At 56.8% G+C, this 44,150-nt stretch carries 35 protein-coding genes, 1 tRNA gene and 3 pseudogenes; 19 read left to right on the plus strand and 20 right to left on the minus strand.

Annotated features, from left to right (window positions below; translation table 11 throughout):
• Positions 1-329 (minus strand): hypothetical protein (locus FHT84_RS31300; RefSeq protein WP_210283688.1); only part of this gene is annotated, 329 nt, incomplete at its 3' end.
• Here FHT84_RS31300 and FHT84_RS29800 point away from each other — a divergent pair.
• Both FHT84_RS29800 and FHT84_RS29805 read left to right on the plus strand, forming a co-directional pair.
• Positions 316-7,155 (plus strand): hemagglutinin repeat-containing protein, encoded by a 6,840-nt coding sequence (locus tag FHT84_RS29800; RefSeq protein ID WP_210283689.1) that lies wholly within the window; start codon positions 316-318, stop codon positions 7,153-7,155. The genes FHT84_RS31300 and FHT84_RS29800 overlap by 14 nt on opposite strands.
• Complete coding sequence (locus tag FHT84_RS29805; protein WP_183765695.1) at positions 7,155-7,664, plus strand: hypothetical protein; 510 nt, start codon at positions 7,155-7,157, stop codon at positions 7,662-7,664. Before FHT84_RS29800 ends, FHT84_RS29805 begins: the two co-directional genes overlap by 1 nt.
• A 280-nt stretch (positions 7,665-7,944) precedes the next feature.
• On the opposite strand, the gene FHT84_RS29810 is transcribed toward FHT84_RS29805, so the two are convergent.
• Positions 7,945-8,550, minus strand: coding sequence for a TetR/AcrR family transcriptional regulator C-terminal domain-containing protein (locus FHT84_RS29810; RefSeq protein ID WP_183765692.1), 606 nt, complete (start codon positions 8,548-8,550; stop codon positions 7,945-7,947).
• Positions 8,551-8,625: 75 nt separating this feature from the next.
• Here FHT84_RS29810 and FHT84_RS29815 point away from each other — a divergent pair, with 75 nt between their 5' ends.
• Positions 8,626-9,843: a TCR/Tet family MFS transporter gene (locus FHT84_RS29815; RefSeq protein ID WP_183765689.1), complete on the plus strand. Its 1,218-nt coding sequence runs from the start codon at positions 8,626-8,628 to the stop codon at positions 9,841-9,843.
• Between the two features lie 48 nt (positions 9,844-9,891).
• Here the strand turns inward: FHT84_RS29815 and FHT84_RS29820 are convergent, their stop codons facing one another.
• Positions 9,892-10,809: a DUF1003 domain-containing protein gene (locus FHT84_RS29820; RefSeq protein WP_183765687.1), complete on the minus strand. Its 918-nt coding sequence runs from the start codon at positions 10,807-10,809 to the stop codon at positions 9,892-9,894.
• Positions 10,810-11,261: 452 nt separating this feature from the next.
• Here FHT84_RS29820 and FHT84_RS29825 point away from each other — a divergent pair, with 452 nt between their 5' ends.
• Positions 11,262-12,218 (plus strand): phytanoyl-CoA dioxygenase family protein, encoded by a 957-nt coding sequence (locus FHT84_RS29825; protein WP_183765685.1) that lies wholly within the window; start codon positions 11,262-11,264, stop codon positions 12,216-12,218.
• Between the two features lie 33 nt (positions 12,219-12,251).
• Here the strand turns inward: FHT84_RS29825 and FHT84_RS29830 are convergent, their stop codons facing one another.
• The 5 genes from FHT84_RS29830 to FHT84_RS29850 form a co-directional block, all read right to left on the minus strand.
• Entirely contained in the window at positions 12,252-12,761 is a 510-nt protein-coding gene (locus FHT84_RS29830; protein ID WP_183765683.1) for a DoxX family protein, read from the minus strand.
• An 18-nt stretch (positions 12,762-12,779) separates the two neighbouring features.
• A complete protein-coding gene (locus FHT84_RS29835) occupies positions 12,780-13,535 on the minus strand; it encodes a DNA-binding domain-containing protein (RefSeq protein WP_183765682.1) in 756 nt (251 codons plus the stop codon).
• Between the two features lie 10 nt (positions 13,536-13,545).
• Positions 13,546-14,403: a DUF692 domain-containing protein gene (locus FHT84_RS29840; protein ID WP_183765680.1), complete on the minus strand. Its 858-nt coding sequence runs from the start codon at positions 14,401-14,403 to the stop codon at positions 13,546-13,548.
• Positions 14,404-14,549: 146 nt separating this feature from the next.
• Positions 14,550-14,837 carry a DUF2282 domain-containing protein gene (locus tag FHT84_RS29845; RefSeq protein ID WP_112341694.1) on the minus strand — a complete coding sequence of 96 codons (288 nt, stop codon included), beginning with the start codon at positions 14,835-14,837 and terminating at the stop codon, positions 14,550-14,552.
• 46 nt (positions 14,838-14,883) lie between these two features.
• Positions 14,884-15,150 carry a DUF2282 domain-containing protein gene (locus tag FHT84_RS29850; RefSeq protein WP_112341693.1) on the minus strand — a complete coding sequence of 89 codons (267 nt, stop codon included), beginning with the start codon at positions 15,148-15,150 and terminating at the stop codon, positions 14,884-14,886.
• Positions 15,151-15,442: 292 nt separating this feature from the next.
• Here FHT84_RS29850 and FHT84_RS29855 point away from each other — a divergent pair, with 292 nt between their 5' ends.
• The 4 genes from FHT84_RS29855 to FHT84_RS29870 all read left to right on the plus strand — a co-directional run bounded on the left by FHT84_RS29855 (position 15,443) and on the right by FHT84_RS29870 (position 17,266).
• Positions 15,443-16,009, plus strand: a complete 567-nt coding sequence (locus FHT84_RS29855; RefSeq protein ID WP_183765676.1) for a sigma-70 family RNA polymerase sigma factor — start codon at positions 15,443-15,445, stop codon at positions 16,007-16,009.
• Complete coding sequence (locus tag FHT84_RS29860; protein WP_183765673.1) at positions 15,996-16,631, plus strand: NrsF family protein; 636 nt, start codon at positions 15,996-15,998, stop codon at positions 16,629-16,631. Before FHT84_RS29855 ends, FHT84_RS29860 begins: the two co-directional genes overlap by 14 nt.
• Before the next feature lie 239 nt (positions 16,632-16,870).
• A tRNA-Gln gene (locus FHT84_RS29865) sits at positions 16,871-16,944 on the plus strand.
• Positions 16,945-17,005: 61 nt separating this feature from the next.
• Entirely contained in the window at positions 17,006-17,266 is a 261-nt protein-coding gene (locus FHT84_RS29870) for a hypothetical protein (protein WP_183765658.1), read from the plus strand.
• A 30-nt stretch (positions 17,267-17,296) separates the two neighbouring features.
• Here FHT84_RS29870 and FHT84_RS29875 read toward each other — a convergent pair whose 3' ends face one another.
• Positions 17,297-17,479, minus strand: coding sequence for a hypothetical protein (locus FHT84_RS29875; protein ID WP_183765656.1), 183 nt, complete (start codon positions 17,477-17,479; stop codon positions 17,297-17,299).
• Between the two features lie 1,338 nt (positions 17,480-18,817).
• On the opposite strand from FHT84_RS29875, the gene FHT84_RS29880 reads away from it, so the two are divergent.
• The 3 genes and pseudogenes from FHT84_RS29880 to FHT84_RS29890 all read left to right on the plus strand — a co-directional run bounded on the left by FHT84_RS29880 (position 18,818) and on the right by FHT84_RS29890 (position 20,921).
• Positions 18,818-18,901: a hypothetical protein gene (locus FHT84_RS29880; RefSeq protein ID WP_246698670.1), complete on the plus strand. Its 84-nt coding sequence runs from the start codon at positions 18,818-18,820 to the stop codon at positions 18,899-18,901.
• A gap of 93 nt (positions 18,902-18,994) precedes the next feature.
• Positions 18,995-20,122: a glycosyltransferase family 4 protein gene (locus tag FHT84_RS29885; RefSeq protein WP_183765653.1), complete on the plus strand. Its 1,128-nt coding sequence runs from the start codon at positions 18,995-18,997 to the stop codon at positions 20,120-20,122.
• 365 nt (positions 20,123-20,487) lie between these two features.
• Positions 20,488-20,921 (plus strand): annotated as a pseudogene (locus FHT84_RS29890) (transposase).
• A gap of 132 nt (positions 20,922-21,053) precedes the next feature.
• Here the strand turns inward: FHT84_RS29890 and istB are convergent.
• The gene (istB, locus tag FHT84_RS29895) at positions 21,054-21,791 is read right to left on the minus strand and encodes an IS21-like element helper ATPase IstB (protein WP_183765650.1); all 738 of its coding nucleotides are present in this window, start codon (positions 21,789-21,791) and stop codon (positions 21,054-21,056) included.
• Between the two features lie 12 nt (positions 21,792-21,803).
• A pseudogene (gene istA / locus FHT84_RS29900) lies at positions 21,804-23,332 on the minus strand (IS21 family transposase).
• 589 nt (positions 23,333-23,921) lie between these two features.
• Here istA and FHT84_RS29910 point away from each other — a divergent pair.
• Complete coding sequence (locus FHT84_RS29910) at positions 23,922-25,619, plus strand: IS66 family transposase (RefSeq protein ID WP_183765647.1); 1,698 nt, start codon at positions 23,922-23,924, stop codon at positions 25,617-25,619.
• Between the two features lie 2 nt (positions 25,620-25,621).
• Positions 25,622-26,206 carry a plasmid pRiA4b ORF-3 family protein gene (locus FHT84_RS29915; protein ID WP_183765644.1) on the plus strand — a complete coding sequence of 195 codons (585 nt, stop codon included), beginning with the start codon at positions 25,622-25,624 and terminating at the stop codon, positions 26,204-26,206.
• A gap of 34 nt (positions 26,207-26,240) precedes the next feature.
• Here FHT84_RS29915 and FHT84_RS29920 read toward each other — a convergent pair whose 3' ends face one another.
• The 4 genes from FHT84_RS29920 to rfbF form a co-directional block, all read right to left on the minus strand.
• Positions 26,241-26,465, minus strand: a complete 225-nt coding sequence (locus FHT84_RS29920) for a DUF6429 family protein (protein ID WP_183765641.1) — start codon at positions 26,463-26,465, stop codon at positions 26,241-26,243.
• Positions 26,466-26,999: 534 nt separating this feature from the next.
• Positions 27,000-28,229: a class I SAM-dependent methyltransferase gene (locus FHT84_RS29930; RefSeq protein ID WP_183765701.1), complete on the minus strand. Its 1,230-nt coding sequence runs from the start codon at positions 28,227-28,229 to the stop codon at positions 27,000-27,002.
• Positions 28,230-28,289: 60 nt separating this feature from the next.
• Positions 28,290-29,357 (minus strand): CDP-glucose 4,6-dehydratase, encoded by a 1,068-nt coding sequence (gene rfbG / locus FHT84_RS29935; RefSeq protein WP_183765638.1) that lies wholly within the window; start codon positions 29,355-29,357, stop codon positions 28,290-28,292.
• Positions 29,358-29,363: 6 nt separating this feature from the next.
• Positions 29,364-30,131, minus strand: a complete 768-nt coding sequence (rfbF, locus tag FHT84_RS29940; RefSeq protein ID WP_183765634.1) for a glucose-1-phosphate cytidylyltransferase — start codon at positions 30,129-30,131, stop codon at positions 29,364-29,366.
• A gap of 1,164 nt (positions 30,132-31,295) precedes the next feature.
• On the opposite strand from rfbF, the gene FHT84_RS29945 reads away from it, so the two are divergent.
• From FHT84_RS29945 to rfbC, 6 genes are all read left to right on the plus strand, one after another.
• Positions 31,296-32,540, plus strand: coding sequence for a hypothetical protein (locus FHT84_RS29945; RefSeq protein WP_183765631.1), 1,245 nt, complete (start codon positions 31,296-31,298; stop codon positions 32,538-32,540).
• A 357-nt stretch (positions 32,541-32,897) separates the two neighbouring features.
• Positions 32,898-36,791, plus strand: a complete 3,894-nt coding sequence (locus tag FHT84_RS29950) for a class I SAM-dependent methyltransferase (protein ID WP_183765629.1) — start codon at positions 32,898-32,900, stop codon at positions 36,789-36,791.
• Positions 36,792-37,178: 387 nt separating this feature from the next.
• Positions 37,179-38,246, plus strand: coding sequence for a dTDP-glucose 4,6-dehydratase (gene rfbB, locus FHT84_RS29955; protein WP_183765627.1), 1,068 nt, complete (start codon positions 37,179-37,181; stop codon positions 38,244-38,246).
• Positions 38,243-39,145 (plus strand): dTDP-4-dehydrorhamnose reductase, encoded by a 903-nt coding sequence (gene rfbD / locus FHT84_RS29960; RefSeq protein ID WP_183765625.1) that lies wholly within the window; start codon positions 38,243-38,245, stop codon positions 39,143-39,145. The genes rfbB and rfbD overlap by 4 nt, the downstream gene beginning before the upstream one ends.
• A gap of 85 nt (positions 39,146-39,230) precedes the next feature.
• Complete coding sequence (gene rfbA / locus FHT84_RS29965; RefSeq protein WP_183765622.1) at positions 39,231-40,118, plus strand: glucose-1-phosphate thymidylyltransferase RfbA; 888 nt, start codon at positions 39,231-39,233, stop codon at positions 40,116-40,118.
• 55 nt (positions 40,119-40,173) lie between these two features.
• Entirely contained in the window at positions 40,174-40,722 is a 549-nt protein-coding gene (rfbC, locus tag FHT84_RS29970) for a dTDP-4-dehydrorhamnose 3,5-epimerase (RefSeq protein WP_183765619.1), read from the plus strand.
• Between the two features lie 238 nt (positions 40,723-40,960).
• Here rfbC and FHT84_RS29975 read toward each other — a convergent pair.
• The 5 genes and pseudogenes from FHT84_RS29975 to FHT84_RS29995 form a co-directional block, all read right to left on the minus strand.
• A pseudogene (locus FHT84_RS29975) lies at positions 40,961-41,089 on the minus strand (transposase domain-containing protein); the annotation flags it as partial.
• 213 nt (positions 41,090-41,302) lie between these two features.
• Complete coding sequence (locus FHT84_RS31790) at positions 41,303-41,608, minus strand: hypothetical protein (RefSeq protein ID WP_113251297.1); 306 nt, start codon at positions 41,606-41,608, stop codon at positions 41,303-41,305.
• Positions 41,608-43,173 (minus strand): IS66 family transposase, encoded by a 1,566-nt coding sequence (locus FHT84_RS29985; protein ID WP_183765616.1) that lies wholly within the window; start codon positions 43,171-43,173, stop codon positions 41,608-41,610. The genes FHT84_RS31790 and FHT84_RS29985 overlap by 1 nt, the downstream gene beginning before the upstream one ends.
• 72 nt (positions 43,174-43,245) lie before the next feature.
• Positions 43,246-43,593, minus strand: coding sequence for an IS66 family insertion sequence element accessory protein TnpB (gene tnpB, locus FHT84_RS29990; protein WP_113251295.1), 348 nt, complete (start codon positions 43,591-43,593; stop codon positions 43,246-43,248).
• Positions 43,590-43,952, minus strand: a complete 363-nt coding sequence (locus tag FHT84_RS29995; RefSeq protein WP_113251294.1) for a transposase — start codon at positions 43,950-43,952, stop codon at positions 43,590-43,592. The genes tnpB and FHT84_RS29995 overlap by 4 nt, the downstream gene beginning before the upstream one ends.
• Positions 43,953-44,150 lie beyond the last annotated feature (198 nt).

Raw genomic sequence — 44,150 nt, forward strand, 5'->3', positions numbered from 1 at the left:
GCCAGCAACGTCTCGATCACCGGATCTGCCGTCAGCGGCAACGTCATCGCGGCCGGTGTCGATTTTGCGGCGATGGACCAATCGGGCGCCGGGAACGTTATTCTTGGTCCGACCGGCAATCTCACGCTCCTAGCCACGGCAGGCGACATCTCTTTCAACAGCCTCCTTGCTGCCGGCAGCATCACCGCCAACGCGGCGAACAATGTCAGCGCGAATGCCGTCTCCCACGACGATCTGACGATCACCGCGGGGAATTCGATCACGCTCACCGGCCAATCGCTTGCCAGCCGCAACGTCAATCTATCCGCCCGATCGATGGCGATCGACACGCTGGTCTCCGGCGTCGATTTCACCGCCACCCGTGCCGCGGCCGGCGGCAGCTTGATGCTGCAGCGTACCGGCGCGATGACGCTCTCAGCCTCGAGCGGCAGTATCAGCGCCAATTCTCTGCTTTCGGGTGGCAATCTTGCGGCCACGGCAACGCAGAACATCGGTTACAACAGCCTGCAGAGCCTTGGCAGCGCCACGCTCACGGCGCCCGGCGCCATTGCTTATACCAACACCACCCGCGTCGGCGGCAATCTGACGCTCAATACCGGTGCCGTCGATCTCTCCGGCAGCAGGGGCAGCCGGATTGCCGGCGGCGGTACGCTGATTGTCAACGGCTCTTCCGCCAATCTGTCCGGCAGCAATCTCGTCTTCGGCGGCCTGTCACTCAATCTGTCGGGCAATGCGGATCTGTCCAATGCCGAGGTCAGCACCGTCACCTCCAGCGTCACCGGCAACGGTGATCGCGTCGCCGGCGGTTCCGGCGACATCGCCATCTCTGCCGCAGGCCTCGTCACCACCGCCAACACATCGTTGCTTGCCGCGCATGACCTGACGCTCAACCTGCCGTCGCTCGGCAATACCGGTCAGCTGGCCGCCGGCAACAATCTGACCTTCAACGTCGCTGGCGACTTCTACAACAGCCCCTCCGGCCTCGTCTTTGCCGGCAACAACGCCAACCTCCTCGTCGGCGGCACATTGACCAATGACCAGGGCGCTATCGTTTCCGGCAATGGCCTTACCATCGCCGGGCCGGGCGGCGGTCAGCGCAACGGCGCCGTGGTCAACTCCGCCGGTCTCATCCAGTCTGGCGGCAATATGTCGATCCTGACCAATGGCCTGAGCAACGTTACGACCTCAGCTCCGGCAATCCAGCGCGACGTGCAGATTTCCAATGCCATTCTCAGTGCCTATGATGTGATCACCAGGACTTACCGCTGCCAGACCCGCTGCAACGGTTCGGGCGATCACGATTCTCCGACATATACCTGGGTACAAGCCGTCGATCATCTGGTCAGTCAGATCGTTTCGCAGGATCAGTTGATCAGCGGTGCTGGCGCCCCCGCACAGATCCGCGCTGGTCAGGATCTGACCATCAATGCCACCAATCTTTGGAACTCCTACAGCTCGATCAAGTCCGACGGCAACATGCTGCTCACGGTGGCGGGCACGCTCACCAATGACGGCGCGACGCTGAACCGCGTCACCCAGACGATCTGCGATAGCAGCACTCCATGTCAATATTACCCAGACGTCGTCTCCTCGGACCCGACGCAAGGCGGGCTGGATTGCAGCGGTCCCAATCGCCCGTGCATTGGCAGCAATGACCCGGCGCTCAGCTATACGCCGAATCCCAATGGCACGCGCGATCCGTCACGTGATCTGAACCCTGGCACCACGGTCAACGTGCAGGTGGTCGGCGCTATCTCCGGTGTCATCCAGGCACGCGGCGCCCTTGCCATCAATGGCGGCGGGGCCGTCAACAACGTTGCGTCCAACGGCTCCATCGCGGGTCAGGTTGCGATTGACGCTCCTGCAACGACGAGCAATCCGCTTGGTGCCCTCAACAGCATGACCGCCGGCGGGGCATTGTTCAACGTCAGTGCGGCGCTCTCAACCGTTGCGACCAATGGCGGTGCCAGCACTGCTGGTGGACCTTCGCTTGCAGGCAATGGCCCAACGGTTGGATCCGGACCGGCAGTCAACGGCAACAATCTGCGGGCCAGCGGCGGCGGCTCGATCAGTAGCGGCAATCTGACCGCAAACAATACCGCGACGCTAAGCGGTAGCGGCGTGACTGCTGCGACCGGCCCGTCAGTCAATGGCAGCAACCTGACGGCTGGTAGTGCTTCGGTCAGCCCGAACAGCCTGTTGGGCAAACTCACCGCGGCGATCGGCAATAGCGGGAATCTCACCCAGATCCTGCAAACGAACGGCGCTCAGCTCGCTACTCTTGCCAAGCCGCAGTCCGGCGGGGTCGGCGGCACTGTGCCGGGCCAGGTCTTCCTGTTCGAGACACGGGCGGCCTTCCTCGACGTGTCGAAGTTCTACGGCTCGGCCTATTTCATCGACCGTGTTGGCTATACCCCGGAGACCAAAGTTCCCTTCCTCGGCGATGCCTATTTCGACAACCAGCTGATCGACGAGCAGATGCGACAACTCGTCGGCAATGGACTTGGTGCCGGTTCCTTCGTTCCCGGCGATAACGCCACCGATCAGATGAAGACGTTGCTCGACAATGGCGTCGCTTACGCCGAGGCGAACGGGCTTGGCCTCGGGCAGGCATTGACGCCAGAGCAGGCCGCATCGCTGACCCAGTCGATGGTGATCTACCAGACGCAGATCGTCGACGGCGCACCGGTGCTGGTGCCGGTCGTCTATCTCTCTGCCGCAGATCGGGCGAAGACCACGTCCGCAGCCGTAATCGCCGGCAATACCGTCAGCATCGACGCCAGCTCCGTCAATAATTCCGGCGCGATCGCCGCAGCGGATGGCATGACCATCAATGCGACCGAGATCAAGGCAAATGGGGGCGCTTTCCTCGCCGGCGGCAACATGAACCTGAATGCCACCAACGGCATCACGCTTGCCGCCCAGACGATGACCATCGGCGGGCAGACCGTGATTGCCGCCAATGGCGGCGTCACGGCCGGCGGCAACCTGAAGATGGATGCTGGCGCGGGCAGCCTAACGCTGAGTGGCACGAAGGTGGCCGCGGGCGGCGGTGCGCAGCTCTCTGGTCAGACGGTAACGCTAGGCGCCATCAAGCAGGACAATGGCGGTGTCCAGACGCTGGTCGGCACCACGGTGACGACGGGCGGTAATCTCACCGTCGCGGGCGCGAATGGCGTTAACATCATCGCCAGTTCCGCCAAGGTCGGAGGCGACCTGTCTGTTGTCTCCGCGAACGGCTCGGTCAACATCATCTCCGCCGGCGTCGACAATACCGTGCTCAGCAAGGACCGGCTGAACCTTTCTCAAGGCGGCACGATCACGACCACGACCAGCCAGATTCAGCAGGGCTCATCGCTCATCGCCGGCGGCGCTATGCTGGTATCGGGCAATCAGGGTGTGTTGATCGGCGGCTCGACGCTCGATGCCGGCGGCAATCTCGGTATCGTCTCGACAAACGGCAATATAGCAATCACTGCCTCGCAGGATCAGACCACGAGCCAGTCGAAGACGATTGCCGGTGTTGCCAATGGCTACAAGGGCGGCCAGTCGTCTTCGACCGGCGTCACCAGCAACGGTTCGTCGATCACCTCGCAGAATGGCAACGTAACCGTCCAGGCCGACGCGGGCAACATCAGCGTCATCGGCTCCGATGTCGATGCCAAGGGCGGTACCGCCAACCTCGCCGCCAAGGGTGACATCACCGTTGGTGAAGCAACCGATAGCGCTTCCTCTTCCAGCAAGTCCGGTTCGAAGAAGGCAAGCGAAGCGACGACCACCGCGAACGGTTCGTCGATCTCAGGCCAGACCGGCGTCGGCATCGCCTCCAGCGGTGGCAACGTCACGATCTCGGCCTCCGATGTCACGGCTGGCGATGCGACTCATACCGCGAACGCCAATATCCAGGCGGCCAACAACGTCGTCATCGCCTCCGGCAAGGACACCAGGGAAACGACCTCCGACAGCAAGTCCAGTGGGTTCCTTTCCTCATCGAAGACCCATACCCATACCTACGACGAGAATACGGTCGGCTCCTCGATTGCCGCGTCCGGCAATATTACTGTCAACGCCGGTGGCGAGGCCGTCGTCTCGGGTTCGGAAATGGCAGCGGGGAATGATCTCAGCCTCTCCGGCTCTACCGTCACCGTCATGGGGGCTCAGGAGGAACACGAGAGCGATAAGCAGACCAAGAAGTCGGGCATCGGCGTTGGGTCCGGCGGTGGGTTTATCTCGATCTATGGCAGCCATGACAAGACGATCAGCGAAAGTTCGAGCGACAATATCGGCTCGACGCTTTCTGCTGCCAATGGCAACATCACGCTCAATGCCACCAAGGGCGACCTAAATATCATCGGTTCGTCGATCGCCGCGACAAGTGGTGATGTCACTGGCAAGGCAACCGGCGACATCAATATCCTGCCGGGCCATGAGAGCGACGACACCTCGAAGAGCGACAAGCGCTCCGGCTTCGGTATTCAGGTCTCGACCAGCGGGGGCGGTGCCTCCATCGGCATCGGTGCGGGGCGCTTCACGGATCAGATCAATCAGAGTGCCGACACCAATGCGGTCTCGACGATTAAGGCGGGCGGCGATATCAAGTTGACCGCCGACGGCACCTTCAATGATCAGGCCGGCCAGATCGCTGCCGACGGCAGTGTCACTATCGTCGGCAAGAATGGCGTCAATATTCTCTCCGGCAATGACGTCACCAATTTCGATGAGGTGGCGACCAGCTTCTTTGCAGGTGTCAGCGTCGGCGTCTCCTCCAGCTTCGTCGGCGCCGGCCAGAGCATCGAGAACCTTGCCTCCAAGCTTGGCAAGGTCACGGACGGCTATTCGGCGGCCAATGTCGCCTTTGCCGGGATGCAAGCTTACGATGCGCTCTCGAGCCTCAAGGATGGCATCAATGCCGGCAATCTCGCCTCGATCTCGCTGACAGCCGGCTTCAGCTATTCCAAGAACGAGACTTCGGTTTCGACTTCGACACCGGTTCTGCCGACGATTTCGGGCAGGTCGGTCGATATCTCGACCGATGGTGATCTTGTGAGCCGTGGCGCTCAAATCTCAGCCACCGCGAGCGCTGATCATGCCGATGATCCGATGAATGGCAGCGTGAAGATTTCCGCCAACAACATCGATATGGCCGGCGCCCAGGCGACATCCAATGCGTCGTCGAGTAGTCAGTCGGCCGGCGCCAGCATCGGCGTGTCTGTCGGCGTCGGTATGGGTGGCGCGACGGGCATCACCCCGACGGCCAGTGTCTCGGCGGGCCAATCGAAGTCGTCGAGTTCGTCGACGACGCAGGTGATCTCCACCGTCAGCGCCACGAATAACATCACCTTCATCTCAAAGGGCGACACCACGCTCAACAACACTGTCTTCTCTGCCGATACGATCGACGGCAACGTCGGCGGCAATCTCAATATCGTTTCGACGCCGAACACCGGCAGCCAATCGAACAGTTCGTCCTCGCTCGGCTTCTCATTTACTGGGCCGACGGTTGGCAGCACTGCCGGACAGGATCTGCTGACATCAGGCAACATCGGCACGGCGCTTGGGGGGTTAACGCTGGGCGGCGTGCAGCCGGGCTTCGGTTCCGGCAAAGGCTCGACCAACTGGATCGATACGCCCGCCGGTCTTTATTCCACCGGTGACCAGAATATCATCGTCGGCAAGAACACTAATCTGACGGCAGCCGGCCTGATCTCCAGCAAGGGCGAGGTTAGCCTGGACACTGGCACGCTGACTTGGTCCGACTTCGTCGGCTCGCAGAAGTACCAGGGCTATGAGGTCAATGCCAATATCGACCTTTATTCCGGCATAGATGCCAACGGTCAAACCAGGAACAATTCCAGCGCCAGCGGCAAATACCAGCTCGATGATGTCGAGCAGTCGATCAAGGCAACGATCAGTAGCAGCGGCGGCGCTGGCAACATAGCCATCCGCAATGCCGATCAGCAGGCTTCGCTTGAGCAGGCCGGACAGACAAGACCGGTCGATCAGATCAACACCGATCCGGCACAGCAGAACGTCATCACCAAGGACAAGCATATCGATCTCGAACCCTATGTCTCCGTACAGAGTCTGCAAGGGGCGATCGTTGCAGGAAAAACGATTGAGCAGGCTATTAGTGATGCACTTACAAGGTTAGCAGGCGATAAGAAACTCTCGCCGGATGATTTGAAATCAGCCGCAGCACTCTCCGCTTACCGAAACGATCCGAAGGTGCTGGCGGCCTTGGCGAGCTGCGGACAGCATGGCGAAATCAAACACAGCATCTTCGACTGGCTGATCACTCCCGCTTATGCAGATTCGATGAGTTGCGTCATCAATACAGCTGGCGGCAGGGTCACAATCTCGCCGGATGGCGCGCAGAGCTGCCTGCAACTCTTTCAGAACATGACAAAGATGGTCGTCGGCGAAGCAACGCTTGGGGGCACCATTGTCGCCGGGCTTCTGACGGGAGGCTTCCTTTTGGCATCGACGAACTCAACCGGCGGGCCGATTGACGAGACAAAGACTCTGAGCGACGGCACGACAGTCCGTTTAACTGGAAATAGTGACCAATTTATACGCACCGCGACTATAACATTGCCGGATAAAAGTACGGTATCGCTACGAATGCAGATTACCGGCGATGGCGGATTTGAAATCTTGTCGGGGACAGCGCTCGGCGGAGCAATGCCGGCGGCAATGCTAGATGCCTTGGCGCAACAAATTTCGAACCAAAGCGGAATTGATATCGTATACAATCAGGAAGGTGGATCTGGGTCTGGAACTGACAGTTCGGTTTCGGGAAATCCAGGTACTGCCACCGGATCGCCTGATCCTGATGACGACGGTGGTTCAGATCCATTGCGTCGTGCCCAACGACAGGATGTGAACAAAATAAATAACGTCCTCGAAAATAATGCAAAGCCGCACGATTTTGAGGGAGTGGCGAAAGAATTGCAGGGCATTGACACGGGATATGACCATATCACGGAAATGCAGCAATCGGTAAGGGCTCTCAAAGATGCTACAGATGGTATAGCAGGTAGCTTGAGGAACCCATATCTCTCTTCTGAGGCTAGAGCAATATTAGAAGATGCGTATCAACGCGGCACGGCCACCTTGGCTAGGATGAGGACAACTCTTGCTGGAGGCGCTAAGTGATGAACAATGGGATTGAAAAGAAACTATGCTCAAAAAGACGGAGTGACGTAATAGAAGCTCTATACGAATTAAGTGGCGATCATTCAGGTATTGTTAAAGATGTGATCAAGAGGCATGTTTTGGACCTTATTGGCCACAGCGATGCCGATATTCGTGAAAAAGCTGTGAGCCTTGCTGGTATACATTGGCGGGATGTGGACGCGTTTCCCACTATTCTAGCGTTTGTTGCCGGTGATGAGCGCGATCAGTATGTTTTGACGACCGTATGTGCTGCGCTTGGAACTTTAGTTGTTTACAACAAGTTACTCGACATCGGCATGGTTACACAGTTGCTTGCAAAGGTCGTGGTGAATGAAGGACTTGATCCGATATTAAGGGGCACAGCATACATTTCACTTCAGAGGATTAGTGGACGACTGACCGTAGCGCAATACGCACAATCTAGCGACGATATAGAAAGGCTGTCTTTGGATCGGCCTTGGTTAGAGTCTCTACTCAACAATGAATAGTTACTTGAGACCTCACACTGCGATGCCTCCGTCGTCTTCCGTTCCTTCCCAGCCAGGAAAATTCATGTCCAACCTCATGGTCGCTCCGCTATTAACGGCTATCCGCGCGAATTTTCCAAGCGTGCGCTAGCAGGGTCGAAACTCGCTGGTATACCAGCAGATGGAGCCCGCTGTTTTACGTGTTTCGACATTATTTGGGCACTGGGCCGGATCTCGGCCGCCGTTTCAACGCCGAGAGATGATGCATTTTCGCCCGGAACGGCACTGAGTGAGCATGTATCTATTTGCCGGTCTCGGCCCCGCCGATCAGCAGCTCGAGACCGGCTTCGAACAAGGCCTCATGGCCTTTGGCGCGATAGACCGTCAAGGCTTTGGCAAGGTTCGGATGGCTTTCCGCCGCGGCGTCGAGGGCTGCGCGGTCCGGCGGATCGGCCGCATCCGCCTGCTCCTCCAGTACACATCCCACCACATAGCGGCTGATCGCGATCTGCAGTTCCAGCGCCTTTCCCGCGTCGAAGCCGGCGGCAAGCAGACATTCCAGCTGGGCTTCGATCGCGTCGAGATCCAAAGGATCGACCTCGGTTCCCGCGTGAACGCGGGCGCCGTCGCGCCATGCCAGAAGGGTGGAGCGGAAGCTGCGGGCATTGGCGCGCAGGAATTCCTGCCAGGTCTCCCCGGCCAGAGGTACGTTGCGGCTGTGTTTTCGCCTTAGCATCTCGGCATTCATCGCCGCAAGCAGCGCCTGCTTGCCCTTGAAGTGCCAGTAGAGGGCGGGCTGCTGGACGCCGAGGCGCTGGGCGATCAACCGAGTCGACAGGCTGTCAATACCGACTTCGTTCAGGATGGTTAGGGCTACATCGACGATCTGGTTCCTGTCGATTTTCATAGGCTCTCCGATTGACAATTCGATCCTCATAATTTATCGGCGATAAAGTTACTTATCAATGATAAGTTTTGTACTATGAACAAGATGCTTTTGACCATCCTCTCCGTCGTCGTTCTCGATGCCGCCGGAACTGGTCTCGTGATGCCGATCCTGCCGGAGCTTCTACAGAGCGTGGCGCATACGCCTGAGCTCGGCTGGCGCTTCGGCGCGTTCCTTTCGCTTTATGCGGCGCTGCAGTTTCTCGCCTCTCCCATCCTCGGGACGCTGAGCGATGTCTACGGCCGCAGGCCGGTGCTGCTCGTTTCGCTGGCGGGTGGCATGATCGACTACGCCTTCATGGCCTTGGCGCCGGGTTTCTGGTGGTTGTTTCTCGGGCGAGCCTTTGCCGGCCTGACGGCCGCCAATGCCGCGGTGGCGGCGGCCTGTCTTACCGACATCATGCCGGAGGAGCGCCGGGCGCGGGCTTTCGGGCTCCTCAGCGCCTGCTTCGGCATCGGCTTCATTCTCGGACCCGTGATCGGCGGCATGCTGGGCACGATTTCGCTGCGAGCACCCTTCATTGCGGCCGCGCTGCTCGTGATGGCGAATTTCATCATTGCGCTGATCGTGCTGCCCGAGACGCGGACGGCGAAGCCCGAGAGAATCGACCCGGCCGCCTTTCATCCGCTGGCACCGCTGCGCTGGATCGGTGCATTTCCGGCTCTCCTGCCGCTGCTATTCCTATCCATCCTCCTTGCCATCGTCGGCGAGGTCGGCGGCACCATCTGGGTGCTTTATGGTCAGGACAAGTTCGGCTGGGATATGGCGACCCTCGGCCTGTCTCTCGCCGGCTTCGGCGTCTTCCACGCTCTCGCCCAGGCCTTCGTCGCCGGTCCGCTGAGCGAACGCTGGGGTGAGCGGTTCGCGCTTATCGTCGCGATCGTCTGCGATGGCGCTGCCTATATCGCGATCGCCTTTGCCACGCGTGGCTTCATCGCCTTCCTGCTTTTTCCGCTCTTCTGCCTCGGCGGTATCGGCCAACCCGCGCTGCTGTCGTTGATGACGAAACGGGTGGGCGCGGATGAGCAGGGGCGCCTGCAGGGGGTGCTGACCAGCCTGGCGAGCCTCGCATCCATGGTGGCGCCGTTGGCGATCAGCGAGATCTATTTCGCCTCACGGCATGTCTTTCCCGGTCTCGTCTGGGTTCTGGGCGCCTTCCTCTATCTCCTGTGCATGCCGGTTCTGTTTGCGCATCGGCGGCAGGCACATGAACCGCCAGTAGGCGTGAAATGTCGGCAAGGTGAGCAGCCCTGAAGGACAGTCGGTGGCGCCATGGTGAAAGGCGCCACCGAGTGTCGGCGGTCAGGTGGCGGATTCATCCGGATCAGGGTCCCTGGCCTTGGTGAAGAGGCTCTTCAGCGCGCTGGTCTTCGCCTTCGCCGCCTTGTTGGCCTTGATCGCCCGGGTGGCGGCCTTGGCCTGTTCCAGCATCATCTCGATCTGGATCTGCTGGATTTCGGTCAGCCGCTCCCATTGGCGATTGAGGAGATGATCGACCTTTTCATGCAGGTGGCGGATTTCCAGTTCGGCCTTCAGGTTGACCTTGTAGTCGTTGAGGGCGCGCAGGCGGTCCTTTTCTTCCTGCCGGCGCTGGCTCATCATGATGATCGGCGCCTGCAGCGCGGCGACCGTCGAAAGAACCAGGTTCAGCAGGATGAACGGATAGGCGTCGAAGGCCTGTTTTTCGCCCATGAAGAGATTGATGCCCATCCAGACGGCGAGAAACAGGCAGAAGGAAATGATGAAGGTCCAGCTGCCGCCGAAGGACGCCACGCCGTCCGCCATGCGGTCGCCGATGGAGCGATGGTCCTCATAATCCTCTTCGATGTTCTCGGCCAGCGTATCATGTGTCTTCAGGCTTTCGACGACCTCGTCTTCAAGGTTGGAAAGCTCGCCGCGCTCCACCGTCAGCAGCTCGGCGATATATTGGGCGCGATAATCGTCCATGACCTTGCGGCTGATATAGTCGTCGGCACGAAGCTGCGGGTGCTTCAGCCGCATGAAATCCGCCAGCGAGGGGCGGAGATCGTCGACATGCACGGCATCTTTCTTCTTGAGCACCTGACCGGTGATAGCGTCGATAAGCTTGACGGACTTGGCCTTCGCCTGGGCGAGGCTCTTCGTATAGTCGTCCATCTCCACCACGGTCGGGGTCTCGCCCTCGCCCGCGTCGAAATCGACGATCCCTTCCGCCGGTTCAAAGGTCTTCGTTTCTGCCATATAAGGGGGCCTTTTTGACGTTTTCTCGCTCATCTAACCAATAATGCGAACAGGAATGTGACTGTTGGAAGGCTGTCGAAATCGCAGCCGAATGAAACCGCCGTTCACTTTCCTGAGCATGCTTAGCGCCATTATCCTAAGTAACGGCAAATGAAATGCGCTGTTCCCCGCATCTTCCGGCGTCACGATGGTTATCAGGCATGAAAAACAACCACGCCGCGCGATCTCGCAAATGCTTTCGAACGCGCTGCGTGTTTCAGCGGAAATTTCTACGATTACGATCAAGTTTTGACTTTCAGGACCCTTGACCGGGGCGGGGCGACCGCTATTTGCCGCGCTGCAGCAGACATTCGCTGCTGCGAATAAACTTAGAGTTTCAAAGAATTATATCGCATCAACAGGGGTGTTGGGCCTGTTGCCACGGGTTTTGCAAATATGCGGAAAGGATAGCTATGCACAATCCCCCGGCAAGAGACTTGGAGTCCATCGCCCGACAGGGCGGCCGCTTCAAGCGCATGGCTGTCAGGATACCGACGTACCTGACCGATCTTAAAGAAAATCCGGCCTGGTTGCCCATGTTCCTATTGGCCAGAACCCTGCCGTTTCGGCAGATCCATTGGCTTGCAACCAAGCAGGCCGTCAGGCTCCCCATTTCCGGCGCCTCAATGTTTGCCGGTGTCGAGCGCAGCGCTGTCGTCGATGCCTTGCGAACGGATGGTATCTATCCGAGCCTGATGCTGCCGGATCACATCCATCGGGAGATCGCCGAATTCGCCGGAAAAACCGGCTGCTACGGCAATTTCAACAGGCAGCTCGAATTTGTCGCCAGCGAACACGGACAAGCGGAAGCCCGCTTCGGGCGGCCGATTCTAAGCGGACACTTCTTCGAACGCTCGCTTGATTGCGAGGCCGTCATGGCGGTGCAGCGCGATCCGTTGCTGATCGATGTCGCTCGCCAATATCTCGGCGGGCAGGCCAAGGTGATCACCACCCGCATCTGGTGGAGCTTCCCGACCCAGGCTTCCGAGGCCGACAGAAGCCTTGCCTCGCTGGATAAATATCACTTCGATCTCGACGACTGGCGGATGCTGAAGTTCTTCTTCAATCTCGTCGACGTGGACGAGGGTACAGGCCCGCACGTCTTCATCAAGGGAAGCCACCGCCGCCGCCAGCTCCGGCATCAGCTGACTTTGCTGGTGGGGCATCCCGCGAACGAGGTGCTCGATTATTATGGACAGGCGAATGCGCTGACGCTGACCGGCAAGGCCGGATCCGGCTTCGTGGAGGATCCTTTCGGCTTCCACATGGGCACGGTGCCCACGCGGAAGCCGCGCCTGATGATGGAGGTCGGCTTCGGCGTCTCGAAGCCGTCGCGGCGCCGCTTCCATGGCGAGCCAGTCCTGCGATAGCCTTGCTTGATTGTCATGCCGGGAGCGCCGCTATCAGGCGTTCCCCTTGGTCCCGTCCCGGGACGAACGGCTGAACCGCCTGGCGATCAGGTGATCGAGCGCGATGCGGCCAGGACCGCCGGCAATGATCACCAGAAAGCAGGTTGCCCAGGTGCCGTGCGTCGGCCAGGCATCGGGATAGACGAAAATCTCGATCACCAGCGTCATGCCGAGCAATGCCAGCGCCGACAGCCGGCTTGCGAGGCCGATCACGAGCAAAAAGGGAAAGAAATGCTCACTGAAGGCGGCGATATGAGCGGCAATCCAGGGATCGACCAGCGGCAGTTTATATTCCGTCTGAAAGAGATAGACGGCATTGTCGGTCACATGCCAGCCCTCCACCTTGGTCTGGCCGGATTGCCAGAAGACAGCGGCGATCGACAGCCGCGCTATGAGGGCGATCAGATCGTGCGGAATGCGGTCGAGCAATCTCAGAGCGTCATGAAGCTTTTGGGGCACGGTTTCGCGTTCGGCCGGGGCGGCCGTCATCATCTGGTTCTGCATCTTCATTCCTCTTGGCGTTCAGCGAATGGCCATGAAAGCGCCTGCCGTGAACGCACCGGCGAGGTTGGCGGAAAGATCGAAATCTGCGGTTTCGGCAAGGGACGTCTCGAAGGCGCTGCCGAGATCGGCGCCGGCAAATAGCTTCTCCAGGAAGCTGGCGCCGCCCGGAGGCAGGCGATGCACTTCCACGATCATCTCCGGACGAACGACGAGTGCATCCTCGCCGGTCCAATCGGCAATATCGACAAGCTCGATTTCGCCGGTATTCATCGCCCAAATGGTGACGGCCGGATGGGCGGAGCGAATGACGGAGGCCGAGGGATGCGGCGTGAATTTCAGCTTCGAAAGCCCCTCCGGCTCGACGATCGCCAGCAAGGCGGCATCGGCCGGCAATGCATCGGCCGCGTGATAGGCCCGGCCTCGGGCTGCATCCAATCTCATGACGTCGGGCAGATAAGGGATTTCTCGAGTCGGTTCGAAACCCTCGACGAATTCGGGAAAATCATCGCCATAGGCAAGCAGCAGCGGCGATCGCGGCGGATGCAGCCGAATGAATTCATGCGCCATGGCTGCGAAGAATTCCTTGCCGACGATCCTTTCCGCCGCCGGAAAGCGCGAGGCGAGCGCGCCGATCAGGCCGATGGCGACATTGTTGCGATAGACGCCGAAACGCCGGGCCGGCTGTGAGCCATTCCAGGCCATCAATCCATCGGGCACCGCGAGATCGGGATTGACGAGCGCTGCGGCGAATTCACTTTGCGTGGTGAGAGACATCGATCCCTCCTCAGGCTGCCCGACGTGCGGCGACGGCGCGTTTCAGGATGGCTTCGGCTGCTTCGGCCTCGGCCCTCAAAACCGGCCATTCCGGCACGTCGTTGTCCCACTCGACCAGGCTGGCCACTGGACCGATCCGGCCGATGAGCTCTTCATAGAGCGCCCAGACGGGATCCTTCACCGGGGTATCGTGGCTGTCGATCAAAAGCGGCGCACCTGAGTCGTCGACGGTTTCCGAATGGCCGCTCAAATGGATCTCGCGCACCCATTGCACAGGAAAGCGCTCGAGATAGGCGCGCGCATCCATGTGGTGGTTGGTGGCGGCGACGAACACGTTATTGACGTCTAGCAGCAGGCCGCAGCCGGTGCGGCGGGCAACGTCGGCCAGAAAGTCCGTTTCCTCGATCGTGCTCTCTTCGAAGAGCAGGTAGGTAGCCGGATTCTCCAGCAGCATCTGGCGGCCGAGTAGTGCCTGAACCTGATCGATATGGTCGCAGACCCGCGCGAGCGTCGCCTCGGTATAGGGCAGGGGCAGCAAATCGTTGAGAAAGGTCGTGTCGTGACTCGACCAGGCAAGATGCTCCGAAAAACTCTCCGGCTCGTAGCGATCGCAGACGATCTTAAGGCGGGCAAGATGTTCGCTATCCAAGGGCTGCATCGAGCCGATGGAAAGGCCGACGCCATGGATGGACAGGGCATAGTCGCCGCGCAGCCTGCCGAGCTGGGCATGCGGCGGGCCGCCGGCACCCATGTAGTTCTCGGCATGGACCTCGAAAAAGCCGATCGGCTGCCTTTCGGCGTTGATCGCGGCGAAGTGCTCCGGTTTGAAGCCGACACCGGCATGGCGAGGAAGTTCTGACGGTTTCATTGCGGCCTCCGGGTAGGAGCAGTTCCAGCAAAATACGCGGGGGGTTTTGCATTTGGAATTGCATGAAAACAAAGAGATCATTCCGTTGGGGAGGCGGGCGGCGCCCCTAAAGAAAAATGCGCCGCCCACGTGTTCGCGCTGCCTTGTCAGACGGGCGCCGGACCCTGCGTCAGGGTGCCGTGACCGCTCGGCGTCTTGATCGTCTCGCAGGTTCCAGCGGGAACCAGCTTCCACGAATTGCGCTGGTAATCGACCTTCGATGTTCCGGCGCAGGTCGTGCCGGGGCCGGCGGCGCAATCGTTCTGGCCCTTGAGGGCAACGCCGTAGCATTTTTCCTTGGCATCGGCGGCCGAGGCGGTCGTCGTTGTGCCGGTGACAAGCGTCACTGCGGTGGCAACCGACGCGGCCAGGGCGAGTGCGGACATCTTGCTCATGACATGTTCCTTACGAGAGATGATTGACGATCAATTCCGTCTCGGATCAGGCCGGGGTCAGCGAGCCATGGCCCTTCGGCGTCTTCATGGAGGTGCAGGTGCCTGTGGGAACGAGCTTGAAGGACATCTTGTCGTAGCTCATGGTCGACTTGCCGGCGCAATCATGCTTGCCGGCGGCGCAATCGTTCTGACCCTTGAGAGCGACGCCGTAGCATTTTTCCTTGGAGTCGGCCGCCGATGCCGGGACAGCGATGGATGCAAGTGCCGAGGCGATCGAGCCGGCGATGGCCAGGGTGATGATGCTGTTCTTCATGGATCTGTCTCCTTGATGGATGCGAGCCGCCATTGGCTTGCATCAAGGTCTACGGAGCGTCCCGGCCGGATGTTACAGCCATATCGGACTTTTTTCGAGATGACGTCCATCATGCTGCGCCGGCTATCTGCCCTGGCCGGACTTATATGCGCCCCACGGCGGGTCAGCCTGATGTCGCGTATCGGCAAAAGACGCGGGAGTTCAACGATTCCTGATCGAGACGAAAGGGCTTGAAAAATAAGTGCCGTTGCCGGTAACGAAATCCTGCGGTTCCGCGTATAGGAGATGTCGGATGAATCATTCGGCGCGCGAAGAGGAATGGGCAGTCTGGATGCGCGCCGCCATCAACGGCGATGCGCAGGCCTACCACCGTTTCCTGTCCTCGGTGACGCCGCATCTGCGCGCCATGGCAAAAAGGCGCTGCGATCAATTCGGTGCGCCGGTAAGCGAGGCTGAGGATGTGGTTCAGGAAGTGTTGCTCGCTATCCATCTGAAGCGCGGTACATGGGATTCATCACGCCCGATCGGGCCTTGGCTGTCGACGATCGTGCGCAACAAGCTGATCGACAGCCTGAGAAGGCGTGGGCGACATATGAGCGTACCGATCGACGATGTCATCGATTTCCTGGAGGCGGAAGAGCATGCCGACGCCTTGGATCGGTTCGATGTCGATCGTATGCTGGAGCAATTGAAGGATCCGCAGAAAACCATCGTGCGCGCGATTTCCGTCGAGGGAACCAGCGTGCGGGAAACGGCGGACCGGCTGAAGATGACGGAAGGGGCGGTGCGCGTCGCGCTGCATCGCGCGCTGAAGGCGCTTGCGGCCCTCTATCGGAGTGAGACCAGTGAAAACCGATGACCTCATCAATCTTCTGGCGCAGGACGCGCCGGTCCGCACGCGGATCGGCAAGGCCCTGACCACGGCGGTCGTCGCGGGCATTCTGATCAGCGGCGGCATTTTCTTTGCGATGATCGGATTTCGAGCCGACATAGACAGCGCGATGCAGACCGTCCGCTTCCTGTTCAAATTCGTGGTGACCATCGCGCTTGCGGTGACGGCTTGCGCCGTTGTCTTTCGTATCGGCCGGCCGGGCGTGCCGCTGCGCATCTGGGGCTGGGCGCTGCTGGCGGCACCGCTCCTGCTGCTTGCGGCCGCTGCCGTTGAAATGGCCGTCATGCCGGCCGACAGCTGGAGTGCACGTATGATCGGGCACAATGCCCGCTTCTGCCTGACGCTCATCCCGCTGCTGTCGATCGGACCGCTTGTCTGCTTCCTGTTCGCCCTGCGCCATGGAGCGCCGGAAAAGCCGGGAGCCGCTGGCGCTGTCGCCGGGCTGGCCGCCAGCGGCATCGCCGCGACCTTTTATGCCTCCAACTGCACGGATGACAGCCCGCTTTTCGTGCTGCTCTGGTACCCGATCGCAATCGCCATGGTGACCGCTGTCGGATATGTCCTCGGTAGGCGCCTGCTGCGTTGGTGAGGCAATGAAGGCGTGGCGTCGACACCGGCGAAATCGCTCTTCGGGCGTCCTCTCAGGCAATTGGGACCATATGGCTTGCAAAATCCGCTGGCCGCCGGCGGATTCGTGACCTATCATGAGGATCCGGCCCCACTTTCAAAAAATCGCATTTTCCGTGCGTTAAAGTGTTTGCATCCGCGGCAAATTCGATTATAGAGGCCCTGCTTTCCCCGCAGGGGCATCCAACGCCCGGCGGCTGTTGGGAAATAGTTCAATGGTAGAACAGCGGACTCTGACTCCGTTAATCTTGGTTCGAATCCAGGTTTCCCAGCCAATCTCTTTTTTTCACATTTTTCAGACACTTAGTCGATCCACGATTGTCAAAGAAGATGGCGATGGCTCTCGGCGGCAGGTCGCTGCCAGACACGATCCAGATGGAGCACTGGGCGTCGCTGGTGCCGACCAACAAGGCCGCGACGCGTATGCTCGCCGGAGAGTTGATGCGCATAGCGGACGCGATCGGGCCGGAAGCCGACGCATTGTTGGAAGTGATGTCCGAGCACGGCACCTACCATCCGATCCTGAAGACCGTCCGGAAAATCATCGACACCAGATGCGCCCTGGTGCGAAGGGCGCTGGAGCAACCGAGTCCGTAGGCGCCGTAACTGCCTCGTAGGAGGGGCGGCCTACTGCTCGACGTCCGTATTGTTCAGCGGATCCTGGGCAGCGTCCTCATCAGCCTCGGACTCCCTAAGCGCTTTCATGAGGGCCCCATGGCGCTCATATTCTCTAGTCACGAGGTCACCAGCGTCCAGCGGCGTGTAGCCAGGCTTGGCCCGGCGAATGAGCTTCTCCCTATTGTCTTTCATCGTCTTCACCTCGCAATTGACGGGTCAGAGGCAGTGTCCTTCTGTCTGCTCGCCGTTTCCACCCTACCATATTCCTCGACACAGTCAGCGACCCCGGACCGGGGAACGGCAGCGATCCTAGGGATCGACCGGCGGACGCGTGGGAAACGCAACGACACCTCCGTGCCGGCCCGGCCATTGCCTCCTACCCTCTGAGGTTGGACATGCAATTGGATTTGAGATGTCCAACGCACTTGGACATTGTCCGTCCAACGAAAGGAGACGGACATGCGAAAAAGTTGGGCCGAATACAAGCGAGAGGCACGGAAGCGGGAACGAGATAGGCAATCGGCGCAGGAGCGAATGCTGAATACCTCGGTGTTTAAGAAGGTGTTTTCAGATTTTTGCCGGGAGGACAAGCGCAGCGGGTTCGGAAGCCACTTCCTTAGGCCACCTCACCTATTTACGCGCAGAACTTCCCAACGGACAGAAGCGCCTGGCCGGACGATACGCTCTTTACCCTGACATTGACCTCGGCAGGTTCAAGACCTGGGCGGTCATCGATTGGCTTGCCGTTGGCATATCCGTGAAGAGGGCGACCCAGTTCCAATGGCTCCAGTCAGACATAGCCGGAATTCTTGGTCGAACTCCATTCGTCAAGAACCGGCTCGGCAAGCCTAAAGGCATTTGGGCTTCCATTCTTCGCGCGATTCTGCGCTGCTAATCGCCTCTATCTTTTTCATTTGTCCTTTTAGCCGGCACGAGAGCCTTCTTAATTGGAGGCACACGTGACGCTGACCGCGACAGCCTTTCAAGCCAACTTTAGCTGATGACGGAGATCACCCCATCAGGAGGGCTGCTGCCCGTATAGCCTTGCCAGACTCTCTGCGTTGCGAGCGACCTTTCCAAAACAGGTTTACCGACCCCGATTATGTAGAGGTCGCGACAACTGAATCTTGACAATTACACACCCAAGGTTGCGCTGAAGCCTGACACGAAACCCGCAATCGTTGCGGAAATCCCCCAAACATTGACGCTACCTTTCCCTTATCTTGACGGAAAAGCAAGAAATCTGCGTTTTTTCCTCTCGATGTAAAGGTTGGAGAACACGTTTAGGTTGCAGGAAAGGCTGCCGGCCTGATCTCATTGACGCCCAGCAGAACAGCGGCTTCGAAAGCAAGGTCTTTTGGCAGGCCCGGCTTCATATCGGTAGCAGGGATCATATGATTGCCAGCGTCGAAAACATATCCAGAGTAGTTTGCGTCGCATGTCTCTCGATGCGCTAAAGCCGATATCGACAGCTGAATACCCACCCCTGCCAAGCGCCCGGCCAATTCGCGGCTGGATTGTCGAAAGCTGATGGATCGCTTCGATATTGCGCTTCCTCTCTGGCAGGAGGGCGTCGATGACGTCCTGGCGAGATTGCGGGCTGCGGGCAATTGAAAATCGTAATTTTGCCGATAATTTCCGGCCATGTCCTCCCGCCGGTGAGACAGAGGCAGTGACGTAGCGATCGGTTTTCGTTACAGGAAAGAAATGCGCGTCCTACATTTTTTCAAAACATATTGGCCTGACACATTCGGCGGCGTTGAGCGGACGATCCATGCGATTGTCAACGGCACTGCTAAGTATGGCGTGGAGTCCAATGTCCTCTCGCTCAGCAAAACGCCGTTGGAAAACAGTGTCGAATTCGATGGTCATATGGCGTACAAGGCCAAGCTAAATTTCGAATTCGCATCCACCGGTTTCTCACGCGAGGCATTTGGACGTTTTCGGGAGTTGAGCCAAAAGGCCGACATAATCCACTATCACTTTCCGTGGCCGCTAATGGACATCGTCCATCTTGTCACCCATGCCAGCAAGCCAACCGTCTTAACTTACCATTCCGACATCGTTAAGCAAAAGCTCCTGTTGAAGGTCTACGAGCCTATCATGCATCGCTTTCTCACGAGTGTTGATAGAATTGTGGCCACTTCCCCTAATTATTTAGCGACGAGCGAGGTACTGCAGCGTTACAAAGATAAAACGACTATCATCCCGCTTGGTCTGGATGAAGCGGATTATCCCAAAGCAAGCGAGCACGATAAAGCACGTTGGCGCGCGCGCTTCCCTAAACCCTTCTTCCTCTTTGTTGGTGTATTGCGCTACTATAAAGGCATCCATATTCTTCTTGAGGCCGCGAGACGAACAAATGCAAACATTGTCATTGTCGGCCAAGGCCCAATGGAAGTTTCGTTGAAGAGCTTCGCGAAACAGCATGATCTGCAGAATGTATTTTTTCTGGGAGCGCTGCCAGATACGGACAAGACCGCGCTTCTCGAATTGTGTAGCGGGGTTGTATTCCCCTCTAATCTTCGTTCAGAGGCATTTGGCCTTTCGCTTGTCGAAGCTGCGATGTTCGCTAAACCGATGATCTCCTGCGAAATAGGAACGGGCACGAGCTTCGTCAATCAAGATGGTAAAACTGGCTACGTCGTACAACCAGACGATCCATCGGCTCTCGCAAAAACAATGGAACGTCTTGTAGACGATACCGAAGCGGTTGCGTCTTTGGGTACGGCCTCTCGCTTGAGATATAAGGAATTCTTCACGGCAGAACAAATGAGCGATAAATACGCTACTGTCTACAAACGATTACTAACAGACATCCGAAAACAGCTTTAATTTTCTGTAATTTTCCCGTCACTTCCCGAATGTTCGAGAAAACTGAATTCCTTTTCTCTTTGTGAAATGCACATTCGTCAATCATGTGCGGACCGAAAAGATCTATGCGCCCCAAATGGTAGGGAAGCCTGACACTACAATTATCGTATCCATACGAGGAGAGCCGCTTTTTAGAAGTAAGACCGTATGTCCTCCTGTGATGAGGATCGGCTCGATTTATCCGAGCAACCCCCGGAAGACCAGTGTAGGGCGAGCCACCTCAGCCAAGAAGAAGGACGTATCCGTCCGAGCGAGACCGCCTGTGAATATTGGATAAAACTGTTCAGACCCTGTCCTTATTCCCAGGCATAAGGACAGTTGGACAGATTGAGATTTTTGAAGGCGACAGCGGGTCTCGGGTGAGCCGTATTGAGGTGATCAACACCGGACGGCGGCGTCGCTTTACGGAAGATGAGAAGCTGCGGATTGTCGCAGAAAGCTTTGCGGGGAGAGGCCAGGCATTGGCCACGGCCCGTCAGTACGGCATCAGCCGCTCGCTGCTAAACCGTTGGCGCAAGTCGGTTCGCCAGGGTTTGGAGTGTCAGAAACAAAGCGATGGTTTTGTGCCGGCGTTCGTCATGCCGGAAGCTTTTGTGCCGGTGAAGCAGGTCACTCCCCCTGCTGCGATGGAGCATCCGGTAGCGCCTCCTTCCGGCCGCATGGAGATTGTCGCGCGAACGGTCGTCGTGTGGTCGTGGACGGCAGCGTCGACGTTGAGGCGCTGCTGCGGATCATGCGGGGTCTGGAGACGTTGCGGTGATCACGCTGCCGATTCCGATGAAGCCGCCCCTTTGTTCGGAGATGATTGCGCCCGTTGATTCCGGGATGATCTCGCCCCCTGTTTAGTGGGGTCTGCAGGCGATGATTGTTGTCATTTCATTCAGGCGAAGTGTCAAGCTTTACGCGGCAGGTTTCGTCGTAGGCTTTCTCCGCTGAGTTCGATGCGGTGGGCATTGTGGACGAGACGATCCAGGATGGCATCAGCGTAAGTCGGGTCTCCTATGACGCCGTGCCAAGCGGATACGGGGAGTTGGCTGGTAATGATCGTGGAGCGACGGCCGTAGCGGTCCTCGAGGATTTCGAGAAGGTCGTGTCGCGCCTGTTCGTTGAGCGGCACGAGACCCCAGTCGTCCAGGATCAGGACTTGAACATGGCCCAGCGTGCGTTGTAGCCGGGCATACCTTCCATCGCCGCGAGCGAGCGCAAGCTGGGCGAACAGTCTTGGGACACGTTGATAAAGAACGGATCGGTCGTCACGGCAAGCCTTGTGGCCGAGAGCGCAAGCCAACCAACTCTTTCCGACACCCGAGGGTCCGCAGATGGCCAGATTGTCATGAGCGCTGATCCAGTCGCCGCCAAGCAGTTTCATGAAGAGTGCGCGATCAAGGCCGCGCTCGCTGCGGTAATCGACGTCTTCCGGGGTCGCCTGGTGACGCAGCTTGGCGAACCTGAGGCGTGCGGCAAGCTTGCGATCGTAGCGGGAACTCCATTCCCGTTCGAGCAGCAGTCCGAGCCACTCGGCGTGCGAGAGATGTTCAGCTTCGCCGTTGGTGACGAGCTCCCCAAAGGCCTTTGCCATGCCGGCCAGGCCCATGGAATTGAGTTTGTCGAGTGTTGGATGAGCAAGCATTTTTCGTTCTCCTTAGTGGTAATAGCGAGGTCCACGGATGTTCTCGTGATGGATTGGCTCATGCGAGGCTGGTCCATTGGTGGAGGCAGCTCGATCGAGATGATTGTCGAGAATGGAGCGTACTGAACCGTAGGTCCGGGCCCCAATCTCCAGCGCACGGCCGCAAGCAGCGTTCACTCTGTCGCGGCCAAAGCTTTTGTTCAGGCGGATAATCCCCATGCAGGCTCGAAAGCCCTGCTCCGGGTGCGGCCTGTCGGCGAGGATCTTCTCGCACAGCAATGCAACCTCCGGCCCGATGGAAGAGGCCTCGCGTTGAATGCGTTCGATCGTCCAGTCGGCAAAGCGGCGGTGGGCTGAGGGCATGTGATCGGGGATCGTGGTGTGCTTGCCGTTACCGCTGGAGCGGCGATGAGCGGCTATTCGCTCGCCTTTGTGGAAGATCTCGATCGTATTGGCGGTGATGCGCGCTTCGACCTGCTCGCGAGCGAAGCGATAGGGGACGGAGTAATAGTGCCGCTCGATCTCGACGTGGTAATCCAACCCAGCACGCCGGATACGCCATTCCGCAAAGACGTAGCGTTCCACAGGCAATGGCCTTAAAGCAGGCCGGTCGAACTCTTCGAACAATTGGCGGCGCGTAGCGCCAACCCGGCGAAGAACACGCCTGTCGTTAAGATCATGCAGCAAATCGGCGATCGCCGAATTGACCTCGGCCAGACTGTAGAAGGTGCGATGGCGAAGGCGGCCCAGCAGCCACCGCTCGACGATACGAACCGCAGCCTCCACTTTCGCCTTGTCTCGAGGGCGTCTCGGCCGCGTCGGCAGAACGCGCTGCCATAGTGGGCGGCCATCGCACAATACGTCCGGTTGACTTGGGGATCGAAGTGGCACGCCTTGATGATCGCCACCTTGGCATTGTCGGGCACCAGCAACGCCGGCGCACCGCCGAAGAACTCCAGCGCCTGGATATGGCATTCAATTCAGTCGGGAAGCGTCTCGCTCCAGCGCGCATGTGCATAGGAGAGGCTCGATGCGCCCATAACCGCCACGAACAGGTGGGCCTGTCGTGTCTTGCCGGACAATCGGTCGACTACGACGGTAACGGTGTCGCCGGCATAATCGACGAACAGCTTGTCGCCGGCCGCATGATCCTGCCGCATCGTCACCGGCAGCTTCAACGCCCAGCCGCGATACAGGTCGCAGTACCGACTATAGCGATATCCATCCGGATGAAGACCGATGTATTCGTCCCATAGGATCTGAAGCGTCATATGCTTGCGCTTCAGCTCGCGATGGACCTGCGCCCAATCTGGCTCCGGAGCGCGGCGGTGTCCTATCTTCGTCCCAGCCCCTTTATAAAGTGCCGCCTCCAGGACCGTATCGCTGACGTCATCACCCAAAGGCCACGATAGCCCAGCAACCGCCGCACGCCGCAGCGTCTCGCGCACCGTCGAGGGCGCAGTTCCAACCCGCACCGCAATCGACTTGTGCCCAAGTCCTTGCTCAAAGCGATATCTCAATATCTCGCGGACACGCCGCATCTCCACTCTCTCCGCAGGCATCCCGTTCCTTCCTCGTCAACGTCCAAGGAAGAAACTTCACACCGGCAGACCACCCTTGCCAGATGCCCGCCAAAGGGGGGCGGCATCATCTCGGAACAAGGGGGCGACTATTTCTCGGAATTGGGGGGCGACATCATTTCGGAATCAGGGGGCGGATTACCTCGGAATTTGCAATCACGCTTCCTTCCGGTCAAAATGTGCGGGTGTGGATATCAACGGGCCATACCGACATGCGGTGTGGGTTTCCATCGCTTGCGTTGCGGGTGCAGGAGGTGCTGAAACTGAACCCTCTGGACGGCAATCTTTTTGTATTCCGCGGTCGCAGCGGATCGCTGATAAAGTGATCTGGAGTGACGGCCAGGGGAGCTGCCTTTTTACAAAAAGGTTGGACCGCGGCCGGTTCGTCTGGCCGTCTGCGGAAGGCGGCGCGATAGTGATATCACCCGCACAGCTCAGTTATCTTCTGTCCGGGATCGACTGGAGGCATCCTCAGGAAACCTGGCGGCCGACGAAGGTTGGTTAGCATTATTCAATTGAAAATACAGGAGAAATCTGATCGAATGGCTTCATGATCTTAAAGCCTGTCGATCTTCCTGCGGATGTTGTAGGCGCTTACCTGGCGCTGCTTGGCGAGCATGAAGCCTTGCAGGCTAAACACGCTATCGCAGTAGCGGAAGCGGCCAATGCGCAGGCGATGCTCACTGACAACGAGGCGCTGATCGTTGCTCTGGAATTGAAGATCGAGAAGCTCAGGCGCGAGTTGCGAGGCCAGCGCTCTGAGCGCACGGCGCGCCTGCTTGACCAGTTGGAACTGCAGCTCGAGGAACTCGTGACGGCGGCGACGGAGGATGAGGTCGCGGCACAAGCAGCAAGCGCCAGAACCTCGAGCGTACGTTCGTTCACGCGCAAACGGCCGTTGCGCAAGCCATGGCCGGACGATATCGAGCGTGAACGTATTGTCATCGAGCCGCCGACAACTTGCGCCTGCTGTGGTGGTTCGCGCCTGTCGAAGCTGGGCGAGGACGTCACCGAGACGCTGGAGGAGATACCGCGCCGGTTCAAGGTGATCGAGACGGTGCGGGAAAAGTTCACGTGCCGTGACTGTGAGGCGATCAGCCAGACGCCGGCACCGTTCCATGCCACGCCGCGCGGCTTCATCGGTCCTCATCTGCTGGCGACGATCCTGTTCGACAAGTTCGGCATGCACAGCCCGCTCAACCGGCAGAGTGCCCGGTTCAAACGCGAGGGGATCGATCTTTCGACCTCGACGCTGGCCGACCAGGTCGGGTACGCAACAGCGGCTCTTATGCCTGTCTTCGATCTGATCGAGGCGCATGTTTTTGCGGCTGAGCGTCTTCACGGTGATGACACCACCATTCCCATTCAGGCCAGAGACAAATGCACGACCGGACGCATATGGGCTTACGTATGCGATGACCGGCCATTCGGGGGAATAGCGCCGCCAGCTGCAATCTATTATGCGTCAAGTGACCGGCGCGGCGAACATCCGCAGAAACACCTGGCCGGATACGGCGGCATTCTGCAGAGCGACTGCTACAATGGCTTCGATCTCTCAGCCGGCAGGCGCATGCTTGCATGCGCCGAGAGGCCGATCGCTGTTGCCGCAACGAAAGAGATCCCTATCACCTTCGCCTTTTGCCACGCGCATGCGCGGCGGAAATTCTTTGAGCTGGCCGATATCCAGAAAAGTGCGCGGGATCGCAAACGCAAGGGCAAGCCGATCTCGCCGATCGCATTGGAAGCCGTCAAGCGCTATGACGAGTTGTTCGAGATCGAGCGCCAGATCAACGGTTTGAGCGCCGAAGAACGACTGGCTGTGCGGCAACAGAAGAGCAAGCCGCTGTTCGATGACATGCACGAGTGGTTGACGAAGGAACGCGCCACACTCAGCAGATCGTCCGAGGTCATCGAGCCGATCGACTACATGCTCAAGCGCTGGGAGGGCTTTGCCCTCTTCCTCGAAGACGGGAGAGTTTGTCTAACGAACAACGCAGCCGAGAGGGCGCTGAGAAGTGTCGCATTGGGAAGACGGAACTGGACCTTCGCCGGTTCCCAGCGTGGGGCAGATCGTGCCGCTGTCATGCTGACCGTCATCACCACCTGCCGCCTCAACGATGTCGACCCAAAGGCGTGGCTTGCCGATGTCCTGGCTCGCATCGCCGACCATCCTGTCACGCGCCTGCACGAACTGCTGCCCTGGCAGTGGAAACGTGCATCGCCGGCAACCGTCATGCTGGCGGCCTGACGATGGTGGCTTCCGTCGTCCGCCTGAAGGTCACCCTCGATCATGTCGAGCCGATAGTGATGCGGCGCGTTGTCGTGCCGTTCACCATCAGGCTCAGTCGGCTGCACGAGGTATTGCAGGCGGCGATGGGCTGGACCAACAGCCACCTTTACGAATTCCGCATGCGTGACGTCGGCTTTGGCTTGCCCGACGAGGAATGGGGGGATGGTCCGATCGATGCCCGCAGGGTCTCGCTGCTGTCGGCAGTCCAGGACACCGGTGCGAAATCGTTCAAATACCTATACGATTTTGGCGACGGCTGGGAACACAGCATCAAGATCGAGCGCACCTTTCCTGCAGTCGGCACGGAAGGACCGATGCTCCTCGAAGCAACGGGCCACTGCCCGCCTGAAGACGTCGGTGGTCCATGGGGTTATCAGGAGTTCCGCGAGGCGCTTGCAGACCCGGCGCACGAGCGACATGCCGAAATCCTCGAATGGTGGGGCGGCAGCGATTATGATCCCACCGCCGCCAACTTCTCGCAGCTCAACAAAGCCGTCGATGACCTGGCTGCAAAATGGGCCCGAAAAGCGCGCCGCAAAACCTGAACGCCGGGCTGTGAGCGAAGGCCGAAAGTGGATTTTACCGTGCAAACAACCGGCGGAACAGTTCTTCCGAACGCCGTAGACCTTCGTCCGTCAGAACCAGCGACTTCGACTTGTTCGCCGGATCACAGATCAGTCCCTTCTCATGCAAGCGGTCCGTCGTCGCCCAGTCAAATCCCTTCCAGGCGCAACGTTCGTTGTGGAGCGTCAGCCATAACAGGGCCAGGACCGCGTCATCGATTTTGTCCTCGTCGATCTCCATTCTGCCATGATATCACGCGCGAGACTTCAAGTCCCGCGGCCCACCTCGGATGGATACAGAAGGACATACGGTCTTACTTTTAGAATTCTAGCGAAGCGTTTCAGACTGTGCTTATTCCATGCATAAGGACAGTTGGACAGATGGAGATTTTTGGAGGGCACAGTGGGTCTCGGGTGCCCCGTCTTGAGGTAATCCATACCGGTCGGCGGCGTCGGTTTGCGGAGGATGAAAAGCTGAGGATTGTCGCAGAAAGCTTCGCAGAGAGAGGCAGGCGTCGACCATAGCCCGGCAATACGGCATTAGCCGCTCTCTTTTGAACCGTTGGCGCAAATCTGTTCGACAGGGTCTGCATGGCAAGAAAAACAAACCAATGGTTTTGTGTCGGCGTTCGTCATGCCGGAAACTTTTGTGCCGGTGAAGCAAGTCACCCCACCGGCTGAAATGGAGCATCGGGTGGCGTCTCATTCCGGCCGCACGGAGATTCCGCTTGGGAGCTGATCCGGCTCAGCTCCCAAGTAGGGTTCGAGTCAGGCCTTAAGATTGCATCACTGTCAGTTGCGGAACAGCAGTTACAAACTGACCTCCCCAATCTTTGATATGCTTTTGCTGCTGCTTGACTTCAGGAGCGATATTCCAAGGCAAAATCACAACAAAATCGGGCTTTAGCTCTGACAACGCCGATGGCTTCATGATCGGTATATGGCTACCAGGCATAAATTTCTCTTGTTTGGAGGGTGCTGCATCACAGACAAAGGCAACGAGATCGCATTTCACGCCTCCGTAATTCAACAGAGTATTGCCTTTTGCCGCGGCGCCATAGGCTGCTACGGTTTTGCCTGCACGTTTTTGTTCGATAAGGAAAGCAACAAAATCGTCTTTGACCTTATCTGCCTTGGATTGAAAGCTCTTGTAAATCGCGAGATCCCCAAGTCCTGCGGAAGCCTCCCTTTCAAGAATTTTTTCAACGCTTTCACCGGTGGGACGCGCATCGTTTTCGTGACAACCATATATCCGTAGGCTTCCGCCATGAGTCTGTAGTTCTTCCACTTCCCATATACGGAGCTCTGCCGCCTTAAAAATCCGCTGAACAGCCATGAGGGACAAGTATGAAAAATGTTCATGATAGACGGTATCGAATTGATTTTGCTCGATGAGGCGCATCAAATGCGGAAACTCGAGTGTTATTGTTCCGTTCTTCTTTAGGGCGGTTTTCAAGCCACGTGTGAAGTCGTTGATGTCGGGAACATGGGCGTAGACATTGTTGCCGCAAATGAGATCCGCGGTTTGGCCTTTGTCGACGAGCGAGCAAGCTGTATCCACACCGAAGAATTCGCGCAAAACGGGAACGCCAAGCTTTTCCGCAGCATCTGCAGTGCTTTGCGTCGGTTCAATACCAAGACATGGAATACCCATCTCTACGAAGTTCTTCAGAAGATAGCCGTCATTCGAAGCGACCTCGATAACGAAGCTCTCTTTCGACAAACCAAGACGCTCAGTAATCATGGTGGCATAACGTGCTGAATGATCCAGCCAGCTTTTCGACGTAGATGAGAAATAGGCATAGTCGCTGGAGAAAAGATCGCCGGCGTCGGCATAATCTTCTGTCTGTACCAACCAGCATTCATCGCAGACGAATAGTTTTAAGGGATAGGTTGTTTCCGGTGCCCGCAATTTCGCTGCAGTCAGATATGCATTGGATGGTGGCGCAAACCCAAGGTCCAGAAAGACGTGCTGGAGTTCAGTTGCGCAGTGACGACATTTCATACGGCTCACCCTAATTAATCTCAAAGAATTCGATCTACCAGTACAGTAGTTTCGAGCCAGCTATGCCCATGCCAGATTTCGCTGTTTTGCCGTGATTTGGTAGGCATTGAGCTGTTCTTCACTGGTAGCTATGCCGTCTTCCAGCCAGGTACGATACCATCGTGCGGTAACATTCACTGCCTCATCGAACGCCCAAACAGGCCGCCATTTTAGCAACTGCCGGGATTTACTGCTGTCAAGTTGCAATAATTGCGCTTCGTGTGGATGCGTGTCCTGGCTCAGCCGCCAGTTGACGTTCGGCCAGTCCCGCGCAAAGGCCGTCAAGAGCGCTTCAACGGAACGATTGCCTTCTCGGTCAGGTCCGAAATTCCAGGCATCGGCAGCCGAGCCATTTCGTTCGATAAGCGCCTGACCCAGCGTGAGGTAACCTGATAGGCAATCCAGAACATGTTGCCATGGCCGTGTTGATCGCGGAGACCTGATCTCAAGCGCCTGCTGTCCACTGACGGCACGCACAAGATCCGGTATTAGTCGGTCTTCTGACCAGTCTCCTCCGCCAATTACATTGCCTGCCCGTGCAGTTGCGAGCAATGCGCCTTTCGGCGTGTTGAAGAACGAACGCCTGAAACTTGCGGCAACAATCTCGGTTCCTGCTTTCGATGAACTATAAGGGTCATGACCGCCAAGAGGATCGATCTCGCGGTAACCCCAAGTCCATTCCTTGTTTTCATAGCATTTGTCCGTGGTAACGACCACTATTGCAGAGAGATCGGTGAGCGACCGACATGCATCCAGCAAATTGGCAGTTCCCATGACATTCGTAGCGAATGTTTCCACCGGCTGAATGTAGGATCTGCGTACAAGAGGCTGAGCGGCGAGGTGAAATACGATCTCCGGATTTGCTCGCGTCACAGCTAGGCGAAGGGCCGTCTCGTCGCGAATATCGATGAAGTGCGATTCGTGATCGAGGTTCAGCAGAGCCCAATGATTAGGCTCGCCCTCTGGAGCCAATGCAATTCCTGTTACGTGCGCTCCAAGATTCCGCAGCCAAAGCGCGAGCCAGCTTCCTTTGAAGCCGGTATGCCCGGTTACGAGGACTTTACGTCCGCGATAGCTATTGTTGAACATGCTCTTCTACCAAGTCTTCCAGGGTGCCTGCCCAGACGCCCATAGTTCTTCGAGATGCCTCTTGTCCCGCAAGGTATCCATTGGTTGCCAAAATCCGTGATGGAACCAAGCATTGAGTTGCTCCTGCTTGGCCAGGGTCTCCAAAGGTTCGCGTTCCCAGATGCTTGCATCGCCCTCGATATAGTCGATCACCTTCGGAGAAAGAACAAAGAACCCACCATTAATCCATCCGCCATCGCCCTGTGGCTTTTCTTGAAAATGTTGAATCTTGTGACCATCGAAAGCGAGGGAGCCGAAACGTCCAGGGGGCTGCATCGCCGTAAGTGTTGCAAGACGCCCCTGTTCCTTGTGGAAAGCTATGAGGGCAGTTATGTCGATGTCACCCACGCCATCGCCGTAGGTGAGGCAAAAATCTTCATCACCCAGGTATTCACGCACCCGCTTAAGTCTTCCACCCGTCATGGTTGCTTCGCCAGTGTCAACCAAACTGACGCGCCAAGGCTCCGCTGAGTTTTGCAAGACCTCCATCTTGTTGCTCCGCATGTCAAATGTGACGTCAGACATGTGAAGAAAGTAATTGGCGAAATACTCTTTGATCACATAGCCCTTATAGCCGCAGCACACGATAAAATCATTGATGCCGTGCTGGGAGTAAATCTTCATGATGTGCCAAAGGATTGGTCGATTTCCGACCTCGACCATGGGCTTTGGGCGAGAACTCGTTTCTTCGCTGATCCGTGTTCCTAAACCGCCGGCCAAAATTACCGCTTTCATAGGCGCTCCTCAAACGGCTGTACGACTGTGGCGTATAAGCAAGCCAGAGGGCTATAAACAAGTCAAACTGGACATTCAACAAAAACAGTCGTGCGTATGGCAGGTGTGGACATCTCGCGTTGAGGGGCCGCAGAAATCGCATTATAGTTTGGCAAGGTCGAAGCGATCTCGACGATCAGGTTTGTCAACCTATCCAGACGCAAGCCGGCATCTTGGCTGCCGGCATAAATCCACAATGACGCGACAGGGAAGGCTGCAGATATTAAATGCCTGTTTCGGCGCGTCACGGCCGCTCGGCTCGGGCGCACCAAGCCACGGATCGCCTCTTGGCCTTCATCCGACCCAGACCGGGGTTGCGCCGACTGTTCGGCCGAAAAGGGGCATTTCCCAAATGACGTCGGTTTCTCGCCTGGGGGAAATTACGCCTCCTGAGAAAAGGCGTCGGGATTATGTCCAGCGGCGAAGCACCCGACAAACATCGAGGATGAGTTTCATTGGGATCTAGATGCGGAAAACGCTCGCCGAAGCGGACCTTCAAGGCTACGAAAGCTTCTCCTTCAGTTTACGCAGCCATGGTGGCAATCGGTCAAACCTTTAGGCCGCTTTTTACTGGCCAGGTAATAGACACTTCCTCGATCTTCAGTCCTATTATTGCCCTCTAGCTCATGGATGTGATAATCGAGGATCTTTCAGCTTTGGACGCGATCACTGCGATCATCGGCACCATAGACCGCCATGGGCCAAATGAGCGATCGCCCGCTTGAGATCAATTTCGCGACACGGCACGTTCCACTGGAATTAGACGATTTCGAAAATGCCGGTGATGCTGGAGCCATAGTCCGTTCGATGTTTGATAGGCCCCAGATGCATTCACGATTACGATCGACGCGCCGACTACGATTGACCCCGTGACGGCTGCACCGGTCACAGCCGTGCCATGGGGTTCGCTTGTCGCTTACGATTTTTTCATATTAGCCGTCTGTAAGAGTGTTGTCTTTATCACCCAAACCAAAAGTCTCTGTCCAATCAAGAAGCTGATAGGGGTTTTATCAATCCGCGGGAAGTTACCTACGGCAATAACGGCTAATGGGTCCTTATTGCGAAATCTCTTAAATGCTCTAAGTAGTCTGATCGAGAAGTTCTTGTGAGTTTGAGTGAGCATCAATGAGCAGACAATCCCCCGCTGTCGCGACAACGGCACCGACCCTCATCGTTGTGCTCGGGATGCATCGCAGCGGAACCAGCGTCCTAACGCGGGCGATGGAAACGATGGGAGCCGAATTTGGCAGCAGCCTGCTGCCTCCAGTCGCTGGAGATAATGAAAAAGGCTACTTTGAAGACGTTGATATCTATCAGATCAACGTTGAAATAATGCAAGCAGCCGGCGCAGATTGGCACACGATGGCACCAATCAACCTCGATGCTATTGATCCCCAGGTTTTGAACGAGCTTCGCGTGAAGGCCTCGGCTACATTGCGTGCGAAGTGCGAAGGCAAAATATTTGCCGTGAAAGATCCGCGTATTTCCAGATTATTGCCGTTCTGGCAGCCGATCTTCGCGGGCCTGCCGTCGCGTGTAGTCTACGCGATTGCGGTGCGTAACCCGATTAGTGTTGCTAGTTCGCTTGCAAAGCGCTCGCCCTTTGCGGAAGAAAAGGCTTACATTTTGTGGCTCGCGCATGTCGTGCCGGCCCTCGATGCGACACTCGGCGCAACGCGCACGATCATCAACTATGATGCGCTTCTGGATGCGCCTCGCGCAGAACTTGCGCGGGTATCATCAGAGCTCGGCTTGCAACTTAATGAAGCTGGCATAGAAGTATTCGAACGCGAGTTTCTAGACGGGCAGCTTCGGCACACGCGATTTGGCGCGCAGGAGGTCAACCTCGTTCGTGGTGCTCCGCGCCAGCTGAAAGTGCTCTTCGCTGCTTTGGAGGCATCGGTCTGTGGTCATCTTTTGTACGACGACCCGCTGCTCATTAGCGCTATTGAGGATGCGCGTGTCTATCTCGACGATATAGCTCCCCTGCTGCGCTACGAATGGCGGCTAAGCGCTACCAGCGATGAACTACGCGCGGCTAATGGGGATCTTGACAGAAAACTTGAATCGAGCGGAGCGGCACTTCGTCAAGTGCATGAGCAGCTTGACTCCGCCGCTGAAAACCATCGCGCAATGCAATCGCAAATCAATACTCTGAACCAAACGAAATCATTACTCGAAAATCGTCTTGCAGACATTCATGCAAAGCATGTTGTCCTCGAAAATCGTCTTGCCGATGTGCATGCAGAGCACGTCGCCCTGCTTAGCGAACTCGCCGAGTCTCGCCAGTCTTTGGCAGACGTATTCGCATCGACATCTTGGCGGCTGACTTCGCCGCTCCGTTCGGTTAAGCGTCTGTTCCGGAGCTAATAAGGCGGTGCAAAGGGCGGCATCCTTGGTGGCTCTGGTTAGAGATGGCAGCCTCGACTCGTTCAACAGTGCCCCTAGTGTTCCGGCCGAAATGGGCGGACCGTGTTCGCATTGCCTGGCGGGATGGCTCGCATTTTTGCGCTTTGTAGGAGATAACTTTCGCTCCCGATATAGACCAATTCTGAACGATTGATTGGCCCAATCTGCGGGATCTTATCTTAGCGCCGTGCTCTGGCGTTTGTAGGGCGAGTGCAAAGGCGTTACAAACCCAACCCCTCCAATACCCGCACTCCCACTCGTTTGACTATTCAAAGGCAATCTGAAAAAAACTGAGCCATTCCGGAGCCTAGAGACGAGATGTCGGATAACAAATTTGCACCCCAAACAAACGCTATCACTGACGACACTACCGAAAGCCGGGTTCTTAATCCCTTGGCGGCTTTGTTAGAACGTTCTATCGATCCTATTTTCCGGACAAATTTGTTGGCATACGAATCAAGTACATGGCATGGCCATGTACCTTTTGCGCACTGGCTCGTCTCCGTATCCAAGCCATCATGCATCGTGGAGCTGGGTACCCATAACGGTGTGTCGTATTCAGCTTTTTGTGAGGGGGTTAAGGAGTCGCACCTCGGCTCTCATACAACTTGTTATGCAGTTGACACGTGGGAAGGCGATGAGCAGGAAGGATTTTATGGAAAGGAGGTTTTTGAAAAAATTAAACTGCTTAATGATGTCAGATACGCCGAGTTTTCAACGCTGCTGAAGATGGAATTTTCGGAGGCCTTAGGTAGATTTGCGGATAACTCGATCGAACTCCTGCACATTGATGGTCGGCCCACATATGAGGAGGTGCGCAACAATTTTGAAAGTTGGCTTCCAAAAATTTCCCGCGAACGTGGTATTGTCCTTTTCCATAATATTGCGGCACGATCTATGGATTTTGGCGTTCGTCAGTTGTGGGTAGAGTTGTCGGACCGTTATCCAAATTTCAGTTTTAACCATTCGGCAGGGCTTGGCGTGTTGTTAATCGGCAGCGATCTGCCTGATTGCATCATTGGCGTGGTGCACCTAAGCGACAGTGATGCGGACCGCTTTAGAACTCGCTTTGAAGTTCTTGGTCAACTGGCGGCAATGTGGGCAAAGTCTGAGAGCCCCAGCGCGGCAAACCACGCGCTAGACGATCTGATGTCCAAAGCTGAGGCGGGGCAGGCTCGCCTACCACATGTTCTCAAGCGTTCGGCGGTAGAAACGAAAGCGCTGATAAGAGATATTAGCCAGCTTAGGGAAAATGATGACGAGCTCCGACGGACATTGGAGCAAGATTTGCAGTCGAGAAATGCACAAAGAACCGAATTACATCAGACGCGGCTCTTACTTCGTCAGCGGGATCAGGTGATAAGTGAGCTCCATGCTTCCGCGTCGTGGAGAATTACAGCGCCATTTCGGCGCGTAGTGCGATCGCTGAAAAATCAAGCGCGGCGAATTCAGCTGTTGTTGGATGCGGCCGCAGGCAATAGCAACTCACGGGACATTCTGAATGATTTCCTGATGCGCCGTATTAGGCTCAAATGGCTTCGGTTTTTACCCGTGATCCTGGATAACGCATTTAGTAGCGCAAAATATGCTGCTTGGATCGAAAAATTCGATACGCTATCGGAAGATGATGAGAGGCAGATCCGTCGACATATTGCGTCGGGTGTTTTGCCTGAGATTTCAGTTTTGGTGATTGCAAAAAAAGCGTGGCCAGAAACAAGGAAATCTATCGATAATCAACTATTTAACCCAAGAAAAGTTGTGTATTGGGATCCTTCGGCACCATTCGAAACATCGACATATAACGGTGAATGTGGTGATGGCGATGCCTGCATAAGAGGCGGAGCAGACGATGTTCTCAAAGCACTGGAGGCCTCGCCTTCGATAACTCTAATAGTTGAAGGAGGGACAGTTCTTTCTGCTCGCTGTTTGTATGAGGTCGCCGCCGCTGCCGCTGCTTCAACAAGTTCTTGCTTGATCTATGCAGACGATGACCGGCGCTCAAGTAGCGGAAAGCGGGAACGACCATTCTTTAAGCCAAATTTCTCACCTGAGTTATTGAGGTGGCTGAACTATATTGGGAGTGCCGCAGCGATCAAAGATGTGAGCCACTTGCGGCAAGTTATCGAGGAAATTGCAGGTGGGGCTAATGTAGAGAACGCGTTGGCGACATATGCAAGCGAGCTGGCTCGCGAAGCAGTTTTGCATATTCCTTCAATCTTATTTCATTTGGCGCATATGGATATGCCAACGGTTCGCAGAGCGCCCGAACTGAATGATCCAGTTCCTCTCCCTTCCGTTAGTATAATTATACCCACACGAGATTCTGTAGACATCCTACGGGCATGTGTAGAAAGCATCCTGTCTTCTACTGATTATCCCCGACACGCAATGGAAATTCTTATTGTGAATAATCAGTCAACGTCATCCGAAACGTTGAGATACTTAAGGAAAATCAAGCGTGAGAATGCTGTTCGAATTGTTCCTTATCCACATGCGTTCAATTTCTCGGAGATTTGCAATGCCGCAGCACACGTATGTAATAATTCGATTATTATATTTCTAAACAACGATACTACAGTCAACGATGCTCTGTGGGTTCGAAAGCTTGTTCGCTATCTGGCGCTCTCAGACGTAGGATCGGTCGGCTCGAAGCTGCTTTATCCAGATGGCAGCGTTCAGCATGGAGGGACAGTCGTCGGGATTCAGGGAGTAGCCGCACATACGCTGGTTGGAAATCAACCCGACGAAGGGGGCTATGCCGGACTCGGGAACGCAACGCGGGAGATGTCGGCCGTTACCGGGGCCTGTCTCGCAATTCGAAAAGAAGTTTTCCTCGAAATTGGGGGGTTCGATCCGGCTCTTGCGGTCACATTTAATGATGTAAAGTTGAATATCGAACTAATTAAGGCTGGCTATCGAGTAATCGGAATTTGCGATCCTCTGTTGATTCATCATGAGTCTAAAACGAGAGGATACGATGATACGCCAGCCAAACAGGCACGAGTCCGGAAGGAGGTAAGCTATACGCTTTTGACCGGACAAAACTTCTTCAAAAATGATCCCTATTACAACCCAAATTTAAGTTTGGTGGTACCGTATAGGCTTGCAAATCCGCCGCGGACAGTATTGCCCTGGCGTCAGCATGCTTTACGCCATGGCGAGCCCATTAGGGTCTTGATACTCAGTATTACTCATCAGATCGGTCACGGCGTTGCGGTTGTTGCCAATCTTCAAGCAGAATATCTTCTAAAATGCGGGTTCGAAGTTTTTATTGGCGGTCCCAGGAATGCCAACGAGTTTGACTATCCAGGATGCCAGAGGATCGTCATTGAGGGTCCTGATGAAGCTGCAAGGATTGCTTTTGAGCTTAGGATTGATTGTGTGATAGTGTACACTTCCCCGTTCTTCTCGACTCTTCGATGGATTGGTGGCTCGATTCGCTCGATTGTTGTGGATTGCGGGGAACCAAATCCGGAGTTCTTCAAAGACGCGGATTTGCGGCGCACGATCGTTTCTGAGAAGAAACTTTGCGCTCCCATGGCAGATAGAGTTATCGGCGTATCGGAGGCAGTGAAGGCCGAATCCGACATGGTTTCAATGGAAGTGGTTCGGCTCGGCAATTCGCACCTTGCCGTCTGGAATGGGCAGTCCGATTTTCGCATTAAGGTTCGGCAAAAGCTCGGTTTAGAAGGAGCTTTTGTGGTGCTAAACGTCTGCCGGTTTCACCACGCGGAGCGAAACCACAAGGGTGTGGATCAATACGAGCTATTTGCGGAAGAGTTTAAGCTCGGATACCCAGATTTGGCATCGAATACTGTATTCCTCCTCTGCGGGAAGGCAGATCCAAAGGACGTGGAGGAGATGACAGGTCGGGGATTTGTAGTTAAGGCCAATGTAACAGATCAGGAAATGGCCGAACTATATATTGCAGCGGATTGTTACGCGAGTTTTTCCCAATGGGAGGGCTACAATTTAGGCATCGGGCAAGCCCAAGCGATGGGATTGCATGTTTTCGCATCTGACATACCTGCTCACTGGGAGTTTAATGGTGTTTCAGTTGGCACGCCAGAATCATTAAGTCACGATCTAGCTCGGTTTATAAAAGTGCAGACCCATGATGAGGGGGGAAGTGGTCGCACGCCAATTATCGAGGGATGGGATCGTCCGCTGCAGCGTTTTGAAGCCATAATTAGAGAAACTGTCTTCTCCTAAGAGTCTGGTGAGATTGGCGAACAAGTCCCGTAGACCGGGTTAATCTCAACCATGGCGTGTTTTGTGCTCATCTCGAAAGGGGGACACAGGGAGCCGGTGGGCGGTGGTTGGCCTGTTGCTTTCGGCGGCATTGCAGCATCATAGAGAGCTGGCCCAATGAGCACTATCGTTGTGCGGGGCGTCAGTAGCGGCATGGCTGAAATGGCGGCTATCCTAACACGGCGAGTGTCATTGTGGGAGCTGGAGGGTTGAAGTGGATAGATTCCTAGGATAGGTCTGACCCCGGAAGCGCTGATTTAACGGCTTTGCGGGCTGTCGTATCCTTGCGAAAGATAAATGTCCAAAGTCGCGATCTTCAGCTTAAAGCAGAGTAGGAATAGGCTTTAGATGACGATCTTGGTTTCGGGTGGAGCTGGGTTTATCGGCGGGAATTTTGTCCTTGACTGGCTGGAGCAACACGACGAGACGGTCGTCAATCTGGACAAGCTGACCTATGCCGGCAATCTCGATACGCTGAAGGGTTTGAAGGGCGATGACCGCCATGTGTTCGTGCACGGCGATATCGGCGATCGCAAGTTGGTGAGCGATTTGCTGGCGATGCACAAGCCGCGTGCGGTCGTCAATTTCGCCGCTGAAAGTCATGTCGACCGCTCCATCCACGGTCCCGGGGATTTCATCCAGACGAATATCGTGGGTACCTTCAATCTGCTGGAAGCTGTGCGCGGCTATTGGGATGGTTTGCAGGACGGAGAGAAGCAAGGCTTCCGCTTCCTGCATGTCTCGACGGATGAGGTCTATGGGACACTGTCGAAGGATGATGCGCCGTTCAACGAACTCAATCGCTATGAGCCGAACAGCCCCTATTCGGCCAGCAAGGCGGCCTCCGATCATCTTGTGCGGGCCTGGCACCATACCTATGGTCTGCCTGTCTTAACGACGAACTGCAGCAACAATTACGGACCTTACCATTTTCCAGAAAAGCTCATCCCGCTGGTGATCCTGAACGCGCTTTCGGGAAAGAGCCTCCCGATCTATGGCGATGGCCAGCAGATCCGCGACTGGCTTTACGTCCGGGATCATTGCAGCGCCATTCGCCGCGTCTTGGAAGCCGGCAAGCTCGGTGAGACCTATAATGTCGGCGGCTGGAACGAGAAATCCAATCTCGATGTCGTGCATACGATCTGCGCCATCCTCGATGAGTTGAGGCCGAAGGCTGATGGCGGACGCTACGGCGATCAGATTACCTTCGTTAAGGATCGGCCCGGTCACGACCGCCGTTATGCGATCGATGCGCGCAAGCTCGAGCGCGAACTCGGATGGAAGCCCGCGGAAACCTTCGAGACCGGCATTCGCAAGACGATCGCATGGTATCTCGAAAGCCAGGACTGGGTCCGTAAAGTCACCAGTGGCGCCTATCGTGAATGGGTCGGCAAGCAGTACGAGGTTGAGTTGTGAGTGCCATTCTGGTCACCGGCGCTAACGGCCAGGTCGGTTTCGAGCTGCAACATTCGCTCGGCGTCTTAGGGAATGTTATTGCCCTGACGCGTGCGGACATGGATCTAGCCAGCGAAATAGGCATCCTTGCCGCTCTTGATGAGCACAAGCCAGGTATCATCGTCAATCCGGCTGCCTATACGGCGGTGGATCGGGCTGAGAGCGACAAAGAGCTGGCCTTGGCGGTCAATGCCACCGCTCCGAGGATACTGGCGCGCTGGGCGGCGGACAATAGTGCCTTGCTCATCCATTACTCCACAGACTATGTCTTCGACGGCACGAAATCCGACCCCTATCAGGAAGAGGATGCGGTCAATCCGCAGTCCGTCTATGGCGAAAGCAAATGGCGTGGCGAAGAGGCGGTGCGCGCCTCCGGCGCGCATCACGCCATTTTGCGCACCAGCTGGGTCCATGGTCATCACGGCAGCAATTTCCTGAAGACTATTCTTCGGCTGGCCGGTGAAAGAAGCGCGCTGAACATCGTTGCCGACCAGGTTGGTGCGCCGACGTCAGCGGCATTGATTGCGGATGTCACACGCACGGTGATCGAGCGCATCATGGCCTCGCGAGCTCCAGGCGACTTCTCGGGGACTTATCATCTCACGGCACAAGGCAGCACCTCCTGGCATGGTTATGCCGCGCATATCGTTCGCGAGGCGTTGGCAGCAAACGTTAGGCTTGCGCTGTCTCTCGATGCGCTAAAGCCGATATCGACAGCTGAATACCCGACCCCTGCCAAGCGCCCGGCCAATTCGCGGCTGGATTGTCGAAAGCTGATGGATCGCTTCGATATTGCGCTTCCTCTCTGGCAGGAGGGCGTCGATGACGTCCTGGCGAGATTGCGGGCTGCGGGCAATTGAAAATCGTAATTTTGCCGATAATTTCCGGCCATGTCCTCCCGCCGGTGAGACAGAGGCAGATGCACTAAGGACGAGACGCAGGATCATGACGAAGGCACGCAAAGGAATCATACTCGCCGGCGGATCGGGAACACGGCTCTATCCGCTGACACTTGCGGTTAGTAAGCAGCTCCTGCCAATCTACGACAAGCCGATGATCTACTATCCGCTGACGACTTTGATGTTGGCGGGTATCCGCGAGATCCTGATCATCTCGACGCCGCAGGACACGCCTCGCTTCGAGCAATTGCTCGGCGATGGCAGCCAATGGGGCATAAAGCTTGACTATGCCGTTCAGCCGAGCCCCGACGGTCTTGCCCAGGCCTTCCTGATCGGCGAAGCGTTTCTGGATGGCGCGCCGTCTGCCCTGGTTTTGGGAGACAACATTTTTTACGGGCATGATTTTACCCGATTGCTGCACGAGGCGAGCGCCAAGGAAACGGGGGCGACTGTCTTTGCCTATCACGTGCAGGATCCGCATCGCTATGGCGTGGTCGAGTTCGATCAAAGCGGCCGGGCGATCAGCCTGGAGGAAAAGCCGAGGATGCCGAAGAGCAATTATGCGGTCACCGGCCTCTACTTCTATGACGAAACCGTCGTCGACGTGGCTAAATCGATCCGTCCGTCGCCGCGTGGCGAGCTGGAGATCACCGATGTCAATGTTCACTATCTGCAGGCCGGCAGGCTGGACGTCCAGACCATGGGCCGCGGCTATGCCTGGCTCGACACCGGAACGCATGAATCTATGCTGGAGGCGAGCCATTACATTGCGACGATCGAAAACCGGCAGGGCCTGAAGGTGGCCTGCCCCGAAGAGATCGCCTATCGCGGCGGCTGGATCGGTGCGGCTGATGTCGAGGCGCTTGCCGATCCCCTGAAGAAGAATGCCTATGGGCAATATCTCCTCGGGATCTTGCGTGAGCGGGTGTTTTAACTACGACTCGCTTTACGCCGCATCTCCCGCGCAAACAATCCGAGCAGGATGACGAATGAAAGCCATCGATACCACTATCCCCGACGTCAAGATTATCGAACCGACGGTGTTTGCAGACGATCGCGGCTTCTTCTTCGAAAGCTTCAGCAAGACTAAGTTCGAAGCAGCGATCGGCCGTAGCGCCGACTTCGTGCAGGACAATCACAGCCGGTCGGGCAGGGGTGTCCTGCGCGGTCTCCACTACCAGCTGCCGCCACATGCCCAAGCCAAACTAGTGCGGGTCGTCGTTGGCGAAGTCTATGACGTTGCCATCGACATTCGGAAATCCTCACCGACATTCGGCCAATGGGTCGGCGTTCTTCTGTCTGAGGAAAACAAGCGCCAGCTCTGGATCCCGGAAGGCTTCGCCCACGGCTTCCTGACATTGAGCGATCATGTTGAGTTCCTCTACAAGACCACCAATTATTATGCGCCCGAAAGCGATCGCGGCATCCGCTGGGATGATCCACAGATCGGCATTGATTGGAAGTCTGCCGACATCTTGACGCTCTCTCCAAAGGATCAGCGTCAGCCCCTACTCGCAGATGCCCAAATCTTTGAGTGAGGTTCAGCGGCTGGTGTTGTAAGAAGTTCGCTCCGGGTAAGCTTCCCGGCGTTACCTTGGACGGTGCAGGCAACTGAGTAATCATCCCACGATAGGCGGATTGCGCATATAGATTTCGGTCTTCGACTACGATCAAAGCGAGATATCTCGCTTTGTAGGAAACGAGAATATCCTCGATGAGGAGGTTTTAGACGATGTGCCATAAACAACGGCTGACTGTTCCTGTGGTTTTCAGCGGTCATTGGTGCACGCTGCCGGACGGTTCATGACAACAATTCATCGTCCGGGACTGCTCATGACCGTTGATGATGGCGATGAGCGTCGCGGTGAGATAGGCAAGCGAATCGACGGAATTGAGCTTGCAGGTTTATGCCGACCGTCGAACTGTGGCGAGCATCTCTTCTGACATAGCAGTTGAAGGCAAGCGCGTTTTAGAGCGTTTCCCATTCATGCTGGATCATATCCACATGAGTTGAAGTAATTCTGAGCCTCTTGCGGTTCGACCAGATCAATCAGCTTGCCGATGCGATCCCAGGTGAGCGTCCAGCGAACGCATTTTTTGGGTGTCGAGAGATGGAAGCTATAGTCCGCGTTTCATCTCATCGGCCATGATGCGGTCGATTATTTCAGGATCGCACTGTGTGTCGATGAGGAACTGGCGGATACCGCCGTCCCACATCCTGATGTCGGCGAGTAGGCTTTGAAGTTCTTCGATGCCATTCTCGGTCAGACCCTTCGTGCCATCTTCAGTGCCATCGCTAACGTAAACCAGTTCGCCTTCGGAGATGTTGTCCGAGTTGGCCGTCACTTCCTCGATCAGTTCAAGGTTTTCGCCGATCATGCTGGCGACTTGCCTTAGCGTGTAGATGAACCTTGAGCGTGCCATCAGGCGGCCTCGCACCGAGCGTTTGCCGGCACCCAGTTCCAGGGCAGCAGGTCTTCAATTCGGTCTTTGGGGTGATCCTGGATCCGGGTCAGGACATCTGTCAGATAGACCTCCGGATTATGACCTTGCAGTTTGACCGTCTCGATGATGGTCAGAATGTTGGCGATGCGCTCACCGCCCTTGTCCGAGCCGGCAAACAGCCAGTTCTTCCTTCCGATTCCAAGCGGACGCATGGCTCGTTCAGCGATGTTATTGTCGATTTCGACACGACCATCGTCGATGTAGACGCTCAAGGCTGTCCATCGCGAGAGGGCATATCGCATCGCTTCCGCCAGCTTCTGCTTCTGTGGCAGCGTAGAAAGCGTGGCTTCGATCCAGGCCTTGAGTTCGTCCAGAATGGGCCGGGCATGGTGTTGACGCAGGGTGCGCCGCTCGTCAGCCGACATGCCGCGGATACGGTTCTCGATATCGTAGAGAACGCCGATGCGCGACAGTGCTTCCTCAGCGATCGGAGAAGGCTTCAGCTTGATCACATCATGGAACTTGCGGCGCACATGCGCCATGCAGGCGGCTTCAATGATCTGGTTGCCGTAGAGTTTCTTGTAACCCCCATAGCCGTCGGCATGCATGACGCCGCTGAAGCTTGCCAGATGATCAGCCGGATGCGCGCCCTTGCGGTCAGGGCTGTAGTAATAGGCGATGGCTGCGGGAGTGGCGCATTGATAGCCACTGCCGTCAAAGACGTAGACCCAGACCCTGCCGGTTTTTGTCCTGCCCCGCCCGGGGTCGAGAACATCGACCGGGGTATCGTCCGTATGTATTCGGTCGAGTGCTGCGATATGGGCTCTGATTAACAGCACAAGTGGTGTCAGCAATGCAGATACCCGGCCGACCCAGTCGGCCATTACGGATCGGGAGATGTCTATCCCCAACCGGTCGTACATCTCTGACAGGCGGTAGAGGGGAATGTGATCGTCGAATTTGGCGATCATGATATGGGCGAGCAGTCCCGGCCCGGGTTTGCCGCGCTCGATCGGCAAGGTCGGCATTTCGCCTGCCACCGTCGTATCGCATTCCCTGCAGATCATGCGCTTCTCGACATGCCGAACAATCTTGACCGACGCCGGCACGTGCTCCAACACCTGAACCACTCTGTCGGGCGCCTTCAGGAATGAAGTGCCACCGCAGGTCGGGCAATTGCAGGGAGCCGCATAGACGAGTTCTTCGGCTGGTAAACCATCGGGCAGAGGCTTGCGCTTCGGCTTATCCGGTGCGTCGTTCAACTCCGGCAAGGGGATTTTCCCGGAGCGCATTTCAGCCTCGGCACGGGAGGCCTCGATCTCCTCCAGCATCAGCTCGAATTGCTCGATCTTCCGGTCGATCTTTTCCGAGGAAGCCCCATGCTGCCGATGTCGGAGAAGCTCCAGTTGCGCGCGAAGAAGCCCGATTATGGAGTCTCGCTTGATGACCTCGGCTTCCTGTCTCTCAAGTTTCGCCGCCTGTTCCGCGACGAGTGCGCGCAAAGCAGTGATCTCATCCTGACTGTCCAGCGGCGCTGTTTCCATACCGGCAGATCTAGCCGATTTGCCTCTGGCACGCCAGTTTTATGCCTCGGATGCCCCTGCAAAATATAGCTTTTATCTCGTTCGGCCGGGAGCGGACGTCCACGCCGGGCGTCGCCAATCGATCCCCTCAACGAGCATGCAAAGCTGCGCCTGCGTCAGGTGCGCTACACCCTCTTTCGCCGTCGGCCAGGGAAAGTATCCGCGCTCCAAAATCTTGTAGAATAGGCAGAACCCCTGGCCGTCCCACCAGAGAAGCTTGATCCGGTCAGCGCGCTTTCCGCGGAAGCCGAAGATCGCGCCCGAGCCCGGCGCCTCCTTCACGACCGTTTCGACCAGCGCCGATAGGCCATCGATGCCACGCCGCATATCCGTCACTCCGCAGGCCAGGTAGACCCGCACATTCCCCGATGGCCCGATCATGCCGCCTCCACGCAAGCGACCAGCGGGCCAAGCAGCTTCAACTCAACGTCAACCGGAACCTTCAAGCCCCGACCGTTTCGAAGCAAGATCTCGACGATCGCCGGCCTCGTTGCTGCGGTAGACGGCTGGCTTACGCCAACCTCCTCGGTGACTTCCACCGGGAGGAACACCGGCGGCCGATCGCCATAGCTGAATGATTGCCGCCACAAGCGGATCTGGCCCGGATGAATGTCGTGCCGGCGCGCCACATCACCAATGCGAGCACCGGGCTCATCAGCTTCCGCAAGTATCCTCAGCTTCGCCTCGTCCGACCAACGCCGTCTGCGCTCGGTACCGGACATGATCTCTATGCGAGCCATGAAACCTCTTTGTTCTGGTATTAATGTCAGCACTAATGCTGGTTCTAATGCCAGAACATCGCCTGATTTGCCCCATCAGCAAAAACAGCTCACCGGACGCTCACGATCCCAGAGTCCTGTTACGGTTCTCTCTGCGGCTTTCCGCAGGAGTGCCTTTAGCTTGGAGAAGGCCTTTTCTATGGGATTGAAGTCCGGGCT

This window comes from Rhizobium sp. BK289, from assembly GCF_014193575.1.
Classification (GTDB): Bacteria; Pseudomonadota; Alphaproteobacteria; order Rhizobiales; family Rhizobiaceae; genus Rhizobium; species Rhizobium tropici_C.

Bases quoted from the DNA above. Each gene is read 5' to 3' on its own strand.
- FHT84_RS29805 (WP_183765695.1), top strand. From the start codon at position 7,155: ATGAACAATGGGATTGAAAAGAAACTATGCTCAAAAAGACGGAGTGAC.
- FHT84_RS29830 (WP_183765683.1), bottom strand. From the start codon at position 12,761: ATGCAGAACCAGATGATGACGGCCGCCCCGGCCGAACGCGAAACCGTG.
- tnpB (WP_113251295.1), bottom strand. From the start codon at position 43,593: ATGATCGGGCCATCGGGGAATGTGCGGGTCTACCTGGCCTGCGGAGTG.
- rfbB (WP_183765627.1), top strand. From the start codon at position 37,179: ATGACGATCTTGGTTTCGGGTGGAGCTGGGTTTATCGGCGGGAATTTT.
- FHT84_RS29950 (WP_183765629.1), top strand. From the start codon at position 32,898: ATGTCGGATAACAAATTTGCACCCCAAACAAACGCTATCACTGACGAC.
- FHT84_RS29845 (WP_112341694.1), bottom strand. From the start codon at position 14,837: ATGAGCAAGATGTCCGCACTCGCCCTGGCCGCGTCGGTTGCCACCGCA.
- istB (WP_183765650.1), bottom strand. From the start codon at position 21,791: ATGCTTGCTCATCCAACACTCGACAAACTCAATTCCATGGGCCTGGCC.
- FHT84_RS29875 (WP_183765656.1), bottom strand. From the start codon at position 17,479: ATGAAAGACAATAGGGAGAAGCTCATTCGCCGGGCCAAGCCTGGCTAC.
- FHT84_RS29825 (WP_183765685.1), top strand. From the start codon at position 11,262: ATGCACAATCCCCCGGCAAGAGACTTGGAGTCCATCGCCCGACAGGGC.
- FHT84_RS29920 (WP_183765641.1), bottom strand. From the start codon at position 26,465: ATGGAGATCGACGAGGACAAAATCGATGACGCGGTCCTGGCCCTGTTA.
- FHT84_RS29885 (WP_183765653.1), top strand. From the start codon at position 18,995: ATGCGCGTCCTACATTTTTTCAAAACATATTGGCCTGACACATTCGGC.
- FHT84_RS29840 (WP_183765680.1), bottom strand. From the start codon at position 14,403: ATGAAACCGTCAGAACTTCCTCGCCATGCCGGTGTCGGCTTCAAACCG.
- FHT84_RS29855 (WP_183765676.1), top strand. From the start codon at position 15,443: ATGAATCATTCGGCGCGCGAAGAGGAATGGGCAGTCTGGATGCGCGCC.
- rfbF (WP_183765634.1), bottom strand. From the start codon at position 30,131: ATGAAAGCGGTAATTTTGGCCGGCGGTTTAGGAACACGGATCAGCGAA.
- FHT84_RS31790 (WP_113251297.1), bottom strand. From the start codon at position 41,608: ATGGCACGCTCAAGGTTCATCTACACGCTAAGGCAAGTCGCCAGCATG.
- FHT84_RS29870 (WP_183765658.1), top strand. From the start codon at position 17,006: ATGGCTCTCGGCGGCAGGTCGCTGCCAGACACGATCCAGATGGAGCAC.
- FHT84_RS29835 (WP_183765682.1), bottom strand. From the start codon at position 13,535: ATGTCTCTCACCACGCAAAGTGAATTCGCCGCAGCGCTCGTCAATCCC.
- FHT84_RS29820 (WP_183765687.1), bottom strand. From the start codon at position 10,809: ATGGCAGAAACGAAGACCTTTGAACCGGCGGAAGGGATCGTCGATTTC.
- FHT84_RS29930 (WP_183765701.1), bottom strand. From the start codon at position 28,229: ATGAAATGTCGTCACTGCGCAACTGAACTCCAGCACGTCTTTCTGGAC.
- FHT84_RS29985 (WP_183765616.1), bottom strand. From the start codon at position 43,173: ATGGAAACAGCGCCGCTGGACAGTCAGGATGAGATCACTGCTTTGCGC.
- rfbC (WP_183765619.1), top strand. From the start codon at position 40,174: ATGAAAGCCATCGATACCACTATCCCCGACGTCAAGATTATCGAACCG.
- FHT84_RS29995 (WP_113251294.1), bottom strand. From the start codon at position 43,952: ATGGCTCGCATAGAGATCATGTCCGGTACCGAGCGCAGACGGCGTTGG.
- FHT84_RS29800 (WP_210283689.1), top strand. From the start codon at position 316: ATGGCGATCGACACGCTGGTCTCCGGCGTCGATTTCACCGCCACCCGT.
- FHT84_RS29810 (WP_183765692.1), bottom strand. From the start codon at position 8,550: ATGAAAATCGACAGGAACCAGATCGTCGATGTAGCCCTAACCATCCTG.
- FHT84_RS29915 (WP_183765644.1), top strand. From the start codon at position 25,622: ATGGTGGCTTCCGTCGTCCGCCTGAAGGTCACCCTCGATCATGTCGAG.
- rfbG (WP_183765638.1), bottom strand. From the start codon at position 29,357: ATGTTCAACAATAGCTATCGCGGACGTAAAGTCCTCGTAACCGGGCAT.
- FHT84_RS29815 (WP_183765689.1), top strand. From the start codon at position 8,626: ATGAACAAGATGCTTTTGACCATCCTCTCCGTCGTCGTTCTCGATGCC.
- FHT84_RS29910 (WP_183765647.1), top strand. From the start codon at position 23,922: ATGATCTTAAAGCCTGTCGATCTTCCTGCGGATGTTGTAGGCGCTTAC.
- FHT84_RS29945 (WP_183765631.1), top strand. From the start codon at position 31,296: ATGAGCAGACAATCCCCCGCTGTCGCGACAACGGCACCGACCCTCATC.
- rfbA (WP_183765622.1), top strand. From the start codon at position 39,231: ATGACGAAGGCACGCAAAGGAATCATACTCGCCGGCGGATCGGGAACA.
- FHT84_RS29880 (WP_246698670.1), top strand. From the start codon at position 18,818: ATGGATCGCTTCGATATTGCGCTTCCTCTCTGGCAGGAGGGCGTCGAT.
- FHT84_RS29850 (WP_112341693.1), bottom strand. From the start codon at position 15,150: ATGAAGAACAGCATCATCACCCTGGCCATCGCCGGCTCGATCGCCTCG.